Annotated in this window: 53 protein-coding genes and 1 pseudogene (2 of these 54 running past the window's edge); 9 read left to right on the top strand and 45 right to left on the bottom strand. The window is 38.8% G+C overall.

The genetic code is table 11. The annotated features are described in order from the left end of the window. The 27 genes from lepB to ACOMCU_RS04565 form a co-directional block, all read right to left on the bottom strand. Positions 1–299: the 5' portion of a signal peptidase I gene (lepB, locus tag ACOMCU_RS04695; protein WP_010858423.1), read on the bottom strand. 265 nt of this gene lie to the left of the window's left edge; 299 of the gene's 564 nt are visible here — the first part of the coding sequence; its start codon is at positions 297–299; its stop codon lies beyond the left edge, outside the window. Between the two features lie 106 nt (positions 300–405). After that, the gene (gene rplS / locus ACOMCU_RS04690; protein WP_010858422.1) at positions 406–750 is read right to left on the bottom strand and encodes a 50S ribosomal protein L19; all 345 of its coding nucleotides are present in this window, start codon (positions 748–750) and stop codon (positions 406–408) included. A 126-nt stretch (positions 751–876) separates the two neighbouring features. After that, positions 877–1,605 (bottom strand): tRNA (guanosine(37)-N1)-methyltransferase TrmD, encoded by a 729-nt coding sequence (gene trmD / locus ACOMCU_RS04685; RefSeq protein WP_421049594.1) that lies wholly within the window; start codon positions 1,603–1,605, stop codon positions 877–879. Then, positions 1,605–2,120: a ribosome maturation factor RimM gene (gene rimM, locus ACOMCU_RS04680; RefSeq protein WP_010858420.1), complete on the bottom strand. Its 516-nt coding sequence runs from the start codon at positions 2,118–2,120 to the stop codon at positions 1,605–1,607. Before rimM ends, trmD begins: the two co-directional genes overlap by 1 nt. 254 nt (positions 2,121–2,374) lie before the next feature. Beyond that, the gene (locus ACOMCU_RS04675; RefSeq protein WP_421049547.1) at positions 2,375–2,608 is read right to left on the bottom strand and encodes a KH domain-containing protein; all 234 of its coding nucleotides are present in this window, start codon (positions 2,606–2,608) and stop codon (positions 2,375–2,377) included. A gap of 15 nt (positions 2,609–2,623) precedes the next feature. Continuing rightward, positions 2,624–2,896, bottom strand: coding sequence for a 30S ribosomal protein S16 (gene rpsP / locus ACOMCU_RS04670; protein WP_010858419.1), 273 nt, complete (start codon positions 2,894–2,896; stop codon positions 2,624–2,626). Between the two features lie 94 nt (positions 2,897–2,990). Further along, a complete protein-coding gene (gene ffh / locus ACOMCU_RS04665; RefSeq protein ID WP_421049546.1) occupies positions 2,991–4,349 on the bottom strand; it encodes a signal recognition particle protein in 1,359 nt (452 codons plus the stop codon). Between the two features lie 12 nt (positions 4,350–4,361). Continuing rightward, positions 4,362–4,697 (bottom strand): putative DNA-binding protein, encoded by a 336-nt coding sequence (locus tag ACOMCU_RS04660; RefSeq protein ID WP_010858417.1) that lies wholly within the window; start codon positions 4,695–4,697, stop codon positions 4,362–4,364. A gap of 290 nt (positions 4,698–4,987) precedes the next feature. After that, the gene (gene ftsY, locus ACOMCU_RS04655; RefSeq protein ID WP_421049545.1) at positions 4,988–6,259 is read right to left on the bottom strand and encodes a signal recognition particle-docking protein FtsY; all 1,272 of its coding nucleotides are present in this window, start codon (positions 6,257–6,259) and stop codon (positions 4,988–4,990) included. Beyond that, positions 6,256–9,837 carry a chromosome segregation protein SMC gene (smc, locus tag ACOMCU_RS04650; protein ID WP_421049544.1) on the bottom strand — a complete coding sequence of 1,194 codons (3,582 nt, stop codon included), beginning with the start codon at positions 9,835–9,837 and terminating at the stop codon, positions 6,256–6,258. Before smc ends, ftsY begins: the two co-directional genes overlap by 4 nt. A 1-nt stretch (position 9,838) precedes the next feature. After that, on the bottom strand, positions 9,839–10,603 hold the full coding sequence (rnc, locus tag ACOMCU_RS04645) for a ribonuclease III (protein WP_010858414.1): 765 nt from the start codon (positions 10,601–10,603) through the stop codon (positions 9,839–9,841). Between the two features lie 358 nt (positions 10,604–10,961). Next, positions 10,962–11,198, bottom strand: coding sequence for an acyl carrier protein (acpP, locus tag ACOMCU_RS04640; RefSeq protein ID WP_010858413.1), 237 nt, complete (start codon positions 11,196–11,198; stop codon positions 10,962–10,964). Positions 11,199–11,259: 61 nt separating this feature from the next. Then, positions 11,260–12,006: a 3-oxoacyl-[acyl-carrier-protein] reductase gene (fabG, locus tag ACOMCU_RS04635; RefSeq protein ID WP_010858412.1), complete on the bottom strand. Its 747-nt coding sequence runs from the start codon at positions 12,004–12,006 to the stop codon at positions 11,260–11,262. Beyond that, the gene (gene fabD, locus ACOMCU_RS04630) at positions 11,999–12,952 is read right to left on the bottom strand and encodes an ACP S-malonyltransferase (protein WP_010858411.1); all 954 of its coding nucleotides are present in this window, start codon (positions 12,950–12,952) and stop codon (positions 11,999–12,001) included. Before fabD ends, fabG begins: the two co-directional genes overlap by 8 nt. Before the next feature lie 19 nt (positions 12,953–12,971). After that, positions 12,972–13,964 carry a phosphate acyltransferase PlsX gene (plsX, locus tag ACOMCU_RS04625; protein ID WP_010858410.1) on the bottom strand — a complete coding sequence of 331 codons (993 nt, stop codon included), beginning with the start codon at positions 13,962–13,964 and terminating at the stop codon, positions 12,972–12,974. Continuing rightward, positions 13,961–14,539 carry a transcription factor FapR gene (fapR, locus tag ACOMCU_RS04620; protein ID WP_010858409.1) on the bottom strand — a complete coding sequence of 193 codons (579 nt, stop codon included), beginning with the start codon at positions 14,537–14,539 and terminating at the stop codon, positions 13,961–13,963. The genes plsX and fapR overlap by 4 nt, the downstream gene beginning before the upstream one ends. A gap of 110 nt (positions 14,540–14,649) precedes the next feature. Continuing rightward, positions 14,650–16,695, bottom strand: a complete 2,046-nt coding sequence (recG, locus tag ACOMCU_RS04615; RefSeq protein WP_421049543.1) for an ATP-dependent DNA helicase RecG — start codon at positions 16,693–16,695, stop codon at positions 14,650–14,652. After that, the gene (gene sdaAA / locus ACOMCU_RS04610) at positions 16,688–17,584 is read right to left on the bottom strand and encodes an L-serine ammonia-lyase, iron-sulfur-dependent, subunit alpha (RefSeq protein ID WP_010858407.1); all 897 of its coding nucleotides are present in this window, start codon (positions 17,582–17,584) and stop codon (positions 16,688–16,690) included. Before sdaAA ends, recG begins: the two co-directional genes overlap by 8 nt. A 14-nt stretch (positions 17,585–17,598) precedes the next feature. Then, on the bottom strand, positions 17,599–18,261 hold the full coding sequence (sdaAB, locus tag ACOMCU_RS04605) for an L-serine ammonia-lyase, iron-sulfur-dependent subunit beta (RefSeq protein ID WP_421049542.1): 663 nt from the start codon (positions 18,259–18,261) through the stop codon (positions 17,599–17,601). Between the two features lie 350 nt (positions 18,262–18,611). Beyond that, a complete protein-coding gene (locus ACOMCU_RS04600; RefSeq protein WP_010858405.1) occupies positions 18,612–20,261 on the bottom strand; it encodes a DAK2 domain-containing protein in 1,650 nt (549 codons plus the stop codon). A gap of 18 nt (positions 20,262–20,279) precedes the next feature. Further along, positions 20,280–20,642: an Asp23/Gls24 family envelope stress response protein gene (locus ACOMCU_RS04595; protein ID WP_010858404.1), complete on the bottom strand. Its 363-nt coding sequence runs from the start codon at positions 20,640–20,642 to the stop codon at positions 20,280–20,282. Positions 20,643–20,890: 248 nt separating this feature from the next. Next, positions 20,891–21,187: a GGDEF domain-containing protein gene (locus ACOMCU_RS04590; RefSeq protein WP_010858403.1), complete on the bottom strand. Its 297-nt coding sequence runs from the start codon at positions 21,185–21,187 to the stop codon at positions 20,891–20,893. Positions 21,188–21,201: 14 nt separating this feature from the next. After that, complete coding sequence (locus ACOMCU_RS04585) at positions 21,202–21,459, bottom strand: hypothetical protein (RefSeq protein ID WP_010858402.1); 258 nt, start codon at positions 21,457–21,459, stop codon at positions 21,202–21,204. A gap of 1,194 nt (positions 21,460–22,653) precedes the next feature. Further along, positions 22,654–24,258: a M20/M25/M40 family metallo-hydrolase gene (locus ACOMCU_RS04580; RefSeq protein ID WP_421049541.1), complete on the bottom strand. Its 1,605-nt coding sequence runs from the start codon at positions 24,256–24,258 to the stop codon at positions 22,654–22,656. A gap of 50 nt (positions 24,259–24,308) precedes the next feature. Beyond that, entirely contained in the window at positions 24,309–25,691 is a 1,383-nt protein-coding gene (locus ACOMCU_RS04575) for an amino acid permease (RefSeq protein WP_421049593.1), read from the bottom strand. Positions 25,692–25,861: 170 nt separating this feature from the next. Further along, positions 25,862–26,623: a dimethylarginine dimethylaminohydrolase family protein gene (locus ACOMCU_RS04570; RefSeq protein ID WP_421049540.1), complete on the bottom strand. Its 762-nt coding sequence runs from the start codon at positions 26,621–26,623 to the stop codon at positions 25,862–25,864. 18 nt (positions 26,624–26,641) lie between these two features. Then, complete coding sequence (locus tag ACOMCU_RS04565) at positions 26,642–27,514, bottom strand: dimethylarginine dimethylaminohydrolase family protein (RefSeq protein ID WP_421049539.1); 873 nt, start codon at positions 27,512–27,514, stop codon at positions 26,642–26,644. A 218-nt stretch (positions 27,515–27,732) separates the two neighbouring features. On the opposite strand from ACOMCU_RS04565, the gene ACOMCU_RS04560 reads away from it, so the two are divergent. Next, positions 27,733–28,473: an IclR family transcriptional regulator gene (locus tag ACOMCU_RS04560; RefSeq protein ID WP_010858395.1), complete on the top strand. Its 741-nt coding sequence runs from the start codon at positions 27,733–27,735 to the stop codon at positions 28,471–28,473. Between the two features lie 443 nt (positions 28,474–28,916). Here the strand turns inward: ACOMCU_RS04560 and ACOMCU_RS04555 are convergent. Next, a pseudogene (locus ACOMCU_RS04555) lies at positions 28,917–29,484 on the bottom strand (GNAT family N-acetyltransferase). Positions 29,485–29,669: 185 nt separating this feature from the next. Beyond that, positions 29,670–29,999, bottom strand: coding sequence for a helix-turn-helix domain-containing protein (locus tag ACOMCU_RS04550; RefSeq protein WP_421049538.1), 330 nt, complete (start codon positions 29,997–29,999; stop codon positions 29,670–29,672). 399 nt (positions 30,000–30,398) lie between these two features. Between ACOMCU_RS04550 and rpmB the strand changes: the two genes are divergently transcribed. Beyond that, the gene (gene rpmB / locus ACOMCU_RS04545; RefSeq protein ID WP_004227417.1) at positions 30,399–30,587 is read left to right on the top strand and encodes a 50S ribosomal protein L28; all 189 of its coding nucleotides are present in this window, start codon (positions 30,399–30,401) and stop codon (positions 30,585–30,587) included. A 118-nt stretch (positions 30,588–30,705) separates the two neighbouring features. On the opposite strand, the gene spoVM is transcribed toward rpmB, so the two are convergent. From spoVM to ACOMCU_RS04470, 15 genes are all read right to left on the bottom strand, one after another. After that, positions 30,706–30,813 carry a stage V sporulation protein SpoVM gene (gene spoVM, locus ACOMCU_RS04540; protein ID WP_230491827.1) on the bottom strand — a complete coding sequence of 36 codons (108 nt, stop codon included), beginning with the start codon at positions 30,811–30,813 and terminating at the stop codon, positions 30,706–30,708. A gap of 12 nt (positions 30,814–30,825) precedes the next feature. Continuing rightward, positions 30,826–31,479: a thiamine diphosphokinase gene (locus ACOMCU_RS04535; RefSeq protein WP_421049537.1), complete on the bottom strand. Its 654-nt coding sequence runs from the start codon at positions 31,477–31,479 to the stop codon at positions 30,826–30,828. After that, positions 31,476–32,144 carry a ribulose-phosphate 3-epimerase gene (rpe, locus tag ACOMCU_RS04530; protein ID WP_010858392.1) on the bottom strand — a complete coding sequence of 223 codons (669 nt, stop codon included), beginning with the start codon at positions 32,142–32,144 and terminating at the stop codon, positions 31,476–31,478. The genes ACOMCU_RS04535 and rpe overlap by 4 nt, the downstream gene beginning before the upstream one ends. A 2-nt stretch (positions 32,145–32,146) precedes the next feature. Continuing rightward, complete coding sequence (rsgA, locus tag ACOMCU_RS04525) at positions 32,147–33,031, bottom strand: ribosome small subunit-dependent GTPase A (RefSeq protein WP_010858391.1); 885 nt, start codon at positions 33,029–33,031, stop codon at positions 32,147–32,149. A gap of 11 nt (positions 33,032–33,042) precedes the next feature. After that, positions 33,043–35,022 (bottom strand): Stk1 family PASTA domain-containing Ser/Thr kinase, encoded by a 1,980-nt coding sequence (gene pknB / locus ACOMCU_RS04520; RefSeq protein ID WP_421049536.1) that lies wholly within the window; start codon positions 35,020–35,022, stop codon positions 33,043–33,045. Between the two features lie 2 nt (positions 35,023–35,024). Further along, the gene (locus ACOMCU_RS04515) at positions 35,025–35,774 is read right to left on the bottom strand and encodes a Stp1/IreP family PP2C-type Ser/Thr phosphatase (RefSeq protein WP_421049592.1); all 750 of its coding nucleotides are present in this window, start codon (positions 35,772–35,774) and stop codon (positions 35,025–35,027) included. 6 nt (positions 35,775–35,780) lie between these two features. After that, entirely contained in the window at positions 35,781–36,923 is a 1,143-nt protein-coding gene (gene rlmN, locus ACOMCU_RS04510; RefSeq protein WP_010858388.1) for a 23S rRNA (adenine(2503)-C(2))-methyltransferase RlmN, read from the bottom strand. Beyond that, the gene (gene rsmB / locus ACOMCU_RS04505) at positions 36,923–38,284 is read right to left on the bottom strand and encodes a 16S rRNA (cytosine(967)-C(5))-methyltransferase RsmB (protein ID WP_010858387.1); all 1,362 of its coding nucleotides are present in this window, start codon (positions 38,282–38,284) and stop codon (positions 36,923–36,925) included. Before rsmB ends, rlmN begins: the two co-directional genes overlap by 1 nt. After that, on the bottom strand, positions 38,281–39,222 hold the full coding sequence (gene fmt, locus ACOMCU_RS04500; protein WP_010858386.1) for a methionyl-tRNA formyltransferase: 942 nt from the start codon (positions 39,220–39,222) through the stop codon (positions 38,281–38,283). The genes rsmB and fmt overlap by 4 nt, the downstream gene beginning before the upstream one ends. A 1-nt stretch (position 39,223) precedes the next feature. After that, on the bottom strand, positions 39,224–39,715 hold the full coding sequence (gene def, locus ACOMCU_RS04495; protein WP_421049535.1) for a peptide deformylase: 492 nt from the start codon (positions 39,713–39,715) through the stop codon (positions 39,224–39,226). A 44-nt stretch (positions 39,716–39,759) separates the two neighbouring features. Further along, the gene (gene priA / locus ACOMCU_RS04490) at positions 39,760–42,174 is read right to left on the bottom strand and encodes a primosomal protein N' (protein ID WP_010858384.1); all 2,415 of its coding nucleotides are present in this window, start codon (positions 42,172–42,174) and stop codon (positions 39,760–39,762) included. After that, positions 42,171–43,181, bottom strand: coding sequence for a bifunctional phosphopantothenoylcysteine decarboxylase/phosphopantothenate--cysteine ligase CoaBC (gene coaBC / locus ACOMCU_RS04485; RefSeq protein WP_010858383.1), 1,011 nt, complete (start codon positions 43,179–43,181; stop codon positions 42,171–42,173). The genes priA and coaBC overlap by 4 nt, the downstream gene beginning before the upstream one ends. Positions 43,182–43,348: 167 nt before the next feature. Continuing rightward, positions 43,349–43,576, bottom strand: coding sequence for a DNA-directed RNA polymerase subunit omega (rpoZ, locus tag ACOMCU_RS04480; RefSeq protein WP_010858382.1), 228 nt, complete (start codon positions 43,574–43,576; stop codon positions 43,349–43,351). Between the two features lie 4 nt (positions 43,577–43,580). Further along, entirely contained in the window at positions 43,581–44,198 is a 618-nt protein-coding gene (gene gmk / locus ACOMCU_RS04475; protein ID WP_010858381.1) for a guanylate kinase, read from the bottom strand. A 43-nt stretch (positions 44,199–44,241) separates the two neighbouring features. Next, on the bottom strand, positions 44,242–45,117 hold the full coding sequence (locus ACOMCU_RS04470) for a YicC/YloC family endoribonuclease (protein ID WP_010858380.1): 876 nt from the start codon (positions 45,115–45,117) through the stop codon (positions 44,242–44,244). Positions 45,118–45,490: 373 nt separating this feature from the next. Between ACOMCU_RS04470 and ACOMCU_RS04465 the strand changes: the two genes are divergently transcribed. From ACOMCU_RS04465 to ACOMCU_RS04435, 7 genes are all read left to right on the top strand, one after another. Further along, a complete protein-coding gene (locus ACOMCU_RS04465; protein WP_010858379.1) occupies positions 45,491–47,185 on the top strand; it encodes an Rqc2 family fibronectin-binding protein in 1,695 nt (564 codons plus the stop codon). A gap of 257 nt (positions 47,186–47,442) precedes the next feature. Beyond that, complete coding sequence (locus ACOMCU_RS04460; RefSeq protein WP_010858378.1) at positions 47,443–49,128, top strand: methyl-accepting chemotaxis protein; 1,686 nt, start codon at positions 47,443–47,445, stop codon at positions 49,126–49,128. A gap of 1,332 nt (positions 49,129–50,460) precedes the next feature. Continuing rightward, on the top strand, positions 50,461–52,113 hold the full coding sequence (locus tag ACOMCU_RS04455) for a peptide ABC transporter substrate-binding protein (RefSeq protein WP_010858377.1): 1,653 nt from the start codon (positions 50,461–50,463) through the stop codon (positions 52,111–52,113). Between the two features lie 146 nt (positions 52,114–52,259). Further along, positions 52,260–53,189, top strand: a complete 930-nt coding sequence (locus ACOMCU_RS04450) for an ABC transporter permease (RefSeq protein ID WP_010858376.1) — start codon at positions 52,260–52,262, stop codon at positions 53,187–53,189. Then, complete coding sequence (locus tag ACOMCU_RS04445; RefSeq protein WP_010858375.1) at positions 53,189–54,109, top strand: ABC transporter permease; 921 nt, start codon at positions 53,189–53,191, stop codon at positions 54,107–54,109. Before ACOMCU_RS04450 ends, ACOMCU_RS04445 begins: the two co-directional genes overlap by 1 nt. A gap of 13 nt (positions 54,110–54,122) precedes the next feature. Beyond that, on the top strand, positions 54,123–55,178 hold the full coding sequence (locus ACOMCU_RS04440) for an ABC transporter ATP-binding protein (protein ID WP_010858374.1): 1,056 nt from the start codon (positions 54,123–54,125) through the stop codon (positions 55,176–55,178). Beyond that, positions 55,171–56,097, top strand: a complete 927-nt coding sequence (locus ACOMCU_RS04435; RefSeq protein WP_421049534.1) for an ABC transporter ATP-binding protein — start codon at positions 55,171–55,173, stop codon at positions 56,095–56,097. Before ACOMCU_RS04440 ends, ACOMCU_RS04435 begins: the two co-directional genes overlap by 8 nt. 258 nt (positions 56,098–56,355) lie before the next feature. On the opposite strand, the gene ACOMCU_RS04430 is transcribed toward ACOMCU_RS04435, so the two are convergent. After that, a protein-coding gene (locus ACOMCU_RS04430; RefSeq protein ID WP_421049533.1) for an oligopeptide ABC transporter substrate-binding protein crosses the window boundary here: on the bottom strand, positions 56,356–57,671 show its 3' portion. Its footprint extends 493 nt past the window's final position; only the last 1,316 of its 1,809 coding nucleotides appear in the window; its start codon lies off the right edge, out of view — the gene reads right to left on this strand; its stop codon occupies positions 56,356–56,358.

Raw genomic sequence — 57,671 nt, 5'->3', positions numbered from 1 at the left:
AATTGATCATCTTTATATTCCAATGTGTCGCCTGGTAACCCAATTACACGTTTAATGTAATTTTTTTGCTCCGGTGCATGGAACACAACGATATCAAAGCGTTTAGGTTCGCCAATTTTGTAACCGATTTTGTTGACAATCATACGGTCGCCATCTTCAAGGGTTGGCATCATGGACTCACCATCTACTGCAATTGGTGTAAATAAAAAATAACGAATAACTGCTGCAATCGCAAATGCAATTAAAAGCGCCTTTGTCCATTCCCATAATTCATTCTTTTCTTTCACTTGTTTTTCCATCGAGAATTGCCCCCTTGTCTATCTTCATTTTAGATGATAGCTATTTAAGATGACAAGCAAAAAGAAAAGGGGCTTGCTACACAAGCCCCTCACTTTTAAGTCATAATTATCGAATTTCTTTAATACGAGCAGCTTTACCACGTAAGTTACGTAGGTAGTAAAGTTTAGCACGACGTACTTTACCACGACGTACAACTTCTAAGTTAGCGATTTTTGGTGTGTGTACAGGGAATGTACGTTCAACACCTACACCGTAAGAAATTTTACGAACTGTGAAAGTTTCGCTAATACCGCCACCACGACGTTTGATAACTACACCTTCGTATACTTGGATACGTTCACGAGTACCCTCTACTACTTTCACGTGTACCTTAACAGTATCACCAGGACGGAAAGTTGGTAGATCAGTGCGAAGCTGAGCTTTAGTAATTTCTGTAATAATGTTTGACATTGTTTTCTCTCCTTAGACAGATGCTCTTGCACGCAATCTATGCCACAGCGGAACACCGTAATTCAGTACTTCACATAGAAGTACAAAATAGATGTTATCACAAATACTCCATGCAAGCAAGCATCATTATTGTTCATTTTTTAGTTTTTCGAGATACGCTTTCTGCTTGTCCGATAATGGATACTGTTCGAATAAATCCGGGCGACGCTCAAATGTTCTTTTTAATGACTGTTCCTCACGCCATTGTTCAATTTTTGCATGATTACCTGACAGTAAAATATCAGGCACTTTCATGCCACGAAATTCTGCTGGGCGTGTATAATGCGGATGCTCAAGTAGACCCGTCGAGAATGAATCTTGTATATGTGAATCCTCTTGTCCTAAGACGCCAGGTAAAAGGCGGACAACACTATCAATAACTGTCATGGCACCTAACTCTCCACCAGTTAATACAAAATCTCCAATTGAGATTTCATCTGTCACAAGATGCTGACGTATACGTTCATCATAGCCTTCATAATGTCCGCATAAAAAAACTAATTCTTCTTCTTGAGCTAGCTCTTCTGCCTTTTTTTGTGTAAAGCGTTCACCCTGTGGGCACATCAAAATGATACGTGGCTTTTTTCCCGCTGTTATTGCCTCTACAGCGCTAAACATCGGTTCTGGCTTTAACACCATCCCCGCGCCACCACCATATGGATAATCGTCCACCTGATTGTGCTTATTGCCTGAATATACACGGATATCTGTTACTTCTAACTGTACAGCACCTTTTTCCTGTGCCTTTTTTAAAATCGAGGCACCAAACACACCTGTAAACATATCTGGAAATAGGCTTAATACATGAACATTCATCATAGCAAGCCTTCCATCACGTGTATAACGATTTTCTTTTCTTTCACATCAATATCTTTTACGATGTCTTCGATGTATGGAATGTAATGCTCTTTTTTAGCATCTTTTACAACCCATACATCGTTTGCGCCTGTTTGGAGAATATCCTTCACTTCTCCAATCATTTCACCTTCTTCAGATACAACCGCACAGCCAATAATTTCATGGAAGAAATATTCATTTTCTTTTAATAAATCATCTGCCATTTGATCTTTGGTAACTTTTAGCATACCTTCTTTAAAAGGCTCTACCAAGTTGATGTTGTTCATGCCTTCAAATGTTAGCAAGATAAAATTTTTATGGCGGCGTACTGATTGAATTGTTACCCACGTTGGCTTTTTATCGTCTTTTTTGAACGCCGCAAGTTTATTACCCACTACAAAGCGTTCCTCTTCAAAATCTGATGTCGATAATATACGTACCTCACCGCGAATACCGTGCGTATTGACGATACGGCCTACATTAAACCATTCCATCCAATTTCACCTCTATGCAATCTTTTTGCTATCCGTACTATATAAAAAAGGAAGGAACCAGCAAGCTCCCTCCTCCTTTGTTCAGATTTTCACACAACACGCTCAAAGTCACTTTGAGTCCTTTCAACACATAGAAGCACGGTTGTCAGGATTCTCCAAGCTTGAGGCCGACACGATGCCGGACATTGGGATAATACCACATTGGATGCGGAGCTACTATCCCTCGTGTAAACGAGCGTGAAAATCTTTTCTATTCAATCCAATATATCGACGTAAGTCTTTTTTTGATGGTGACTACCTGCCGCTGAATAAACAATTGTACGAATCGCTTTAGCAACCCGCCCCTGTTTGCCTATGACTTTCCCTCGATCCTCTGGATGAACAAAAAGTTTATAAACAACTCGATTTGCATTTTCGTCCGTCTCAATACGGACTTCTTCTGGATAATCGACTAACGGTAAAACGATTGCTTCAATCAGCTGCTTCAAAGACGTCTCCCCCGATTATTTACTGAATTTTTGGTTATGGAATTTCTCCATGATACCTTGTTCTGAGAACAGGTTACGCACTGTATCTGATGGTTTTGCACCGTCAGTTAACCATTTAAGAGCTTTCTCTTCATCAATGTTTACAGTAGCTGGTTGAGTTAGTGGGTTGTAAGTACCAACTGTTTCGATTTGACGACCGTCACGTGGTGAACGAGCATCTGCAACTACGATACGATAGAAAGGAGATTTTTTAGCTCCCATACGTTTTAAGCGAATTTTAACTGCCATTTTAATAGCACCTCCGAATAAGTTTCACACAAGATAGTATATTATCAATGTTTGTGATGTTTGTAAAGTGTTTTTTCTTAACACCTAAAAAATATTACTTAAATAATGAATCAAAGCCTGGTAATTTCATTTTTTTCTTACCTTTACCTGTTGCCATACCAGTCATTTGCTTCATCATTTTTTTCATTTCATCGAACTGTTTCAACAGACGATTGACCTCTTGAATCGACGTACCAGACCCTTGAGCAATTCGTTTTTTACGACTACCATTAATGATTTCTGGATTCGTTTTTTCAGCAGGCGTCATCGAGTAAATAATTGCTTCAACGTGACCCATTTGCTTATCATCAACTTTAACATTATCTAAGCCTTTGATTTTGTTTGCGCCTGGTAACATTTTTAAAATTTCATCCAGTGGGCCCATTTTCTTCACTTGTTGCAACTGCTCAACAAAATCATCTAAAGTGAAGCTTTGTGTTTTGAACTTTTCCTCTAGTTCTTTTGCTTTTGCTTCATCAACATTTGCTTGCGCTTTTTCAATAAGTGATAAAACATCACCCATACCTAAAATACGAGACGCCATACGCTCTGGGTGGAACGGCTCAAGTGCATCCATCTTTTCACCCATACCGACGAACTTAATCGGTTTCTGTGTCACTGAACGAATTGATAATGCCGCACCACCACGTGTATCCCCATCAAGCTTCGTTAAAACAACGCCTGTTATGCCAACAGCCTCATTAAAGCTTTCCGCAACATTTACTGCATCTTGACCTGTCATAGCATCCACAACAAGGAACACTTCGTCTGGTTCTTTTAACGCACGAATATCTTTTAATTCTTGCATTAAATCTTCATCGATATGCAAACGACCTGCTGTATCAATAATAACAACATCATGATGCTCTTCTTTTGCCAGTTCTATTGCTTGACGAGCGATTTCTACAGGAGATACATCAGTGCCTAATGCAAATACAGGAAGCGATAATTGCTTACCTAATGTTTGTAATTGTTGCACCGCCGCAGGACGATAAACGTCAGCCGCAACTAATAATGGTTTACGATTGTATTTCTTACGTAACACATTCGCTAATTTTCCAGAAGTCGTCGTTTTACCTGCACCTTGTAGGCCGACCATCATAATAACAGTTGGTGGCTTGGTATTAAATTTAATCGGGCTTTGTTCGCCACCCATTAGTTGCGTTAATTCGTCTTGAACAATCTTAATAACCTGTTGACCCGGAGTTAAGCTTTGCATAACGTCCACGCCGACAGCACGTTCACTTACTTTTTTAACAAATTCTTTTACTACTTTTAAGTTAACGTCCGCCTCGATTAAAGCAAATCGGACTTCACGCATCATTTCTTTGACGTCTTGCTCCGATACTTTCCCTTTACCTTTAATCTTTTGGATCGTCACTTGGAGTCGTTCCGCTAATCCTTCAAAAGCCACTGCTTTCGCCTCCTAATCCCATTCTTTCAATTGTTCAATAAGCGTTAACTGTTGCTCAGCTGTCATACTTTTTTCCGTAATCCCTGCTGTTAGCTGCGCTAGCATTTGTGTGCGTTGCTTAAATTTTTCAAGTAAACATAGTTTTTCTTCATATTCTTCAAGCATCGCTTCTGTTCGACGAATATTATCATAAACAGCTTGGCGTGAAACTCCATATGATTCAGCGATTTCTCCAAGCGAGTGATCGTCTAAATAATAAAGTTCCATATAACTTCTTTGCTTATCTGTTAATAATGCTTGATAAAAGTCGAAGAGAAAGTTCATGCGTGTTGTTTTTTCAAGTAGCATCGAATATTTCTCCCCCTGTTGTTAGTCATTTGTATCATAACGAAAAGCGCCCATCTGTGTCAAGGTAATCTCCTTGTCTAAAAGCCCTATATAGCCGATACCAGGCGTTTTCCACCTTTAGCTAGTATTTCCCTTTTAAACAATGTGATTCGCCTTTTCACAGACGAGCGTATCATCAATCCATTACGTCGCCGCATAATTCGTTTGGATGGCAAGTACAGCACAACAAACTGACCATTGTGCTACTTTCTCTGAGCAAGCATTTTACCACTGTCGCTTCGCTATAAACATTAATCCTCGTTATTTTGTAATTCCTTATCTAAACCATCAGCAAATAATCCATATACATAGCGTTCTGCATCAAATGGCTGTAAATCATCCATCTTTTCACCCAGACCAACAAATTTCACCGGAATGTGTAATTTATTACGAATGGCTAGTACAATACCACCTTTAGCCGTACCATCAAGTTTGGTTAAAACAATACCTGTCACATTTGTTGCTTCTTTAAACGTTTGCGCCTGAACAAGAGCATTTTGACCAGTTGTCGCATCTAGCGCTAGTAATACTTCATGCGGTGCATTTGGTACTTCACGTGAAATTACGCGATGTACTTTTTCAAGTTCATTCATTAAATTCACTTTATTTTGCAAACGACCTGCTGTATCACAAATTAACACGTCAGCATTACGATTTTTCGCCGCACGAATTGCATCATACATCACTGCCGCAGGATCCGATCCCTCAGATTGTTTAATAACTTCACAACCAACGCGGTCTCCCCAGACTTGTAATTGATCAATTGCGCCAGCACGGAAAGTGTCTCCCGCAGCTAATACGACGTTCTTACCTTGTGTTTTTAAGCGATGGGCAAGTTTACCAATCGTTGTCGTTTTCCCTACGCCGTTCACGCCGACAAATAAAATAACGGTTAGTTCACCCTTAGGCTGTATGTTGAGGTCAATTAAATCTTCTTCGCCTTGCTCATAGATTTCCACAAGCTTTTCGGAAATAATTGCTTGAATGCCATTTGTATCTTTAATATTTTTTCGTTGCACTTCATAGCGTAATTTATCCATCAGTTCCATCACAGTTTCGAAGCCGACATCCGCTTGCAATAATAGATCTTCTAATTCCTCAAAGAAATCTTCATCCACTTTTCTGTAACGGGCAACTAAATCATTCACTTTTGAAGTAAATGAATTACGCGTTTTTTCAAGACCAGCCTTAAATTTTTGAGTAATGGACCAGGCTGATGGTTTTTTCTCTATATCGGTATCTTCGACAGGTTGCTCCTCTACAAGAGCAATTTCCTGCACTTCTTCTTCATTTAGCTCTTCAACTACAGCCGGTGTCTCCACTATGAGAGGTTGCTCACTTACTGGTACGTCCTCTACCTTCGCTTCAACGACTTCTTCTACAGTCGTTTCTAATTGAGCAGGTTCTGTTAGGTCAACTTGCTGCTGTGCGGTAGACTCTTCTTCGTTGACATCCACTACTTTTTCTTCTTCTTCAGATGGATTGCCCATCAACTTATCTTTTAATCGTTTAAAAAAACTCATGCTTGTTCGCTCCTTTGCTCCGCAAGTACGGGTTCATCTTCTAATTTTACTGAAACAAGTTTTGATACGCCCGATTCCTGCATTGTAATACCATACAGTACATCAGCCCCTTCCATTGTACCTTTACGATGAGTAATAACAATGAATTGTGTATCAAGGCTAAATTTCTTCAAGTATTCGCTATATCGAACAACATTGGCCTCATCTAATGCTGCCTCTACTTCATCTAGAATACAGAATGGCACTGGGCGGATATTTAAAATCGAGAACAATAAAGCAATTGCCGTCAGTGCTCGCTCACCACCAGAAAGAAGGCTTAAATTTTGTAATTTCTTTCCAGGTGGTTGTGCAACAATTTCAATACCGGTTTCAAGCATATTGTCTGGCTCAAGTAACGCTAAATCCGCCTGACCTCCACCAAATAGTTCACGGAATACTAGTTTGAATTGCTCCCGAATCGCATAAAATGTATCACTAAAGCGTAGGGTCATTTCCTCATCCATTTCCTTTATAGCTTCATGTAAAGTTTCCTGTGCCGCCAGTAAATCCTCACGTTGCTCAGTTAAAAATGAATGACGTTCTAGTACACGATCATATTCCTCAATAGAACTTAAGTTAACAGGACCTAGTTCTTCAATTGATTTTTTCAACAGCTTAACGCGACGACGCATATGCTCTTCATCTTCAATCGTAAGAGCTTCATGCATCGCTTCTTCAAACGTTAGCTGATAATTTTCTTCGAGCTGTTCATTGAAATTATTCATTTCAAATTCTACGCGATTACGCTTTAATTCATTCGCACGTATTGCTTCAAGGTAGCCTTTATGTATACGTTGCATTTCCTTCAGCTGTGCTTCCAATGATGTAAGTTCTTGTTGTTGCGCAGTTTTTTCTTCTTTTTTCTGTGAAATCGTAATCTGTAACGATTCACGTCTCGATTTCCAAGAAGCAACCTGCTCATCCACTTCTTCATCACTTAGTAGTTTTGTCGATTCATCCGATTGAAGCCAGATTATTTCCTGAGAAATATTGTCGACTTTTTGACGAGCTTTGTTTAATTGTATAGCAAGCTCTGCGGTCGCTATTTGTACTTGTGACATTTGCTCCTGTATCACCGCTAATTGCGAGCGTTTCTCTGCCGATTGTTCGCGAAGAACATCTTTTTCTGTTTCGCTTTGTAACTTCACCTTACCTAGCTGTTCAACAGTTTCATTAATCGCTAATAGTTCAGTTGCAAGAGTTGCTAACCGTGCTGTTGCGACTTCTTTTTGTGCAAGTAGTCCTTCTTCTCGTGTTTTAACATCCTGTGTTTCATTCGATGCAAAAGAAACTCGTGCAGATAAGCTTTTTTCAACAACCTCTAATTCTCGAATACGACTCGCCTGTTGCATTTCCTCTTTACGCAATTGCTCGCCATCTAGTTTCAGTTTCTCAACAGTTTCACGCAATGTCGCAAGGCTCTCTTTTTCAACTGCCACAGCCTGTTCAGCACTATAAATTGACGTTTCTAATGCTTCTAACTTTGCAATTAAGCCATCTAATTCCGCTTTTCTAGTAAAGAGCGAAGATTGTTGCTTCGCTGCACCACCTGTTAACGAACCGCCCGCATTGACAATATCGCCTTCTAGAGTTACTACACGATATCGAAAACCACATAAACGGCCAATTTGGCTAGCTCCTTCTAAATTCGCTGCGACTATTACATTACCTAGCAGGTTTTCGACAATTGAACGATTCTCTTCATCAAATGTAACGAGTGCATCCGCCATTTGTACAAAAGCCGGGTGCTCAGTAGCGAGCTGTATAGCGGACAGATTGATTTTACGTGACTTCATCACGGTTTTCGGTAAGAATGTCGCACGACCAGCTCTTTTTTGTTTTAACCAATGAATGGCCTGCTGTGCATGATGCTCATTCGTTGTCACAATATGCTGGGAGGCAGCACCTAATGCCGTTTCAATAGCCTGTGAATACTTACTATTGACCTGTACTAATTCAGCAACTGCACCTTCAATTCCTTGCAACTCACCCTTATCACGCGCTAACAATACTTCTTTTACCCCGTGAAAGAATCCTGAGAAATCAGATTCTAGCTCGGCTAGCGTATCTTTTCTAGCTTTCAATTGTTGCTGATGTTGGTACGCTTTATAAAGCATTTCTTGTTTGTCGTTAAAGGATGTATTTACTTGCTTTAGCTGTATCTGCAGTGTTTCGAACTTCTCTAACTTATGCTGTAACTCGTTCGTGGTAGCAGTATACGCTACAGTAAGCGTTTCTTTTTCGCCTACAATCTGTTCAAGCTCCAGACCAAATTCATCGGTTTGGTCTGTCATACGTGCAGCCATTGCTTTTTGTTGAGCTAATTGTTGGTCAATATTTTTCAATTCATTTTTTACAGTTGCTTCTTCGTTTAACGAATCGATATAACGATTTTTTTGCTCTTCAATTTCTTGCTCTATTTCTGTGACAGAACGATTTAACGATTGCTCTAATTGCTTAATGATGTGCTTCAGCGCTGATACTTCTTGCTGTTTTTCAGTAAATAGCTCTTTCTTATCAAGTTCTTGAACAGTCAGCGTCTCCACTTCATCCTTCGCTTCCTGTAAAGATGTATTTAACTGTAATAGCTGGTTAGAAGTGTTTTGACGCTTTTCTGCCATCAAGGCTTTACGACCATCCCAACGCTCCACTTCCATTGTCGCATCAACAAGATCGGATTGACAGGCGTCTAATAAGTCATCTAGTTCTTTCAAATGCTTACGAATCTCAGTTGACTTTGTCTCTAGAGCCAAAATATTCTTCGCTTGCGATTGTTCTGTTTCAGATAGTTGTGTAAATTCTTCCTTCAGAGCATGCAAAGATTGTGCACAACTTTTTAAATCGTGCACAAGAATCGCAATATCAAAATCCTTTAACTCTGTTGACATTTGCACATAGTCTTTTGCGCTAGAAGCCTGAATAGCTAAAGGTTCTAGTCGACCATCTAACTCATGCAAAATATCTAATACGCGGTATAAGTTTTCATCTGTTTCTACAAGCTTATGCTCCGCTTTTTTCTTGCGTAATTTATACTTTAATACGCCTGCCGCCTCTTCAAAAATTGATCGGCGGTCATCAGGTCTGCTATTTAATATTTCATCGACACGGCCTTGTGAAATAATCGAAAAAGCTTCTTTACCAAGACCCGAGTCCATAAACAAGTCCGTAATATCCTTCAGGCGACACTGCTGGTTATTTAGTAAATATTCACTATCACCTGAACGGTATACGCGTCTTGTTACACTTACTTCTGTATATGGAAAAGCGATTTGCTCATCAGTATTATCTAAAATCAACGTTACCTCTGCAAAGTTCAGTGGCTTTCGAGAGTCACTCCCAGCAAAAATAACATCTTCCATTTTTGCTCCACGTAACGACTTTGCCGATTGCTCTCCGAGTACCCAACGAATAGCATCGGTCACATTACTTTTTCCGCTGCCATTTGGTCCGACAACAGCAGTAACACCTGGTACAAAATCAATACCAATGCGCTCCGCAAAAGATTTAAAGCCAATCACTTCCAGTCGTTTTAGGAACATATTAAGCCTCCTCTTTAGCAGACTGCGCACGCATAGCATGCATAGCACATTGTGCAGCTTGCTGCTCGGCTTCTTTTTTTGATTTTCCTCGACCAATACCAAGCTCTTGTCCATTTAGTAACACGCTCGATACAAATGTACGATTATGGGCAGGACCCTTCTCATCGATAATTTCGTAATGTAGAAGGCCATTATTCGTTTGTTGCACCATTTCTTGTAACTGACTCTTGAAATCCATCACATGCGAAAAAGCACCGATTTCTACCTTTGGGAACACGACTCGTTCTAAAAATGTCACGACCGTTTGTAAGTCCTGATCTAGATATAGGGCACCTACAAATGATTCAAATACATCTGCAAGTAGCGCTGGACGTTCCCGACCACCTGTTAATTCCTCACCTTTTCCAAGTAACACAAAGCGACCAAAGCCTAATTCATTTGCAAAAATAACAAGTGACGGCTCACAAACAATTGACGCACGCAGTTTCGTTAATTCGCCTTCGCTCATATGTGGGTATTTCTCAAAGAGGTATTTAGAAACAGATAGTTCAAGTACAGCGTCACCTAAAAATTCTAGACGCTCATTATCCGTAAACAATTTACGGCGATGCTCATTCACATAAGATGAATGTGTGAATGCTTGATACAATAAATTTTTATTTAAAAATGTGATATTCAATTCATGCTGTAACAGCTCGAATTGATTGCGTACTTTCTCAGGAAGTACGCCTGATTTCTGCATAATTCCTTTTCTTTTCATAGCCATTGAACAATCTGCCTTCCTAATAGTTTCTACCGTATTAGTGTACCTTTTTCAAGGCGTTTATGCAAAAGTATTTCCACCAAAATGCAATGTTTTGGAAATTTTTTCACAAATTGATTTAGAAAATGAAAAAAGGCACGTTCTGCGTTCGATAAACGAACCATTACGTACCCTTTCAAATACACCTTGCCGTATTGGCAAACAGATTTTGAACTGTGCTTGCAATTCAAAATCTGCGACATCTGCCAAAGGCTTTAACTTTATTCAGCTAACGTTGACTGCTTATTGATTAAACTGAATATGCATTCATTTCTGCACCCATCAAGGTGAACGACTGCTGCTGAATAAAGTTAAAACAAAATTAGCTTATTTTACTTTCGATGTATGAAATTGCAGTACCAACCGTTGAGATTTTTTCAGCATCTTCATCAGAAATTTCCATATCGAATTCATCTTCAAGCTCCATAACAAGCTCAACTACGTCTAATGAGTCAGCACCTAAATCATCACGGAAAGAAGCTTCAAGTGTTACTTCGCTTTCTTCTACACCTAAACGGTCCACGATTACTTTTGTTACTCGTTCTAATACAGTAGTCAAATCTTTCACCTCCCCTCACATGATTATACAAAAAATCAATTTCTATGCCCATTACATATTATTACATCACCATGCCGCCGTCTATATGTAACGTCTGACCAGTCATATAGTTAGCATCGTCTGAAGCTAGAAAAACAACTGCTTTAGCAATATCTTCTGGCTGACCAAGCTTCGCTAACGGAATTTGTGTAAGCATGCCTTGTTTTAATTCTTCTGGTAGCTGATCTGTCATTTCTGTTTCAATAAAGCCTGGTGCAATAGCATTAACTAAAATATTACGAGACGCCAATTCCTTAGCAGTTGTTTTTGTCAAACCAATAACACCTGCTTTGGCAGCAACATAATTGGCCTGCCCAGCATTGCCTGCCACACCAACTATCGACGAAATATTAATAATACGTCCTGTCCGTTGCTTCATCATTTGACGCGTTACCGCTTTTGTACAAAGGAAAACACCCTTTAGATTCGTGTCTAAAACATCATCCCATTCGTCTTCTTTCATACGCATCAATAAATTATCACGTGTAATACCCGCATTATTGACTAAAATATCAAGTGAGCCAAATGTTTTGACTGCCGCATCCATTAACGCCGTAACTTCTTCAGATTTTGAGACGCTTGCTTGTACTGCAATCGCCTCACCACCATTCGCTTGAATTAAAGTAACAACTTCCTCAGCTTTTACCTGCGAGCCACTATAATTGACTACAATTTTAGCTCCCTCTTCAGCAAGCTTCAACGCAATCGCACGTCCTATCCCTCGTGAAGCACCCGTTACAACCGCTACCTTACCATTTAATTTATGCATTGATAGTCCACTCCTTTGACGCTTCTAATAGTGCTTCTAATGATGCTTCATCATACACACAATACGTTGCCACAGATCGATCTATTTTCTTCACTAAGCCACTTAAAACTTTGCCCGGTCCACATTCGATAAATACCTCAACGCCCTTAGCAATCATTTCACGAACAGAAGCTTCCCACTGTACAGCACTGTATACTTGTTCCACTAATTCATGTTGAATCGCAGAAACATCCTGTAATTCATTCGCCATAACGTTGCCTATTACCGGGATTTGTGGCGCGGATAAAGCAATATCATCTAATGTTACACGTAATTTTTCAGAAGATGGTCGCATTAATTCTGAATGGAATGGACCACTTACTACTAATGGAATCGCACGTTTTGCACCCGCTTCTTTTGCTGCTACAGATGCTTTTTCAACGCCTTCCTTTGTACCAGAAATGACAATTTGACCTGGACAGTTAACATTGGCTACCTGGACAGCATCTCCCGTAGCTGTTACCTGTTCAGTTACATCATGTAATGCATTCAATTCCATTCCAAGAATAGCCGCCATTGCACCTTGCCCTGCCGGTACTGCTTCGTTCATATATAAACCGCGTTTGTGTACAACAGATATGGCATCATCGAAAGACAGCACACCTGCAATAACTAATGCACTATATTCGCCAAGGGAATGACCAGCTGCGAAATCAGGCGTAACGCCAGCTGCACGCAATTTCTCTGCTACCATTACACCTGTCGTTAATAGCGCCGGCTGTGCATTGTATGTCAACGTCAATTCCTCTGCTGGTCCCTCTAACATTAACTTTGATAGTGCAAATCCTAAAGCCTTGTCTGCATTTTCATAAAATGCTTTGCTCTCTGCCGCGTTTTCTACAAATTCTTGCCCCATCCCAACTGCTTGTGAGCCTTGGCCAGGAAAAATAAATGCAATTTTCGTCATTTGTCATGAATCCCCTTTGTTAGTCAATTTCTATGCGACGCACTGTGTCAGTAATCGTTGGTATGACTGTATGCTCTACCATCGTATTAGCTTGGCGAATCGCACTAAAGATTGCTTTGCCATTTGATGAGCCATGAGCCTTAATAACAGGTGCTTGCAGGCCAAATAACCCTGCTCCACCATACTCTGTGTAATCCATTTTATTTTTTAAGTCACGTAAATTATTTTTCATAAGTGCCGCTGAAATTTTTGTTTTTGTAGAAGACATAAACGCCTCTTTCAACATCGTAAATAACGCGCCAGCTGTTCCTTCAATCGATTTCAACACCATATTACCCGTAAAACCGTCTGTCACAACAACATCCGCAACCCCTTCAAGTAAATCACGCGCTTCTACGTTACCGATAAAGTTCAATTCGGCTTCTTTTAGTAATTCGAAAGCCGCCTTCGTTAAATCATTGCCTTTTTTATCTTCTGTACCGATATTTAAAAGTCCAATACGTGGCTTTTGAAGTCCCCCAACCTTTTTAGCGTAAATATCGCCCATTATTGCATATTGCAATAAATGTTCAGGTCGTGCATCCGCATTCGCCCCTAAATCAAGCATTAAAAATCCTTTGCCATCAAGTGTTGGTAATGTCGTTGCTAAAGCTGGACGTGCGATTCCTTCAATACGACCGACTTTAAATAAACCACCTGCCATTAATGCACCCGTATTGCCAGCCGATAGACATGCATCAGCCTTACCTTCCTCCACTGCATCCATCATTCGCGCCATTGATGAGTCCTTTTTACGTCGAACAGCACGTGCCGGATCGTCAGTACCTTCTACCACTTCTTCACAATGAACAATCGTTAGTCGATCATGCATTTTTAAAAATGGCTCAAGCTTCTCTTGCTGTCCATATAATTGAATTTCCAAATTTGGAATTTGATTTAATGCCAATAAAGCACCTTCCACAACTGATTTTGGTGCGTTGTCGCCACCCATTCCATCAAGCGCTAATTTCATGATTGTTCACCTTTACCTTTCGTGCGGTACATATCAAATTCGCCAACAAAGACTGTTTCACCGTTAACAGTAGATAGTACCTCCACTTTCGTACGATGATGTCCATCATCTCTTCCGATAACGACAGCCTTCGTAATAACACGATCTCCGGCTTTCACAGGTTTCACAAATGTAATATTGGAGTGCACTGTTAAGGCCAGTTCATCATCAATAACCGCTACCGCTAATGAGTTTGCCTGTGCAAATAAATGATGTCCGCGCGCGATGCCATTGCGCTGAAAAACATGTTCTTCTTTTACGTCAAAAATAGATAATGCACGACTATCTAATTCAATATCAATAATTTCACCGATTACTTCATCAATCGGCAAAGATTTCACTTCATTTTCATAGGTTTTCGAAGCCACATCTTTAATTCGTTCACGCAATTCAGGAATTGCTAATTCCATACGATCTAAACGAATCGTTTGGACACTTACCTGAAACTCTGATGCTAGCTGTTCATCTGTGACGAATGGATTTTCCGCAATCGTTTCAGATAGTAATCGCTGTCGCTCTTTTTTCGTTCGTCTCAACGTCATTCGCCACCTTTTTAGTTGTTATTAGCACTTGGTACTAATATCAGTATATAGAGTATAAAAAAAGAATGCAAGACCTGTTTTCAAAAACAGTGCTTGCATCCCTCTTAATCAAAGCGTTCACCTAGTAAGACACCTGACGTTTCTAACATTTGGCGCAAATATTTATAAGCCTCATCATGCCAAAACGCATCACTTTCAATCATGTCAGTTGCATCTTTCCGTGCAGTTTCAAGCGTTCTATAGTCATGCACTAAATCTGCCACTTTAAAATCAGGCAAGCCACTTTGTTTGCGCCCAAAGAAGTCACCCGGTCCCCGTAGCTCCAAATCTTTTTCAGCTAGTCGAAAGCCATCATTTGTTTCTGTCATCGACTGCATTCGCTCTTTACCTTCATCTGATTTTGGATCGGCAATAAGTACACAATACGACTGATGTTCGCCACGACCAACACGGCCACGTAGCTGATGCAATTGCGCTAAGCCGAAACGCTCAGCGTCGTAAACAACCATAAACGTTGCATTCGGTACGTTGACACCAACTTCTACGACCGTAGTAGAGACAAGCACTTGAATGTCACCTTCACTAAATGCACGCATTACCTCATCTTTTTCATCCGCCGGCAAACGACCGTGCATCAACCCCACTTTATGGCGTCCATTAAAATGCACTGCAAGCTGCTCATATATATCAACCGCATTTTGCACGTCAAGCTTGTCTGACTCTTCAATAAGCGGACAAATGGCATACGCTTGTCTCCCTGCTGCCAGCTCCAACTCTAATTTAGATAAGACAGAACTAAGTTGTTCCTTTTTCATCCAATGTGTTTCAATTTGCTTACGCCCCGCTGGCATTTCATCAATCATCGACACATCCATTTCACCAAATGCCGTAATGGCAAGTGTTCGCGGTATTGGCGTTGCTGTCATAAAGAGCACATCAGGATTTTCACCTTTATCACGTAATATCCTACGTTGCTCAACCCCAAAACGATGCTGTTCATCGGTTATCACAAAGCCTAGATTTCGAAAAATCACATCTGGCTGAATAAGTGCGTGCGTACCGATGACAATATCTATTTCGCCTTTTTCCAGCGCTTCCAAAAGCAAGCGGCGCGCTTTCGTTTTTGTCGAGCCTGATAACAAAGCTATACGTATACCAAATGGCTCGAACCACGCGATTAAATTTTCCGCATGTTGTTCAGCTAAAATTTCAGTTGGTGCCATTAACGCCCCTTGAAAGCCTGCAGTGACAGCTGCATATAAACATATAGCCGCAACAACTGTCTTTCCTGAGCCAACATCTCCTTGAAGCAAGCGGTTCATACGATGTGGTTCTTTTAAATCTTTGCAAATCTCATTAACGACCCGTTTTTGCGCCCCTGTTAATTCATACGGTAATGAATCAATAAATTCACGCACCTTTTGCAAATCAAATTGCACCACCGTACCATGCTCACTATCTTTTCGTATTTTGCGTAATGCTTGGATACGTAGCTGAAAGTTTAATAATTCCTCGTAAGCAAAGCGTCTTCTTGCCTGCTTTGCATGTTGTGCATCCACCGGAAAATGAATACCCTCAAGCCCGTCCCGCATTGATACAAGCTTATACGATGCTTGTAAATGTTCTGGTATCGCATCTGGTAATTCTACGGCAAAGTCATCAAGTACCTGTCGCATATATTTACGAAAACGTTTTTGCGGTATCAAACCTTTAAGGCTATACACGGGTTCAAAATCTACTTGACCGGTTTTTGGACCAAAAGTTACAGTCGTTCCATTAATAACTTGTCTTCCTCGATCCCATTTCCCAGTTACGGTAATCATAGAACCTGGTACAAGCTTTTGTTTTAAATAGTTTTGGTTAAAAAATACAACTTTCACTAAATGACGTCCTGCTAGCACAGTCACTTGCAAACGGGATTTATTTCGTCCTAAGAACAGCACAGTCGGCTCACGTTCCACTTTACATTCAACAGTGACCCGCTCATTATGTGGCGTCTGTGCTAGATCTTTTAAACGAAAATCCTCGTGTCGATGTGGAAATGTCCACAATAAATCGGATAGTGTCTCGATGCCTAATGCTTCTAGATGCGCTGCTGTTTCTTTCCCGACTCCCTTTAAATCAGAGACGGGACTGATTAATTCAGTCACCTTGCACGACAGCTCCTCCGAATATCTTCGCCGCGAGTGCCTTCCCTGTTGGTGTTGCTGCTAGACCACCACGCGCCGTTTCTTTTAAATTCGGACTCATCGACAAGCCGATACGATACATTGCTCCTATTACTTCATCACAAGGGATGCGACTCGTTACACCTGCAAGTGCCATATCTGCAGCCACCAGTGAGTTTGCAGCTCCCATCGCATTACGCTTCACACAGGGTACTTCTACCAATCCTGCTACTGGATCACATACGAGCCCTAGCATATTTTTGAGTGTAATAGCGAAACCTTCTGCACATTGCTGCGGTGTACCACCTGCCATCTCCACAATAGCTGCAGAAGCCATACCTGCGGCTGAACCAACCTCTGCCTGACAGCCACCTTCAGCACCTGAAATAGAAGCATTATTGGCTACAACGAAACCAAAAGCACCCGATGTAAACAAATAACGAATCATTTGTTCACGTGTTGGATTTAGCTTATTTTTCACTGCAAATAATGTACCTGGTACAACACCCGCTGAGCCAGCTGTCGGTGTTGCACAAATTGTACCCATCGCCGCGTTGACTTCATTTGTTGCAACCGCTTTACTAACGGCATCTAACAATAAATCCCCCGATAGTGAATTCCCTTGTGCAATATAATTTTGTAGCAGTACGGCATCTCCACCTGTTAAACCTGTCACAGACTGTACGCCATTTAAACCACGCTCAACTGCTTCTTCCATAACTGTTAAATTACGGTCCATTTGCTGCATGATCTCTTCGCGTGTCCGTCCACTTATTAACATTTCTTGCTCTATCATCAGTTCTGAAATTAATTTACCTTCTTGTTCTGCACGCGCAACAAGCTCGCGTACATTGTGAAACAATACGTCCATATTGTCACGCCTCCTTAGTTATTAATTTTCGACACTTTCGTAATATATGGAATTAACGAAATCTGCTGTAATATTTTTTCTTCAATGTTTTGATCAACCTCAATCACCATAAGAGCCGTTAAACCACGTTCAATACGTGAAACCTCCATATGACCGATATTCACATCATGCATAGCCAAGCAGTTTGCAACATTGGCAATACAGCCAGCACGATCATCATGCACAACAAGGATAGCTGGCATTCCACCAGTTAAACGTAGTTTGAAGCCATTAACCTCACTTACCTCTATTTTACCACCGCCGATAGAAATTCCAACTATCGACATCTCCCCCTCATCATCTCCAAGGACAAGACGGGCCGTATTGGGATGTTCTGTATTGGCCGTTTCTGGAATGAACTCAAACTCTAATCCTGCTTTTTCAGCGTCCGCAAACGCTGTTTTAATACGCTCATCAAATGTATCATAATTTAATAAGCCTCCAATTAATGCTACATCTGTCCCATGCCCTTTATACGTTTCAGCAAAAGAACCGTATAAATGAATCTTCACCCATTTCGGCTGTCTTCCAAACAAATCTCGTGCAACTCTTCCGATACGCGCTGCACCTGCCGTATGAGAGGAAGAAGGCCCAATCATCACTGGTCCAATAATATCAAATACCGATGTAAACTTCATACAAGCACCCCTCTATTCTATTCATATAATAATATTTATTTTTACTTATATCATGCTTGATAGTTACTATAAAAGTAAAGCACTACTTTATCAACTTTCAGAAAATTAACACTACTATAACTTCTTCTTTGTACATGGTCGACTATTTATGTCTTTCTCTCTAATACAGTCATTTCTAAATACCACTGAACCAATATTTGTAAACACTTTGTCCTCTAGATAAATACATTCAGTTACCTCTTTCTTGCTATTCCAGTGATATTCTTATATTCAATATCCCTTAGCCATAAACAAAAGCAGTACACGACTTGTGCACTGCTTCGCTTGATTCATCTCAAGGTTACTGTTAATTATTCTACAGAAATAATATACGGATATAATCCTTGTTTACCATTAAATAGCTCAACTTCTATATCTGGATAATTTTCTTCGATAAATTTCACTAATGTCGCTGCGTTCTCTTCTGTCGTATCCTCACCATAAATAATCGTTACGATTTCAGCATCTTCATCAACTAAATCAGTGATAACTTTCTCCGCAGCATCTTTTAAAGCGGGTGTTGATAACACAATTTTCCCTTCCGCAAGTGCCATGAAATCATCTTTATGAATTTCAACGCCATCAATTGACGTATCACGAACAGCATAAGTTACTTGACCTGTTTTCACGTTTGCTAAAGCATCTGTCATTGTTGTTTGGTTCACTTCTACAGTCGCTTCCGGATTAAATGATAAAATCGCAGCCATTCCTTGAGGAATAGTTTTTGTCGGTACAACCGCCGCTTCAATATCAAGAAGCTCAACAGCTTGTTCCGCTGCCATCACGATATTTTTGTTGTTTGGTAATATCAACACTTTTTCTGCACCAATTTCTTGGACAGCTTTTACAATATCCTCAGTTGAAGGGTTCATTGTTTGTCCGCCTTCAATGACATAAGAAGCCCCGATTGAACGAAGTAATTCAGCAATGCCCTCTCCCATAGCAATCGTCACGATGGCATATGGATGTTTTTCAACTTTTTTTGTTGAAACAGGTGCTTTATGGTCTTCACCAACAATTGCTGAATGTTGTTCACGCATATTATCGACTTTAATTTTAATGAGACTACCATATTTTTGACCCATAGCTAAAACAGCCCCTGGTTGTTCAGAGTGAATATGGACTTTGGCAATTTCCTCATCTGATATGACAAGTAATGAATCACCTAGTGGATTCAATTCATTACGGAATTGTTCCTCACTAAACGGTTCTTTATCTTCTTCAAAACGCACCATAATTTCCGTACAATAGCCGAACTCAATATCTACTGTGTTCATGAAGTCTTGCGCTCTGTGATGTTCTGCATTGATTAAATCATCCAACGTAGCATCGTTCTTCTTAGGTAGTGGCTCGCCTTTCAAGGAAGCTAAGAAACCTTCGTAAACAAATAGTAATCCTTGCCCGCCACTATCTACAACGCCAACTTCTTTAAGTACTGGAAGTAGGTCAGGAGTACGTTCCAGTGAAGCCTTAGCTTCCGCAGTGAAAGCCTCCATCACAGCGATGATATCGTTTTCAGTATCCGCTACTTCGACACCCTTTTTCGCAGCTTCGCGCGCAACAGTCAAAATCGTACCTTCAACTGGCTTCATAACCGCTTTATATGCTGTATCCACGCCTGCTTGGAAGGCACCTGCAAAGCCCTTAGCATCGATTGTAGCTTGTTTTTCAATAAATTTACCAAAGCCACGGAAAAGCTGCGATAAAATAACCCCAGAATTCCCACGAGCACCCATAAGTAAGCCTTTTGATAAAGCTTGTGCCGTTTTCCCAATATGTTCTGATGCTTGAAGTTCTGTTTCTTTTGCCCCAGATGTCATCGATAAGTTCATGTTTGTTCCTGTATCACCATCTGGTACTGGGAATACATTTAATGAATCTACATAATTTGCATTTTGGAATAGATGATGCGCTCCCATTTGCACCATCTCTGCAAATTTTAATCCGTCTAATGACTGCATTCGATTTAGTTCCTCCTCTTACACATTCGCTACACGAACGCCCTGCACAAAGATATTGACAGATTTTACGCTCATACCTAATGTTTTATCCACTGTATATTTCACTTTCGATTGTACTTGATAAGCAACTTCCGAAATCTTCGTTCCGTAACTAACAATAATGTACATATCAATATGTAAATCTTCGTCTTGTTGTCGAACAACAACACCTTTAGTAAAGTTCTCTTTACGTAAAATATCAGTTAGACCATCACGAATTTGATGTTTAGATGCCATGCCAACGATACCGTAGCATTCTATAGCAGCGCCACCAGCAATTTGTGCAAGTACATCCGTTGAAATATCAATTTGGCCGAATTCGTTATTTAATTCAATTGACATAGAAATGCCCCCTTGGCTCTTTTTGACTAAATTATATTGTACCACTTTGGATATACATTAAGCAACCTAGGAAGCCCTGAAAGCGCATCGCATCAACGTTCTAAGCTTTTATTAGGCAAAATTATACAGGCCAACATACTTCTTCTTCGAAAACTACTGTTTTTACATGAAAATGATTTCGGTTGTATTGCTTCACAGTATACAGCGCTTAATCAGCTAGAGCACAACAGGTTTGAATATGTTGTAAATTAAAAACTTTGGCATGACACATCCATATGCTGACGGTCATCAGCAATCGGTGAATGTTCATGACGAATTTTCAGGTTACGTACTTCTTGTAAAATTTCCTCACAAACATGTACTGTAAAATGTTGTGCATGCTGACTGACGATGACAAATTCTTCTCCTCCCCATCGTGCCGCAAATGCATTATACTTTAAGGAAATTTCACCCAAAAGACCAGTGACTCTAATCAACGCTTCATCCCCATGTAAATGACCGTAATAATCATTAAAATTTTTAAAAAAATCAATATCAATAATCATAAATATTAGCGTCTTCAATTTATTAAGTGTTGCACCATATGTTCCAATTTGTCATTAAAAGCCCGACGATATGGTAAGTTTGTTAAGGAATCACGAAGTGCTTGTTCTGTTAGTTCACTATTTTTTTCCGCTAACAATTTTGATAGTTGCTTTGATTTTGTTATTTCTTCCTCCAACAAAATATGCTCCTTTGTAAACTGCTTTTGCATTTTATAAATACGATGTTGAATAACTAAACCTATCGGTACAATTAGAGACATTGGTAGTATCACTTTAATACTCTCTCCTGTCATCCCTACATTCAAAAAAGCGCTATTAAAATAGTTGGAACCGTTATTAAAACCGCCAAAATCATTTTACGCAATGATAACGCAAATACGCTACACAGAATTTTAAAAAAGACTTCATAAAGTGCTGCATGATTAAAGTAATAAACATCCATTACCGTAATACCAGTTATCAATAAAATTGTTATATATATATAGCTTAACAATACATATTCATATTTATGTATATTCAGTGAATTAACATGTATTCTTTTTTCTTTGACAAATAGTAAGACCGCTAAATTTATATAAAACATTACTGTGTGAATGGCGATATAGGACGGTTCCATCACTCTTTCCTTTATTGAGAAAAAGACCTCTCCAAAATGAATAAATGTTACGATAGCCGATATATACATCAATGTCCAAGCTACTGTTCGCATTCGTTTTAAATTCAGTTGGATCATTTCTTTTCGTAAAGATAGAGCTAGATTTTCCGTAATATCCGCTCCTAAGATATAGATTTGAAGAAGAAGTTACAATAGGCACAAGGGCTTCATTGAAACCAATTTACAAGAGCAGCTTCATATTGCTCGGGAAGTGAATGCACTTATGCATGCCAGGTTGTCTCGTGTTGGAACTTGATACCTGAGCGATTTTGTCTTTGACCCGAGCTTTTCAGACCTTGACCCGAGCGGAAAAAGGGTGCTTTATTTATCGTTCGAAAAATGAATACCACAAGCTTTCGTAACATTTTTTAAAAATCCCTAGATATTTTCTTTTTCTACTTCCAATTACTTAATACCTTACAATAAATTACCCATTAATTGTAATGAAATGCGTTATTCAAATTATGAATATAAGTATATTAAAAAAGCTGGTACATTTAGCATCAGCTCCAGTGTCGACAAAAGGTCTCGGGAATGCTGGACAGTCCCGAGACCTTTTGATTTTTTTGTGGTTTTTCGAAGCTGAAAAAGCTTCGGAAGAAACGAGCCAGCTAGACCCCGCACGAAGCGGAGCGAAAGAGGAGAGTAGCTGGTTCGTCCGCGGAAAACGAGTGGTTTTTTCCTGACCTGATTATTCCTATATTCTATTGTAAGAGAAAAAAGACTGTAGGCATACTCGATTTTTTGCCGAGTTTGTCTACAGCCAGAAGGTGTTACCTTTAGTACCAGTCGTCTTTCAATATAAGAACTATTAAAATAGGCTCTTTATAAGTGTGTCAATCATGACAGGCATTTCCTTAAATGCACTGTCAACATGTAATCGCTCTGTTTTCTGATGTGCATCTTTTCCAAAAGGACCAACATTCAAAACAGGACCCTTTAATGCTGCCATTGCTTCAAATGGGATGCTATACGTATCTCCCCAAACAGGTGTGTTACGCTCAAATGCTAGCCAACCATTAGCATCATCTGCATAGTTAACATAACTCAAATCACAAATACCATTAAAATAATGAATCTGATCTATTTCAATATGAAACGTTTTTGCTGTTTCTTTCATCAATTCGATTGATTTAATAACAAGAGCATTATCAGATGAGTTGATAGCAGGATAGTAGGGTGGTGCATATAACAGCACTGTTGCAGGTGTTAGTTCTTGGCATCGAATCATGAGCTGATCTACAATGCGGATGGATTTCTCACGATCATCCCAAGAATTATTTTCTAGAACTTTTTGTTTTATGCATTGCACTTCTTCCGCACCTATTTTATTTATCGCATGTGCTAAGAGTGTCTCGTAACGAAGAACTTTCACTTCACCAACACCCTTAACCCGTTCGCGCTCACAAATTTCTTTGTAATGCATATTACAAGCGGCCATCGCTTCCTTTGCTACATGTTCAAATATCTCCATCACCTCGGACGCTGTACGTTTCATTAAAAAAACATTGTAAAGAGCAGCCGCTCGATATGGTGTTTGTGTGGAATATTCCATTTTCAGATCCTTTAATTGTAAAGATACTGGCAACGGCGTACTTTCACCAAGGTCCGTTTCACGGAAAATAGGGTTCCACTCCATATACTGTGTCATATATGAAGCAATGTAATTCGCCGTCATTCCTTTTAAAGGTTCGCCTACATGCGTCTCTTTTCCATAGAATAAAGCGGCTGGCATAATTTTACCAATTGTCCCTGAATAGATATACTCATTTATATCTGATGGACCTTGTGAAAAAGAAGGTTCACTATTTAAAAATAATTTGTAGGTTAAGCCATGCTGCTCACGTAACCTTACAAGTTCAACAACTGCTGCGCGCATACCGGCAGAGTTCACTTCCTCATCAGGTACAGCTGTTAATACCAGATTAATTGGCCACTGCTCAATGCTTGCTTTTTCAAGTAGTTGCATATGCAGAGCAAGCCCCATTTTCATATCCATCGTCCCACGACCAAATAAATAATTCCCTGACTCCAGATCGATTCTTGCCGCTTCGGGTAAGTCTTTCTTGTATTTGGGTTCCATTAGTTTTTTTGTCAACTCTTCAGGATAAAAAGCGAATGGCTCCAGTTCACCATACTCTTCCGTATGAACAGTATCAAAGTGACTGATGAGTACAACTGTTTCTGTTGCAGTCGGATGTTTGTACAAGGCTGTTACAGCATTTCTTCCCAAACCTGCATCATGTAACTCAATATGGTGTGGATTTTCACAAAAATAAGTAAGCGTTCGCAACATCGTTTTTAATTTGTGGGCAAACTCATTTTCCCCTTGTGTTAATGTTCTACTTTCCCAACTCACAATTTCACATAATAACGCTCGAAGTTTTTCAGGTGTATTCCATACGTAGTTGTTCATAATATTTCTCCTTTATCCAATGCAAATACTCTTCTTAGTGCGGAGCCATTTTAATGTAAATCAAGTGGTTCCTCATTGATGTCAATGTCAGAAGAAGCTGTATTCGTTTTACTCAATTTTATTTTATAGAAAAGCATACAAGCTATAAAAAATCCAATGCCGTAGAACAAACCAATTCGTTGTGTTGGATCAAATGCTAAAAACACAAGAATTAGTACACAAAAGCTAATACAAAACAAAGGAATCAATGGATAAAAAGGTGTTTTAAATTTCAAATCATCCACCTTTCCTCCAGCTTTCACATAGCGATGGCGGAACATCAATTGCGATGTCGCAATACCCATCCATGAAATCGTAACCGCAATTCCTGCAATCGACATGAGTAAAACAAATACTGCATCTGCTTCCATGACACTCGTTAATAGCGATAACAGGGAGAAAAGCATTGTGAAAATAAGTGCATTTAATGGCACTTTATTTTTAGTGAGACGCCCAAATAATTTTGGAGCCATTCCCTCTTTTGACATTGACCACAGTAGACGTGTAGAAGCATAAAGACACGAGTTACCAACTGATAAAATCGCTGTCAAAATGACAAAATTCATAATGCCTGCTGCATAAGGAACACCTGCTATTTTCATCAATGTTACGAAAGGACTTTCAAGCAGTCCAAGTTCAGATGCTGGAAAAATTGCAGATAGTACAATAATGGAGGCGATATAGAATACGATAATTCTAAAAATGATTGTACGTATTGCCCTTGGTATATTCTTTTCTGGATTTTCAGTTTCCCCAGCCGCAATTCCTACCAGCTCTGAGCCTTGATATGAGAAAATAACATTCATCATGGTCACAAATATAATTACGATACCCGCTGGAAATAACCCTGTTGGTGCTAAGTTAGTTAAATGAGGTGTCGGACGATCTGCCAATGGTATCAAGCCAAATATAGCTGCTGCACCAATAACGATAAAAGCGATAACTGCAACCACTTTGATACTCGCAAACCAAAACTCTGCTTCTGCAAAACCTTTAGTAGTTAGGGCATTTAATAAAAATAACAGCACCATGAAAACAGCGCACCATATCCAAATAGGGATATCAGGAAACCAATGTTGCATCAATATCCCCGCTGCGGTAAATTCCACTCCCGCTGTGGCAGCAGATCCAACAAAATACATCCAGCCTAAAGAAAAACCAGCCGCTGGATTTATAAAACGTGTTGCATATGTTTGGAAGGAACCGGTTACTGGCATATAAACAGCCAGTTCTCCAAGACAATTCATTACCATGTATAATATGAAACCACCAAACAAATACCCAATTAAAGCCCCACCAGGACCTGCTTGATTGATTGTATAACCAACATTTAAAAATAATCCTGTTCCAATAACTCCGCCTAGTGATAGCATCAATAAATGGCGACTTTTCATAGAACGATTCAATAAATTATTTTGTTGTTCCCCTTTACTCAACGTCCATCCCCGCTTTCATATTCCTCACTATCAAAATATCAAATATTCTGATATCTAAAATTATAAGCACCCAATCAATTTTCCCCTACAAATTGATTGGGTTTTAGTTTTTCTAGTACTGTAGTAAATTAAAAACGTAATGATAAGCAGCTTAATCCGCCATCGTGTTTTCTGAACTCAGACATGTCAAGTTCAATTGTTTTATAGCCTAATTCATTCAGCTTACGATTCGTATTTGGATAGCCAGCTGGAAGAATAACATAATCGTTCACTTGAATACAGTTTGCTGAATACTCATCTTCTTTAGGAATCACAATTTTTTCATACGATTCGAATGCTGGATGATCGACAAACTCGCCAGCAAGCACCATACGATTTTCACCAACGTAGGCGATACCTGTTTTTAAATGGAAGAATTCTTTTAAAGGAAGAATCGTTGCTTCATAGCCTTCTTTTTCAACGATTTCCTTGAATTGACGTGCTCCTTCTTCATTGGTACGTTCTGAAATACCTACATAAAATTTCTTTTCTGCTTGCAATACGTCTCCACCATCGAGTGTACCCGGCGCTTCGATATAGTACAATTTGTTATAAAACTTTTTCACTGCGGGTTCTATCTCCTCAATTTCTCGATTGCGAGCATCCGCACCTGGATTAGAAATAATAGCGAATTCAGACGTTAATACCGCTGTATCCTCTACAAAAGTAGAATCAGGGAATGCTTCATTGGCTGGAAGTTGCGTTACAGCTACCCCACATTTTTGTAAAGCTTCTATATATTTTTCATGCTGTTCAAATAATTTCTCTAAGAATGGCTTTCCAAGATCACTAGTTGTTAAACCGTTGATATAACTATTTCCTGGTGTTTTTACAATGACATTTTTAAACATAATATATAGTCTCCTTTTTCATCCTCTAATTACTGGACAAGTTAGACAAGTTGGTCCACCTGTTCCTTTAACCGAAATTTCTTCAGCCTTATATTCATAAACTGTAGCGCCTGCATCTAATAATTGTTGTTTTGTGTAAGGGTTTCCATTTGGAATGACGCAAACTCTTGGAGCAAGTGCTAACACATTACAGCCTAAATTGTCATATTCCTCTTTGGGTACTTCAATGAGTTGAATTCCTTTATTAAAGATAAGCTGACGGAAAAATACTGGCATTAACCTTGAATGTACGACAGCCAAATCCTTGTCCACCATACTGATAAAGGACATCAAATGTAAACATTCGGCTTCACCTAAATCATGTGGAAGCTGCACTACAATAAATTCATCAACAAAATCAGCCGTAATTTCTTTTAATTGACGGATAGCTTCTTCATTCGTGCGATAGCCACGTCCTACAACAAGTGTCCGGTCATCAAGCCAGACAATATCCCCACCATCCGAAACTGCTTCTCCTGTTAATTCTCCGACAACAGGGATACCCTGTTCTTCTAAGAAGGCTTTATAAACAGTCGCTTCTGATTGTCTTAATTGTTTACCAGATTTCAAAATGATGGCACCATGTGGTGTGAATTTCACAGGATCATGTGCGTATAGCGAGTCCAACCCTACATCATTTGAAACTGGTAAATAATCAATTTTTTCAACATATTTTTCGAGAATTGCAATGAACTCTGCATATTCACTTAAAGCCTCGTTAAAATTAGGCTCTGATATGTAGTTGAATGTTTTCCATTCACCACTAAGATACTCTTGGCTTTTAAAAGCCTCTTTTGGATGTTTTACAATAACGCGTTTTAAAGGTGCATACATTGAAGAACAATAATGCATTCCCTTCACCCCTTTTCCGTATAGTGGAAAACGTTTCCGTTTAGAGGAAAGTTTATATGAAAAATATATGCGTTTTATGTTATACTGTCAATATATTTAGAAAAATTTTTATATTCTATTATTTTAGGAGAATATTATATAAAGAAGCTCCACTATTATGTAACTAGACGTGGCTAGAGAATAAAAATAAAATAGAAGTAGAGGAGGTGGTACAACATATGCAATTATTAGAACGGGCAATGACCATTGCTAAGGTTTTAGCTTCTGAAACAACTGAAAACAGTCTGTCCATATCTGAGCTTGCAACTAAAGTCGATTTACCTCTTAGTACATTACATAGAATTTTAAAAGCAATGATTCAACAGGGCATGATTGAACAAGACGAACAAACTAAACACTATCGTCTCGGTACAATATGGATGGAATTTGGTTTACAAGTATATGATACGATGGACTATATCAGCAAAATAAGACCAGAATTAGAACGTTTAGCACGAGAGGTAGAACAGAGCGTTTATTTAAGTAAGCCCGCGGGGACAGATACAATTATTATCGAAAGAATTGACAGCGCAGCCAATCCAATTCGAATTTATGACCAACTTGGTATTCGAATACCTATGCATATTGGTGCAGCAAACAAAGCCATTTTGGCCTCTATGCCTACTTCACAAGCAAGTGAAATTATTAGCCAGCTAGTTCCTAATGACGATATTGCTGACTTTAATACACAGCTAGAACAAATAAGGAAACAAGGATTTTCAATAAGTCATGGAGAGCGAACAGCAGGAACGTCCTCTGTCGCAGTGGCAGTTTTGAATGGATTCGGAGAAGTAGTAGGCGCTGTAAGCATTGGCTTTGTTAGCTTCAACGTGACCGATGAACATATACAATTCCTTACTGAACATCTACTGGAAACTGGAAAGAGAGTGTCGATGAAACTAGGTTACCGTGCGAGGTAAACAATGTTAAAGATCAGCTTAGCGGGCTACGTGGATTCCTATATATACGTCTATACAAAACCTGTAAGAATCTTTACTCATGCAATTTAGCTAATTTTTCACTGCCTCTAAAAGTTCAATCTCGCTTAAATCGGAATCGATGCAGTTTGATGACAAAAGGTCTCGGGAATGCGAGCAATTCCCGAAACCTTTAATTTTTTCTGTAGTTTTACATTCAAAACGACTCCACGGATAGAGCGACTCTTTTTCATTTCGAACATAATCCCCATGGTTGGGCATGTCATTTTTGAATAGCTTGAGTTGATTTATATAGCCAGTGTCGCTTTAAGCATTACTTTGTGTGACTAGCTATTACTATGCTTTTCCTTCACATTGGCTAAAACCCGTTCAATCGTTTTATTGCGACAGGCATAAAATATTCGCAGCAGCACCATTGTCATTAATTAGGATGTGTAATCTTCTTTCAATATGCTGTATATTTCTAAATCTACTATCCCCTTACCGGACCATACAGAAGCTTGTCTTAATAATCCTTCTTTCAAAAAACCATTTTTCAACAGCACCTTTTTGGAAACTTCATTTGCAGGTATGACTTCAGCTTGAATTCTGTTTATCCCCACCTCTTCGAATAAAAAATTGACTACTATCCGAACAGCTTCAGTGGCCATTCCCTTTCCCCAATGATCCTCAGCTAAAAAGTAATCAATTGTCACCATATTCACCTTATGATTGAAATCCATACACTCTATTATTCCTACCAGTGTATTATTCTGACCCCTTTGAAAATTCCCCACTTCACTCTACTTTTTTCTAATAATCTCTCTCGAAATGGCCAATCATTTTGCTGACCGTTTGGATGTTATGTTTAGCAGTAATTCCGCAATATTGAAATACATAATCATTATCGTAAATTGCATAAAGGTCCTGTAAATGTATTTCTTCGATTTTTTTTAATACTAGCTGATCTGATTGTAAAACTGGAAAATTTGCAAAGACTTTTTGTGAATCCATTTTTTCGTCTCCTTTACTATTCCGTAACGCCTCACCTACTATAAAAGAAAATTCACCGTTATTTTGAAAGTAACTTGAAATACCGTATGACATATTGGGCGCGATTTTCTTGGGGTGCTAATAAAATTTATTTCTTCCAAAACTTATATAAAATTTTGGAATTTCTTCGAAGCACTTATCATTATTTAAATTTGTCGTATATTGCCCAATAATAAGCGTGTTTTTAGGTACACTATTTCGGGTCTGTTCATACTGCTATCTCCCTTAATGTTCATTTTGTAATCTAGAATTTCCAAAATGTTTTTTGTTGTTTCTCTCAGTAATCTTGCCGCAACAGCAAGTCTCCTGTTTCTAATGTATTGTTGCACAGTAAATGCTGTAATTGCTTGAAAAAGACGCTGAAAGTGAAAGGCTGAAAAATAAGCTTTTGCTGAAATTTCAGTTATGTCTAATTGTTCTTGTAGGTTCTTATCGATGAAGTCAATTAATTTTTGTATTCGCTCAAAGTAATCCATTTCTCAACACCACTCCTAATTTCTATTCTATAGACTACTCGAAAAACGCTAAGTCTTAGTTATTACCCTACACCGAAGCGTACTTTAACGGAAAGTACTCTTACTGCAAAACGAGTAACATCTTTATATCCCTTGTACATATGTAAATAGCTATTTAGACGAGATGGTTTTCCTACTCTCATTTTTTATCTGCTCGCATCGGGGTTAGATTGTCTTACCACACTTTTAGAATAATATATTTACATTCTAGCTAGAAAATTGCCTGTAAAGGTTTTTTTCTTGAAAGGTTATGTGAAAACTGTTGCACTGTGCGCCTTCGTATGGTAAATTATTATGGTATGTGAAATACCGAACTGAAATAATAATCTTTCAGCATCAACTGTAAGGAGGGAATACAACATGCCAAAACAATGTGTAATCACTGGACGTAAAGCTCGTACTGGTAACAACCGTTCCCACGCTATGAACGCTAACAAACGTACTTGGGGCGCTAACCTTCAAAAAGTTCGTATCCTAGTAGACGGTAAACCAAAACGTGTATGGGTTTCTGCTCGTGCATTAAAATCAGGTAAAATTGAGCGCGTATAATCGTTGCTTATAAAAAATCGATTTCGCATTAGATGCAAATCGATTTTTTTCTTTCTTCTTTTTCTTGGCAAACTACCAATCGTTTATATAGCTTAAAACAGTAAAAATCCGACTAGTATTAGTCGGATTTTTTGACTTTCTTGTCTTTTTTAAAAAGGTTGATGCACGTACGCGTGATGCTACTCACAAATTTCGGTAGTTGGAACGTATATACTTTCAGAGCCATCTCCCCCTCGCACTAATCTATGCTTCTTATCATTAAACATATGCCTCGTGAGAAAGATATAGACCCTGAAGCGCCTATTATTTCATTACTTGTAAAACGAGATGTACCGAGTGAAATTTGTTCATTCGTTGTTTCGTATTTAACATGTCTTAATGTCACATTCTCAATTGGCTTCTCATGTGCGAAAAAAGACAAATAACGATACTGCTGATCTGCCAGAATTGTGTGCGTGCCTGGCACCAAGAACTGCAACAGATTGGCATGATTGATAATTTTCAGTATGACCTGAGGATGTTGTATTTGCATACGATAAATTGAACGTACGGCTGCCTCATAATGATCGAGACGTCCACCCGTAACGCCTGTTAACACAATATCTGTCGGACTAAAGGTAAGGGCCTTTAACAGAGCTAAATCAGTATCTGTTTCATTTTTTTCCTCATGGAAGCGCTGTGTATCATTTGTATGCTCCATGACCTGTTTAAATTCCACTTGTGATAATGAATCAAAATCCCCAACAATGGCATGTGGGGTAATTCCTTGCTCAATTAAATACAGCGCACCTCGGTCTGCCCCAATAAATAATACATCTTTACGTTCTTTATACGGTTCGAAGGAACAAAGCTCCCCCATTGGACCGCCAGCACAAACGACAACAGTAGTCATCTTTTCATCGCAGCTTCACCTGCAGCTAATATTTCCTGCAATGCGGCTGTACGATCTTCTTTACTATAAATGGCCGAACCTGCTACAAAAATTGTTGCACCTGCTTTTGCACAAGGGACAATGGTTTCCGCATTAATGCCCCCATCTATTTCAATAGCAATGTTTAGGTTTCGCTCTTTAATAATATGAGCTAATGCTTCTACTTTAGGCACAACAGAGTGGATAAATTTTTGACCACCAAAACCAGGATTTACTGTCATAAATAACACCATATCAATATCCTCTAAGATGTGTTGAATAGATTCAATTGGTGTATGAGGATTTAACACCACACCAGGCTTTACACCACATGAACGGATTAATTGAATTGTACGGTGTAGATGGCGACAAGCTTCTACGTGCACCGTAATATAATCTGCCCCAGCTTTTGCAAACTGTTCAATATATTGATCTGGATTTTCAATCATTAAATGCACATCGAGTGGTAAATCTGTTAAAGGACGAATTGCATCTAACACGATGGAACCAAATGAAATATTCGGCACAAAATGACCGTCCATAACGTCAATATGAATGAGCTTTGCACCTGCTTGTTCTACTTCCTTTACTTCTTCTCCTAATTTAGCAAAATTCGCTGCTAAAATTGATGGTGCTATTTGTATCATCCTTAATACCTCGGCTTTCGATCCATAATTTCTTGCATAAATTGTTCATAATGTTTGTAGCGATAGTCACGGATTTCTCCCGCTTCTACTGCCGTCTTAACCGCACATTTCGGTTCTTTCAAATGGAGACAGCCTCTAAATTTACAGTCGTCTGCCATTCGAGCCATTTCCGGGAAACATGCACCTAACTCTTCTTTATCAATGTCATCAAAATCAAAGGAACTAAAACCAGGTGTATCCGCTAATAAACCGTCACACACCTCTATTAGCTCAACATGACGCGTTGTATGCTTCCCACGTCCTAAGCTTTGCGAAATAATGCCTGTTTTTAAATTCAACTCTGGAATCAATGTATTGAGTAGAGTAGATTTCCCCACACCCGATTGCCCTGCTAATACAGATGTTTTTCCCTTTAAAATAGGCTGTAAACGTGCCACTAATTCCTCCTCATCTTTGTAAGTTTGTAGCACTGTATAACCCATACGTTCGTAATCTTCTATATATCCCTGTAATTCCGCACGATCTTTTTCTGCTAGCAAATCCATCTTTGTTAGACAAATAATCGGATGCACATGGAAAGACTCTAGAACTACTAGAAAACGATCCAACAATATTGTATTAAAATTCGGTTCTTTTACAGAAAACACTAAAATTCCTTGGTCAATATTTGCAATAGGTGGGCGAACAAGCTCATTTTGTCGATCCATAATTTTTTGAATTGTACCATCCGAGCCTGCTGTCTCTAACGAGTACTCTACCATATCACCAACGAGTGGGGATTCCCCACGGTTTCGAAACACCCCTCGCCCGCGACATTGAATAAGTTGTTTTCCATCGAATACATAATAATAACCACTTAATGCTTTACGAATTTGGCCTTGCGCCATCCAATTCCCCCTTAGTTGACATCATCATAGCTAAATTTTTCTTCAGCAATGATTGCGGAATCACGAAGAATTTTATACGCTGCTTCTTCGCCTTCCTCAATCACAAGCTGTATCTTGTATTCCCTGTCACTGTTAATAAAAAATTCCTCCAAAGGCTTTGCCATTGAATGATTTTTATCTTGTATTTCGATTCTTATTAACTGCTCCATACCTTCTTCTGTTGGCTCATATGGAATTAACACTGTTTTCACAAAAGTCTTCACAGGCTTCTCTTCAGGCCCTTTACTTAACACAACGGCAATTGTATCACCTTCTACAAGGTTGGTACCTGCTGCTGGTTTTTGTGAAATAACAAGTCCTTTTGCTATTGTCGGTGAATAATCCTCACGCTCTACTCGCCACTTCAAGCCTTCAGAATTTACATAGTTATCTAAATCTGTTTTCGAATATCCTACTACATTTCGAACAGAAATTGGTTTTTTACCCTGACTCACGGTAAAAACAACATTTGTTTCTTTTGGTACAATTTCTGTATTTGGCGCAGGATCCTGGTCTATAATACTGCCTGCTTCTTCAGATGAATGCACATAATTTACTCGCACATCACCCATAAATTTGTCTTTTAACACAGATTGAACTTGATCAATTTTTTGACCTATATAATTATCCATTGGTGACTTTTCCACACCTAAACTAACGATTAAATCAACTTCAGTATCTTTCACGCGCAGTGTGCCCTCTGCAGGATCTGTTTCAATTACTTTGTCTTTTTCGATATCTTCTGAGTGACGTTCCTGTTGCTCACCAACAATGAAGCCTTGCTTTTCTAATTCCTTTTTCGCTTCTTCAACGGTCATATTCGCCACATCAGGTACAGCTATTTTTTTCGGACTAAATAAATCTGTAGCGAATAAAGCGAATAGGAATATCACAACTACTGTCAATAAAAGTCCGCCCACAATAATCGGCCACTTTTTCTTTGACTTTGGCTTTACAGGCTTTGTTTTTTCAACTGGCTTTTTTGCTACTGGTATCGTTTGAGTGATGGGCTCCATCGCCCTTGTTTTTGTTAAATCCTCGTCTTTCCGAATAAATTGTTCTTTTATAATCGGAATAGCCTTTGTAATATCATTATCGATAGGTGCCATAAACTTTGGCTCATTGACTCTTGTTGGGGTCAAAACTGTCTCTAAGTCTTCCTGCATTTCTTCTACAGTTGCATACCGATGTGATGCATCTTTGGCAGTAGCCTTCAATACAACATTTTCTAAACTTTGTGGAATTGTAGCATCAAAAGCGCGGACTGATGGTGTTTCTGTTTGCAAATGCTTAAGGGCAATGGAAACAGCTGATTCTCCTGAAAATGGCAATTCCCCAGTTAATAATTCATATAAAACAATTCCAAGTGCATAAATGTCTGATTTGTTCGTTGCTGTGCCACCACGTGCCTGTTCTGGGGATAGATAATGTACGGTTCCAAGCACAGAATTTGTTTGTGTAAATGACGTTGCACTTAGTGTCATCGCTATTCCAAAATCCGTTATTTTTACATTACCTTCAGCATCCATTAAGATGTTTTGTGGCTTAATATCACGATGAATAATGTGATTTTCATGGGCATTGGCAATGGCAGACGTCAGTTCCTTCATAATATGCACACATCTAGCTGGAGAAATCGGTGCAAATTCTTGTATGTACTGCTTTAAAGTCTTCCCTTGAACATACTCCATAACTATATAATGCAGATCTCCATCATCACCCACATCATAAATACTAACAATATTCGGATGTGTAAGACTTGTAACTGAAAGCGCCTCACGCTGAAAACGTCGATGTAATTCATCCTCATTGGTAAAATCATAGCGTAACACCTTAATCGCTACATCACGATTTAAAATCATATCATGAGCCAAATACACATTGGACATGCCTCCGCCACCAATGAGTTCTAAAATTTTATAGCGATCACTAATTCGTTTTCCTACAAGCATACTTACACCTCCTCATCTTGCCTTGTGAGTAATACGAGGGAGATATTGTCTTCCCCTCCGCTAGCATTTGCTAGTTCCACAAGCTTTCGTCCTTTTTCTACCATTGAATGTGGATAAGTAATAATAGATGCCATTTCATACACTGACAGTTTATTACTTAAACCATCAGAGCAAACGAGTAAATACGATTCTGGTGCTAAATCTACTTCATAAAAGTCTGGCTCAATAGTTTCCTCTGTTCCAACAGCTTTCAAAATGAAATTTTTCTTCGGATGCGTCTTCGCTTCCTCTTCACTTATTTCACCATTTTCTACCAAAACATTAACATATGAGTGATCTCTTGTTATTTGTTGTGCACCATCATCAAAGAAATAATACACGCGACTATCACCAACATGTGCAATGAAGCAGTGATAACCTTCAATTAACACGGCAATAAACGTTGTACCCATTCCTTTACAGTCTTCGTGTGATAAAGAATAGTCATAGACATTTGTATTTAACAGTTTAACTGTCTGTAATAACCATTCTCTTTTTGTTGTTGTTGATGCAAAATGATGTGACTCTGCCTGTAAAAAAACGGTTTCCATCTGTTTCATTGCCATATCACTCGCTACATCGCCAGCATTATGACCACCCATGCCATCCGCTACAAGTGCTAGTGCTAGCCCATCTGGACGTTTAAAAAATGCAGCACGGTCTTCATTAATTGATCGTTTTAAACCAATATCACTTTCGACTGTGTATTTCATCACTGGTCACCTCGTCTCTTCAGATCTCTCTTGCGCACGTAATTGGCCACACGCAGCTGCTATATCAGAACCTTGCTCTCGGCGGATCGTTACGTTAATACCATTCTTCTTCAATGTTTTTTCAAAAGCAAAAATTTGACTACGGGACGTACGAACATAATCACGTTCTGGTACATAGTTTACAGGAATTAGGTTCACATGGCATTTAATTCCTTTTATTAGTGTAGATAATTCTTCGGCAATTTCAACTGAGTCATTTTCACCAGACATTAAACCATACTCAAAACTAACACGGCGACCTGTTTTCTTTGTATAGTAGCGAACAGCTTCCATTAATTCTTCTAATTTATAAGCACGTGCTATCGGCATCAACTTTTGACGTGCTTCTTGGTTTGGTGCGTGAAGCGATACAGCAAAGTTAATTTGTAATTGCTCATCCGCAAATTGATAAATTTTCGGCACGATACCTGATGTCGATACTGTAATGTGGCGAGCACCGATATTTAAGCTTTTTTCATGGTTAATGACTTTTAAGAAGTTCATCATCGCATCATAATTATCGAATGGTTCACCGATACCCATAATGACGATATGACTTACACGTTCACCGACTTCATCTAACGTTTGTTGTACTTTAACGACCTGCTCAACAATTTCACCTGCTAATAAATGACGCTTTAGTCCACCTAACGTAGACGCACAGAACGTACAACCAATACGACAACCTACCTGCGTTGTCACACAAACTGAATTGCCATATTCATGACGCATTAATACCGTTTCAATTGAATAGCCATCTTGTAATTGAAATAAAAACTTAATGGTACCATCTTTTGATTCTTGCTGAATAATTGTTGACAATGTAGTTAAGGAAAAACTTGCCTCTAGCTTTTCACGTAATCCTTTTGATAGGTTAGACATTTCTTCAAAAGTTTTAACACGTTTATTGTATAACCAATCGAAAATTTGTGCTCCACGGAATGGTTTTTCTCCATTGTCCTTAAGCCATTCTTCTAGCTGCATCAATTGTAAGGAATAGACCGATTCTTTTAAATTTGGCTTTTCTTTTTTCGGGCGTCGAACAGGCTTATCTTCTGCTTCTTCAACTAAGTCGCTAATACGCTCATTAAATTTCTCTTGATCCAGCATTACTGGGATTCTCCTTTTTTACGAAAGGCGGCGACGAAGAAACCGTCACTGCCAAAGTCTTGCGGGAAGACTTGAAGCATGCCATTAGCCTGCTTTTCCGCTAATTTTGTTGGTAAAGATTCTAGTTGTATAGCTTCCATTTCTGGGTGCTCTCTCAAAAAGGCATGTACTGTGCCTTCGTTTTCTTGTTTGTCGACGGTGCATGTACTGTATACAAGTTTCCCGTCTTGCTTTAATACTTTTGTCGCTGCATCCAAAAGCGCTAATTGGATTTTTTGCAGATTTTCTAAATCTTCTTCACGCTTCGTATATTTAATATCTGGCTTGCGGCGCATAACACCTAAACCACTGCAAGGTGCATCGACTAAAACCGCGTCAAATGATGCCAGTTGTAAAAAATCTGGTGCTTTACGCCCGTCAATCGGTGCAGTCTCTACAATATCGAGGCCTAGACGTTCTGTATTATGGTCAATTAAATCTAATTTATGTGGATGAAGGTCAGTTGCTAAAATGGACCCTTCATTATTCATCTTTTCGGCTAAATGTGACGTTTTTCCACCAGGTGCTGCACACATATCTAAAATGCGCATGCCTGCCGTTGGGTTTAACACATTCGCTGGTATCATTGAGCTTTCATCTTGGATTGTGATAAGTCCGTCTTTAAATGTTTGCGTACGGGCAGGCTGACCATTTGTCACATGTAAGCATTCTGGCATCATGTCGCTTTGCTTTGCAGTTAAACCTTCCGCTTCTAAGCTTACAATTGCTTGGTCGATCGTCGCTTTTGTCCTATTCACACGAACCGTTTGAACAGGAGGCACATTATTTTCATGTAGCATTTCTGTAGCTACTTCCATACCGTAATTCTCGACAAAACGCTCTACTAGCCAATGTGGATGACTTGTTTCGATTGCAAGACGCTCAATCGGGTCTTTAATTTCAGCTGTAGAGCGGACACCTTGACGTAATATAGAACGTAAAATACCGTTGACCGTAGAAGCGATTCCTTGGTGTCCACGGCGTTTTGCAATTTCTACCGCTTCATTGACTGCTGCGTGTGGTGGAATACGTGTTAAATAATGCATTTGGTATAAAGATAAGCGTAATAGCCATCGTACCCAATGATCTACTTTACCTCGAATAAATGGCTCTAAATAGAAGTCGAGCGTCATTTTATATTGAAGCGTCCCATACGTTAGTTCTGTTAAGAGTGCACGGTCCTTTGTTTCAATTTTATGTCGTTTAATCGTTTCATGTAAAAGTAAATTACTATATGCTTGGTTTTTATCAACTGCTAATAGAATAGAAAGTGCTGCATCCCGCACATTGCCATCCCAAATAACTACACTTTTTTTACTCATTCAAACTGGTCCCCGATCTGTAATTTTGAACCGGTACCACGCAAATATTCCTCAGCAGTCATGCGTTTTTTACCAGCTGGTTGTACATCATAAAGTGCAAGAGTTGTTCCGTCTCCAGCCGCAACTTCAAAATGGTCCTTTGCAATAGCTACGACCGTACCAGGTGTAGTATCATGCTTTGTTTTACCTACCTGTGCCCACCAAATTTTATAGTTACCTTCTTCAAATGTTGTATAAGCAACTGGCCACGGGTGAAGACCTCGTACTTGATTGTATAAAGTCGTTGCATCCTTTGTCCAATCAATACGCTCTTGTTCGCGCGAGATATTTCTTGCAAATGTTACCTGCGCCTCGTCTTGTACAGTACGAGTATTTGAACCATTTATAATAGAAGGAAGCGTATCTTTTAATAAATCACTTCCCACAATGCTGAGCTTGTCAAAAAATCCACCTGTATGGTCATCCTCTTCAATTGGAATGGCCTTTTGTGAAATTATATCACCTGCATCAAGTTTTTCTACCATATACATAATTGTGACACCTGTTTCTTTTTCACCATCGATAATAGCTTGGTGGATTGGTGCACCCCCACGGTATTTCGGCAAAAGAGAAGCATGGACGTTGATACAACCTAATGATGGCGCCTCTAGCAAACTCTTCGGCAAAATTTGTCCAAACGCTGCCGTTACAACTAAATCTGGTTGTAAATCGAGTATTTGCTGTAATTCTTCTGAGTCGCGTAGTTTTTCAGGTTGAATAACAGGTAAGCCTAACTCTACTGCTGTAACTTTCACTGGGGTTGGCGTTAGAACACGTTTACGCCCAACTGGACGGTCTGGTTGTGTGACGACTGCCTTAATATCGTAGCCCTCATCGTGTAGCATACGTAATATTGGTGCGGAGAAATCGGGCGTCCCCATAAATACTATTGACGTCATTTTATTCCTCCTCTTCAGCATACATAGCTTCTAGTTCTTCTGTCACAACGCGTTTGATTTTCGATTCAAAAAGCACGCCATCTAGATGGTCGATTTCATGTAAAATTGCACGTGCATCGAAACCACCAGCTTCTAACTCATAAACACGACCCTCTCGGTCACATGCTTCAATTTTTACATAGTCTGGACGTTCTACTTCACCATAAAGTCCAGGGAAGCTTAAGCAACCCTCAATATCTACTTCGGCACCGTCTGTCTTAATAACCGATGGGTTAATCATTTCTAATATATCACGTTCCTCACCAAGCTCTACAATTGCCACGCGTAACGCTACATCAATTTGTGGTGCGGCAATCCCAACACCATCATATTCCACCATTGTGTCATATAAATCATCTAATAATGTAATAATATCTTCGTTAATTTCATTTACTTCCGCACATGGTGTTGATAATACTTTTGCTGGATGCTCTACAACTTTTTTAATCGCCATTTTCGTTCCTCATTTCTGCTATTTAAAGCTCTCTTTAGCCATTTCTATATGGTAGACGGGTCTAAATCTACCGTCATTAATATACCTTGTTTAATCCATTCAGCACGATACATTGCAAGCAAGCGTTGCAGTACCGGAATCAGATTTGGTTCAATTTTATATTTTATCAAACATTGATAGCGATATCTATTTTGGAGACGACTAATGCTTGCAGTCGTTGGACCAATAATCGCTATTTGATTTGACAAATTCCCACGAAGCCAATCACTTGCTCGTCCTGCATACTCTGCAGCCATCAAAACATCTTCGTGTGATACTTGTACTAGTGCTACAAAATAATACGGTGGATAGCCTGAACGGCGACGTAAGAACATTTCTCGTTCATAAAACGGTTCATAATCTTGTGTTTTTGCAAGTTCAATCGCATAGTGCTCTGGCGTATACGTCTGAATAATAACTTCGCCAGGCTTTTTATGACGTCCAGCTCTTCCACTTACTTGTGTTAATAGCTGGAATGTACGTTCAGCTGCACGATAATCTGGTAAATGTAGTGATGTATCGGCACTTAGTACACCAACAAGCGTAATATTAGGAAAATCAAGTCCTTTGGCAATCATTTGCGTGCCAAGCAATATATCCGCTTGTCCTTCCCCAAATGCTTGCAAAATCTCTTCATGTGCACCTTTATGCTTTGTTGTATCGACATCCATCCGTAATACTCTCGCCTCTGGAAAAAGCTTATATATTTCTTCCTCTACTTTTTGTGTCCCTGTACCAAAATAACGAATGTGTTCACTTTGACATTGTGGACATATTTGTGGCACGTGCTCTTCATAGCCACAATAGTGACATTTTAGTTTTTCCGTTGTGCGATGATAGGTCAGTGAAATATCACAGTTTGGACACTGCACAACCGTCCCGCAATCACGACAAAGTACAAACGACGAGTAACCACGTCGATTTAGAAACAGCACCATCTGCTCTTTTCGCTCTAGTCTCACACGTATTCCTTCTACAAGCTGTTCAGAAAACATTGAACGATTCCCTTTTTGAAGTTCCTCTCGCATATCTGCTACATAGACAGTGGGTAACGCCTGGCTCATCGCACGTTGTTTCAACGTTAAAAGTGTATACACACCTTTTTTGGCACGTGCAAAAGATTCAAGTGCGGGCGTTGCACTACCTAAAATAACAGGACACTTGTAATAGTTACTTCGCCAAATTGCTACGTCCCTTGCATGATAACGAGGCGAATCTTCTTGCTTGTAAGTCGATTCATGCTCCTCATCTAAAATAATGAGTCCTATATTAGTAAAGGGTGCAAAAATAGCTGAACGAGCGCCAACGACTACTCTCACTTTACCTTGCTGAATTTTACGCCACTCATCGTATTTCTCGCCAACAGATAATCCGCTATGCATCACCGCAACCATTTCACCGAAGCGACTACGAAAACGCTCTGTCATTTGTGGAGTTAAAGAAATTTCAGGCACTAGCATAATTGCTTCTTTACCTTCGTCTAATACTTTTTGTATTCCTTGCAAATATACCTCTGTTTTTCCACTTCCGGTTATTCCGTGTAGTAGAAAGGTAGTTGCAGTAGGTTCCTCAACCGACTTTTTGATTGCCTTTAATGCGCTATCTTGTTCCTCAGTAAGCCTTAAGGAATGAGTACGTGCGACATTTTTTGTGAAAGGGTCTCGGTATACTTCTTCTTGGATAAAACAAGCTACGCCCTTTTCAATCACTGCCTGCAATACAGCTGAAGATACACCAGTTTCTTCATAAATTTGCTGTGGCTTAAGTACCTCACCTAGATGTTCGCGCATCCAATCTATCAGCAAACGTTGCTTTGCCGCTCTTGCAGCTTCCTGCATTGCTACATCCAGTTTATGCACGTCATCCGTAATTTTCACCATACGGACTTCTTTGACATTTCCTTGCTGCTTAACGACGTTTTCGACTGTCACAAGACGCTCTTCAATAAGTTGCTTTAATAGCGGTAATAATCCAACCTTTTCAAACTCCTTGAAATTGGCCTGTCGACGTTTACCGAAAATCGCTCGTGCTTCTTCAGGTATTATCGCTTGATCGTCTTGCCAGTTAACAATTTTTTCGTATTTCGCACGAAGCGCTGATGGTAGCATTACTTGCAAAGCATCAATCTCATAACATATAGTTTCGTTTTTCAGCCATTTTGCTAAAGAAAGCATTTCTTTTGTTAATACAGGCTCTATATCTAAAATATGAGCAATCGGCTTCAACTTATTTACAGGAACATCTGTGTCGTTTTTCAACCCCACTACAAAACCTAAAACATTTCTAGGTCCAAACGGTACCTTCACACGACTACCCTCTTCAATAACATTCGCCCATTCCATAGGGATCGCATAATCAAATGGTCTATCAACATGATAAGTTGGAACATCGACTATGACCTCAGCAACAGAAACGTTCATTTGGCTACACCTTGTAATACATATGTCCACAAAGACTTTGCAAATTGCGCTGCATTGGTCACTTTCACTATCTGTCCGTTCACTTCAGCTGTGTCACTAAAATCAATCCACTCCGGTGATATGACATTCAGCATCGGTTCACCAACAACCTTTTGTCCAAAGGTTACCGCGCTTGTCCCTTCAATAGATAATTTAGGCGTACCATCCATAGTAGGGATGTTAGCCGCATGAATGAATAAAGCATGTGGATATTGCTTTTTGTATTGCTCTAACTTTTCGATTAGATCATACACAGTTACCCCGTTCTCACCTACAAGGACAATATTTGCCCCAAGTGTTCTTGCCTCTTCAACTAATGCCTGTCCAATTTTACCGTTCGCTTTTGTACTAATCATATGTTGGTCGTCCATTGGAACGGAGACTGCACCCGCAGTGACAATCACCGTTTTACCCGCAAGAGGCTTGGAATTAAAAGAAAAAAAATCTTTGACAATCGCAGTTATTTTTTCTGGTTCCTCTAAACGTCCTTTACCGACATAACCGCATGCTAAAAAGCCTTCCGATGGTTCAATAAATTGATAGCCATCTGCGACAAGTTGTGCCAAATTCCGTTTAACAGCAGGGTGATCGTACATATGCACATTCATCGCCGGTGCAATCCATACAGGAGCAGTTGTTGCCAGTAAGGTCGTTGTGACCATATCGTCCGCAATGCCATTTGCTAATTTACCAATGACATTTGCTGTTGCAGGTGCTACTAAAATTAAATCTGCCCAATCAGCTAAATCGATGTGGGCAATCACATGGGAGTCCTTTTCATCAAATGTATCGAAAAAGACATCATTTTTGGACATGACCTGAAAACTCAATGGATTCACAAACTGTCGTGCCGACGCTGTCATCATCACCTTCACATTTGCACCCGCCTGAGATAGCTTGCTAACCAGTGCCACAGCTTTATAGACAGCAATCCCACCTGAAACACAAAGTAAAATGTTTTTATTCATATACGATGTCGTCCTTTCAAACGATAAGCTCCCAAAGGAGGATTCCTCGGGAGCTCTCGGCGTTCTGTATAAGTAAAAATTTAATCAGAGGACGATACAGAAGTTGCAATTTAGCTTCGTAACTATACAGTGCTACATCTCCTCTTGGTTAAACCATTGAACCGCAGTTAGATTTCGTCTTCGTACACAGCTGACTCGTCTTGTGATACTTTCGTAAGTACACCTGCAGCTACTTCTTCAAGTGCTTTTCCTACATATTTATATGACACATATCTGTGTAAACGCTCTGTGCCATCTTCCTCTTGCATTTGGCGAGCGCGTTTTGAAGCTAGGCTCACTAAAGAATACTTTGAATCAATTTCTTTTTTTAAGGCATCTACTGATGGGTATAACATAGGTTTATTCTCCTCTCAACATTGACAAATATCTTTTTTCGACACGTTCTCTACGACAATGTTCTGCTTTAATAATAGCATTAATGCGGTCACAGGCATTTGTTACTTCATCATTTTCAACAACATAATCATATAAACTCATCATTTCAAGTTCTTCGCTTGCGGTTGCAATTCGTTTCGCAATAACCTCTGCTGTTTCAGTCCCACGACCTACTAAACGATCTTTTAATTCCGTTAAACTTGGTGGTGCTAAAAAAATAAATAAGGCATCCGGTGCTTTTTCACGAATTTGTGCAGCACCTTGCACTTCAATTTCTAAAAACACATCGCGCCCTGCATCAAGTGTTTCATTTACATAGGTTAACGGTGTGCCATAGTAGTTACCTACAAATTCAGCATGCTCTAATAAGCCGCCTTGATCAATTAACGCTTCAAATTCAACACGTGTCTTGAAAAAATAGTCTACACCATCTACTTCACCTTCGCGAGGATTTCGGGTTGTCATCGAGATGGAATACTCATAATTCGTATTCGGCTGAGAAAATAATTCTTTTCGCACTGTCCCTTTACCTACACCAGATGGGCCAGACAGAACAATTAATAATCCACGTTCTTTTATCATTTATTCTCTATATCTCCCTTAATTTATAACAGATGCAAGCATTCTATTCGATATTTTGAACTTGCTCACGCATCTTTTCTAAGATTGTTTTTGCCTGAACAACCGCTACAGATGCTTCTGTAGATTGGTTTTTTGAACCAATCGTATTAATCTCGCGGTGTATTTCCTGCATTAAAAAGTCTAACTTTCGTCCAACGGAAATCGTTTCTAGTAACGTTTCTTCCAGCTGTCCAAAGTGGCTATCTAATCGGTCTAATTCTTCGCTAATGTCCACTCGTTCTGCAAATATCGCTACTTCTGCAAGCAAACGATCTTCTAATAATGCGCCATTCGCTACTTCCACAATTCGTTCCAGTAAACGCGTACGATATTTTTCAACAGCTAGAGGGGCGTATAAACGTATCTGGTTTACCTGTTCCATTAACTGTTCTTTATATTGTAATACGACTTCTTGCAACTCTTGACCTTCGCGCTCGCGCATTTGTATCAGCTGATTAATGGCTTTAGTAATGACCTCTTCAACAGCACTAAGTAAATCCTCTGGTGTTAGCTGCGGTTTTTCCTGTACTAATGCTTGCTCAAGCGATAAAAGCTCTTGCATCGTCCATTTCTCTTCAAGTGGTACTTTACTTGCTAATTGTTCTTTTGCCTTACGATACGCTTCAATTAATGACCAATTAATTTCAATAGATTGCTCGACGTCTTCCAAGTCCTTCACATACACCATCACGTCAATTTTGCCGCGTGACAATGCTTGTGCAATCAATTTCTTTGCAAAAATTTCTGCTTCAAGCCATTCTTTTGGAAATTTTGCATGGATTTCTAAAAAACGATGGTTAACCGAGCGCATTTCTACGGTTAATTGGAAGTCTCTTGTTGTTGTGACACCTCTGCCAAAACCAGTCATACTACGCACCAAGGTTCGTCACACCTTTCTTTGCATACTGGGATTATTATAACATAAGCTCTGCCATTTATGACGTCTCACCGTAAAAAATTAGGTAGAGCAAAAGGTAATTCTACCACAATTGAAGCTATAATTTAATATTCACCTAAAAAATGCTATGATAAACATACGAAAAGAGCATTAGTGTCCGATTATTCTGGACCCTTAGCCTTTTACGCTGGAAAGATATGAACACGATAGTTACTTGCGAACACGTTAGGCAAGCTAATCAGGTCACAAATCAGCTTATTCTAGGGGGCAAACAACTTTTGCAGTACCATGCGCCAATAACAAAATAACAAAAGAAATACAATGATGCCTTGCATCGTTGGAAAGAGGAATTCATATGGCATTTGATGGCTTATTTACTTATTCAATGACAGCCGACCTTCAGCAATTAGTGACGGGTCGCATAACTAAAATACATCAACCGAACGCTCAAGAGGTTGTTCTACAAATCCGTGCGAATGGAGGAAATCATAAATTACTGTTTTCTATTCATCCATCCTATGCACGTATCCATCTTACAGAGCAGACGATAGGCAACCCTGCGGAACCTCCTATGTTTTGCATGCTTCTACGTAAGCATCTTGAAGGCGGTTTTATTTCTTCTATTAAACAGCATGATTTTGATCGCATTATTATAGTAGAAATTCAAAGTAAAAATGAAATTGGGGATCCTATAGTACGTGAACTACATGCAGAAATTATGGGTCGTCATAGTAATCTGCTATTAATTGATAAGGAACAGAAGAAAATTATCGATAGCTTAAAACATTTATCTCCTTCAGTGAATAGTTTCCGAACGATATTACCTGGACAGCCTTATATTGCACCACCTGCACAAGACAAATGGCATCCTTTAACAGTAACGGACGAACAATTAACCATTTTTTTTGCTGAACAGATAACTGCAAAGGATGTAGTTTCACAATTTGTAGGTTTCTCTCCGCTACATGCTGAGGAATTATTATTCCGTATAACAAAATCACCAAATGTAGTCGCATGCTTCAAGGAGTTTATGGCAGCATTTAATGATGGTGGGACTGAACCAATGTATGTACTAGCGAATACTAAAACATATTTCTCCCCTATCGCTTTAACTCATTTGCAAGGCGAAGCAACAGTTTATCCGAATGTACACGAGCTATTGGACCGTGTATTCTTTGCACGTGCAGAGCGTGATCGCGTAAAGCAACAAGCTGGCGATTTAGAACGTTGGTTGCAAAATGAAATTGATAAATTAACTTTAAAAACGAAGAAATTAAATAAGGACTTTGACCGTGCCTCAAAACTAGATCAATTCCAATTGTACGGTGAACTACTAATGGCCAATATATATGCCTTTGAAAAAGGCGTAAAGGAAGTAACTGTCACAAACTATTACAGTGAAACTGCCGACCAAATTACCATACCCGTAAGTGAGCGTAAAACGCCTATAGAAAATGCACAAGGCTATTACACCAAATATACGAAGGCAAAAAATGCACTGATTATGGTCAAAGAACAGTTGGAGAAAACAAAGGAAGAAATTACGTATTTTGAAATGCTCGCACAGCAAGTCCAACAAGCTTCACCAGGGGATATTGAGGAAATACGTGAGGAATTAGCTGAACAAGGTTATTTAAAATTGCGTCACGCAAAGAAAAAGAAGAAACAATCGAAGCCTGAGCCCGAACGATTTATATCGTCTACAGGTGTGCAAATATCTGTTGGAAAAAACAATAAGCAAAATGATATGCTGACATTTAAAATTGCAAAACGTACAGATATTTGGCTGCATACAAAAGATATACCTGGCTCTCATGTCGTCATACATGCCAGCGACCCAGATGACACCACTTTACGAGAAGCTGCAACACTAGCAGCCTACTTTTCAAAAGCTCGAGACTCCTCATCTGTGCCTGTAGATTTCACAGAAATACGACAAGTAAAAAAACCAAATGGTTCAAAACCTGGTTTTGTTATTTATTTTGAACAGAAAACACTATTCATAGATCCAGACGAAGCTGTCATTTTACAGTTAAAAAAACAGTCTTAAAGTGGTTGAATACGGTGCATTTTGCATCGTATTTTTCTTTTTGACTAACTCCTGTGTAATCAGCACTATACAACGATAAGAAAAAGAGATTTTCTTATCGATTTTTCAGTCGTTGTTCCCTATTGCCATTACGCGTAAAAAAACTTGTGAACAATCTGCACTGTTTATGACAACCGTTATTGACTTCACCTCATCGCAAAGCTAAATTTTAAGTATAATATAAATTCTAAACAGCAATTTAGAAAGGGCGTTACACTATGTCTGTAGGCAAAAAATTAAGCTTTGGTTTTTTCTCCATTATACTCACTTTATTTATTTCTTTACTTATTATGTTTTTTCTATTTTCCAATATAGAAAAAAAAGTAGAAAACGCATTAGATAACCGCGTTGCCTTGGTGGAGCTAGGCGATAATATTCAATTTGAGCTAGCCATGCAGGGCCTTTTCATTCGTGCAATGTTTATTGAGGATACAGTCAACAATAAAGAGAACTTTGAAAATTACTCAAGTATGCTGGATAAACATGTTGCTGAGATGATGGAAAAATCTGATTCTGCTCAAATGGATGCATTTGCAAAAGATCTAAATACATACAATGATGCCTTTAACGAAGCGGCTGATCAAGCCATTAATCTACATGATGATGGTAAATTAGATGAAGCTTTACAGATTGTGAATGGCGGTGCTCAACTAGCAAACAAAGGACTATTAGAAGTTTCAGATAAAATTGTGGAATACCAAAAAAATCAATTAACTAAGGTATCCGAAGAATCTAAGAAGGCAGTAAAAAATTCTCAAATAATTTCTGTTGTCGCACTTGTAATCGGTGTGGTGCTTGGAGTTTTTCTTGTCTTTTATGTGCAACGTACGATTTCTCGTCCTTTAAAAACCGTTGTGGCCGCTGCCAACAATATTGCAAATGGTGAATTATATCAACAAGATATTTCTTTTCAATCAAAAGATGAAATTGGTCAACTTTCTGTAGCTTTTAATACTATGAAAGGTAATTTACGTAGCCTATTAACAAATATACAGGGTAATTCAGAGCATTTAACAGCTTCTGCAGAAGAATTAACTGCTTCTACAGAAGAAATTGCTGCTACAACAGATGAGGTGACTGTACGTATTAATGAAACAGCCGAAACTGCGAACTCTGCTACATCAGCAGCCAATGAATGTGCACATGCAATGGATGAAACAGCAACTGGTGTACAACGTATCGCTGAGGCAACCCAGCAACTTCACTCTAGTGCAGTTGAAACATCAGAAGTAGCGAATATTGGTAACTCAGCAATCGAAGAAGCACAGCAACAAATGAATGTAATTTATGATTCTACGCAAATTATTAATAATCTCGTTCAAAAACTGAGCAAGCAATCCGTAGAAATAAGTAATATAACAGAAGTGATTACTGCAATTACTGACCAGACAAATTTACTGGCACTAAATGCTGCAATTGAAGCTGCTCGTGCGGGAGAGCATGGTAAAGGCTTTGCTGTCGTAGCTGACGAAGTGCGTAAATTAGCTGAAGAATCGAAGCAATCGGCTAATCAAATTGTTGCTTTAACTCAAGATATTCAACATGATACGCAAAATGTAGAAAACGCAGTAATAGAAGGTCTCCAATCTGTAACAGATGGGGTGAAGATTATCGGCAATGCTGGCCAAGCCTTTGATTCAATCGTCACGGCGATTGGTACAATGACAGATCAGATAGAAGATATTTCGGCTACGTCCGAAGAAATTTCCGCAAGTGCCGAACAAGTTGCTGCGTCTGTAGCTGAAATTGCACATGGAGCTTCTACAAGTGCAACCCATACACAAATTGTTGCTGACGCCATAAAGGAACAAGCCGATACCCTGCAACAAGTGAACTTAGTTGCTACAGATTTAAGTGAAAAGTCTTTAGATTTACAAAGTCAAATAAATCAATTTAAACTGTAACGAAACAAACTCACTAACAAGTTAGAAAAAAGCCACTCGCTTTCCTTGGAGGAACCGGCTAATCTCCTCCTCTATACGTTTTGTACGTGTCCAGGTACATTGTGCTTCTCCTGGTGTCTCACAGCTTTTTCCTCTCTCTACGGAATCATGAAGTGTTGTGTGATTTCAAGCTACTCAAAAACGAGATGAGGGCATACAAGCAGTAGACGGCATTTTAAATAAAAATCATAGTAAATTCACAAGGTTTCAGGAATACTAACATTCTTGAAACCTTCTGACTGTAGACAAACTCAAAAAATTGAGTTTGTTTTTTTCTTTTCAAAAATAGAAGTATTGATATGAGCCCGTTGATTTCCGCTACGGCGGATGCTTTTCCTAGGCATGGCTTCAGTCTCCTAGTCGCTACGCTCCTGCGGGGCCTTCAGTTCATGCTATTCCCGCAAAAGCCGCCGCCTGCGCTCCAAACAACTAGTGTACGGTTATTAAGATGATTGAGAGGATGAGGAAATATAAATAATGAACTACATCAATTAGAAATGCTGACAATTGATCAAATAATGCCTGTAGACCATTTAGTACGCAAATTGGAATCGAAAAATCATTGAACGCCATAGTTAGCGCATCATGTGGAAGAAGCCGATCATTTATGTCATCAATGACATGAAACAAATCTATGCACGTCAAAAAGGAACGATTAAAATGCGCAGCGTTTATAAAATGAAAGACTAAGCTCTAGCCCTCAAATTATTTCAAAAAAACATTGTCCATTATTTCTCATCACTAAAGATAGTATTTTTCCTTAAAAATAGCATGTTTTTGCTAATATTTTCTATTAATCTCTTTTTTTATTTTTCTTAGAAGTATAATCCCAGATAAATACAATACAAGTTTCTTATATATCATTAATAGATAATTTTATTCATGTTTTTCGATAGGATATTACAAGAAATTCCGTTATAAAAAAACTAAAAAACTTAGTTTTACATAGATTTTCTACAAAACTATATAAATTTCTCAAGGTAATACAACCGTGACTTTTGATTCATTTTTTATAGAGTGATAATATTATCGAAAAAATAGGAATTTTCCGTATAGTAAGTCAATTTTTCGTTTTTATTTTATTTTTGATATTTGAAGTTAGAATTTATCAAATTTTCATCATTTAATCACTTTCGTTCATTAAAGTGATAAATCGAAAAAAATTATTATTCTCCCCGATGTCAGATAATACTATATAAATTTGAATCTTTTTTATTTTGTACACAATGACTTTTTTGGTATATTAAATAGGAGCTTCACAAAAGGCTTAAAAATTGTATAAGGGGGATTCACATGAATAAGAACAAAAAGTTTTTATTACTAACAGTCATTGCAGTATTTTCTCTAGTACTTGCTGCATGCGGCTTCGGTGGAGATTCGTCAGATAGTTCAAAAGACGATAACAAAGGTTCTGGTTCAACAGAAACTGCTTCTAAAGAGCTGAAATTAGTTGTAGCTTCTGAGCCACCATCTTTACATCCGCAACTTGCAACAGATTCTACTTCTAGTGCTGTATTAATTAACGTATTTGAAGGTCTAACTCGTTTAGACGCTGATGGCAAACCAACTCCAGCAATTGCTGAAAAATGGGACGTTAGTCCAGATGGTTTAACTTACACATTTAAATTACGTGATGCAAAATGGACAAACGGAGATCCAGTAGTAGCTGGCGACTTCGCTTATGCATGGAAATGGGCTTTAAATCCAGAAAACTTATCTGAATATGCTTCTGTATTTTACCCAATCAAAGGCGCTGAAGCTTACAATTTAGGTGAAGGTTCTGCTGATGATGTAGCGATTAAAGCTGAGGACGACAAAACTTTAGTTGTAACTCTAGCAAACCCTACTGCTTATTTCGTAGAATTAACTGCGTTCAAAACTTACCTACCTCTTAACCAAAAAGTTGTTGAAGGTAATGACGAGTGGTACACAGATGCTGGTGAAAACTATGTAACTAATGGTCCATTCACATTAGACACTTGGAAACACAATGATTCATTAGTTCTGAAGAAAAACGCTGATTACTGGGATGCTGCAAATGTAGCATTAGAAACAGTCAACATCGGTATGGTTGAAAACGAATCAACTGCTGTTACTATGTTTAAAAAAGGTGAAATCGATTATTTAGGTTCTCCTTACCAAACTGTAGCTCTTGATGCTATTGATGGTTTCAAAGCTGATAAATCTTTACAAATTTCTGACTATGCTGCGATTTACTGGTATAAGTTCAATACAACAGACAAAATCACTGGAAACGCTAACATTCGTAAAGCGTTAACTTTAGCAATCGATCGTCAAGGTTTAATTGACAACATTACTAAAGGTGAACAAAAACCTGCATTAGGTATGGTTCCTTCTGCTATCTCAGGCTTTGAAGAAGATCGTGGTTACTACAAAGATAACGATATGGAAGGTGCAAAAGCTGCACTTGAAGCTGGTATGAAAGAACTTGGTATTACAGATCCAAGTCAAATTAAAATCAATGTTTCATTCAATACATCTGAAGCACATGCTGCTATCGCTCAATACATCCAAGAAGGATGGAGCAAAAACCTTGGTATTACTGTAGGTCTTGATAACTCAGAATGGCAAGTTTATTTAGAAAAACTTAATGTTTTAGACTACCAAGTTGGTCGTATGGGCTGGATTGCAGACTACAACGATGCATACACATTCTTAGAAATGTATGACACTGCTGCAAACGGTAACAATGACACAGGTTGGGAAAATGCTGAATACAAAGATTTATTGAAAAAATCTGTCGCTGAAATTGACCCTGCTAAACGTCTTGAGTATTTAAAACAAGCAGAAGCAATCGCTATGACTGAATTACCAATTGCACCAATTTATTACTACACAAACCTTTATGTGAAGAATGATAAGGTACAAAACATGGCTCCTGACCGTATTGGGAATATCCAACTTAAATCAGTTGACATTAAATAATTCAGATTTTTAAATTAAGTTTTATTTTGTAAAGCTCTACAGCGAAGAGCTGCCCCGTAGTCAACTTCGACTAGCGGGTCAGCTCTTTTTAAAATACGAAGGCATATATTTGTCTGAAAATTGACAAATAGAAGGAGGAGTTTCATGTGATTAAATATATTTTGAAAAGGCTGATGTATATACTTCTCGCGCTTTTCGTCATCGTAACGGTAACGTTTTTCTTAATGCGCCTTGCTCCTGGTAGTCCATTTGCAAGTGAACGTAATTTCCCTCCTCAAATTGAGGAAAAGTTAAACGAAACGTATGGATTAAATAACCCTTGGTATATTCAATATAAAGATTATTTAATCGATACGGCCACTTTCAATTTCGGTGAGTCTATGAAGTATAAAGCGCGTTCTACAAATGATATGATTTCTGAGAGCTTCCCGGTTTCTTTAACCTTAGGGATTGAAGCTATGCTACTGGCAGTTGGATTCGGTGTATTAATAGGCGTAGTTTCCGCGCTTTATCATAATAAGTTCCCGGATTATTTGGCAACGTCCTTTGCGGTGCTCGGCATTTCTGTACCATCATTTATTTTGGCTGGGTTAATGCAGTATTTCCTAGCATACAAACTAAATTTATTCCCCACAAGTGGATGGGATGGCTTTATATATAGTATATTACCTGCTTTAGCCATTGCATTCACTCATATGGGCTTTATTGCTAAATTAACTCGCTCAAGTATGCTTGAACAAAACAATAGTGATTATGTAAAAATGGCACGTGCCAAAGGTCTTGGTAAATGGACGGTTGTCTTCCGTCATACTTTACGTAACGCACTTTTACCTGTCGTTACTTATTTAGGTCCATTAACTGCTGGTGTTGTAACGGGTAGTTTCATTGTGGAACAAATTTTTGCAATCCCTGGACTTGGTAAGCACTTCGTTCAAAGTATTACAAACCGTGATTACACAGTTATCATGGGAACGACTGTTTTCTATTCAATCATCCTTTTATTTGCGGTTCTCATCGTAGATATTTTATACAGTGTAATCGATCCGCGAATTAAGTTGAAGGGAGCGAAAAAATAATGACGCAACAACCAATTGACAAAGATATGTTTAAAATTGTCGGTGGAAATCATGAGGCAACAGAAAGATTAGCCGATAAATCCGTTTCCTTCTGGAAAGAAGTTTTTATCCGTTTTTCACATAATAAAATGGCGATTTTTGGCTTAATCGCGTTAATTATTATTATTTTGATGGCGATTTTTGCACCAATGTTATCTCAATACAAATACAGTGATCAACTTGGTGTTTATAATGCCCCACCATCTGCTCAATTCTGGTTCGGAACAGATGATTTAGGCCGTGATATTTTCGTTCGTATTTGGGCAGGTGCTCGTATTTCCCTATTCATCGGGATTACTGCTGCAGTTATTGACTTAATCATTGGTGTTCTTTGGGGAAGTATTTCAGGTTTGGCTGGCGGTCGTGTTGATAATATTATGATGCGTATTGCTGACGTATTAACTGCTGTTCCTTACCTACTAGTTGTAATCGTTTTACTAGTTGTATTACAACCAGGGTTAGTTCCAATGATTATTGCCCTTTCGATTACAGGTTGGATTAACATGGCCCGTATCGTCCGTGGTGAGGTATTATCGATTAAAAACCAAGAATACGTACTTGCTGCCCGTACATTAGGAGCAAGCACAGGTCACTTGATCTTAAAACATTTAATTCCAAACGCACTAGGTGCTATTTTAGTAACAATGACATTAACAATTCCATCTGCTATTTTCACAGAATCATTCCTAAGTTACCTTGGTCTTGGGGTTCCTGCTCCGAATGCATCTTGGGGAACAATGGCATCAGAAGGAAATAAAGCGATTGCTAATGCTCCATGGCGTTTAATTTTCCCAGCAGTGTTTATCTCACTGACAATTTTTGCATTTAACGCAGTCGGTGATGGCTTACGTGATGCACTAGATCCTAAACTACGTAAATAAGGAGGTGGCTAAAATGAGTAAAAAAATATTAGAAGTAAAAGATTTAAAAGTAAACTTTAAAACCTACGCAGGTATTGTACATGCCGTACGTGGTGTGAGCTTTGATTTAAGTGAAGGCGAAACATTAGCAATCGTTGGAGAGTCTGGTTCTGGTAAAAGTGTTACGAGTAACGCTTTAATGAAACTAATCCCACAGCCACCTGGTATTTATGATTCAGGACAAATTTTGTTCAATGGCCGTGATTTAATTCCGTTAAGCGATAAAGAAATGTCCAAAGTACGCGGAAATGAAATTGCTATGATTTTCCAAGATCCAATGACGAGTTTGAATCCGACAATGAAGGTCGGACGTCAAATAACTGAAGTAATCTTACAACACAAAAAAGTTTCTAAAGACGAAGCTAAAAAACGCGCAATCGAACTTTTAACTCAGGTGGGTATCCCCTTCCCTGAAAAACGTTTTAACCAGTACCCACATGAATTCTCAGGTGGTATGCGACAACGTGTTGTTATCGCCATTGCACTGGCGGCAGATCCAAAGCTACTCATTGCCGATGAACCAACAACAGCACTGGATGTAACAATTCAAGCACAAATTTTAGAATTAATGAAAGAAATTCAAAAGAATTCTAAAACATCTATCATCTTCATTACACATGATTTAGGTGTAGTTGCCAATGTTGCTGACCGTGTTGCAGTTATGTATGCTGGTCAAATCGTAGAATATGGTACTGTAAACGATATTTTCTATAACCCGAAGCATCCTTATACTTGGGGACTTCTTGGCTCAATGCCAGACTTGGATAATAATGCAGATGAGCTATTACGTACGATTCCTGGTTCACCACCAGACTTAATTCACCCGCCAAAAGGAGATGCTTTTGCGGCTCGTAATGAATTTGCTATGGCCATTGATTATGAACAAGAGCCTCCTATGTTCCAAGTGAGTGAAACACATTTTGCAAAGACTTGGTTATTGCATCCTGATGCACCAAAAATTCCACTTCCAGATGCTGTTGCTAAACGTATCGAGGGCTTTTTAGCAAAGGAGGAACAATTCAATGACTAAATCAGGTGCAAAGAAAATACTTGAAATTAAAAACTTAAAGCAACACTTTGGATCTCCAAGCAGCCCTATTAAAGCAGTTGATGGCATCAGTTTCGATGTATACGAAGGCGAAACACTTGGACTTGTTGGTGAATCTGGTTGCGGTAAATCGACGACAGGGCGCTCTATTATTCGTCTATATGATATTACAGATGGCGAAATTATTTTCGACGGTGAAAACGTTCATGGTAAAAAATCTAAAAATGATTTAAAGAATTTCAATCGTCAAATGCAAATGATTTTCCAAGATCCGTATGCGTCATTAAATCCTCGTATGACAGCCGGTGAAATCATTAGTGAAGCTTTTGATATCCATGGACTTTACAAAAATAAAGTGGAACGTCGTGAAAAAATTACTCAGCTACTTGAAGCTGTTGGTTTAAACAAAGAGCACGCTAACCGTTATGCTCACGAATTCTCAGGTGGTCAGCGTCAACGAATCGGCATCGCGCGTGCTCTAAGCTTAGATCCTAAGTTTATCATTGCCGATGAACCAATCTCAGCGCTTGACGTATCCATTCAAGCACAAGTTGTTAACTTATTAAAACAACTACAAAAAGAACGCGGCTTAACCTATCTTTTCATTGCCCATGACTTATCCATGGTAAAATACATCAGTGATCGTATCGCTGTTATGTACCGCGGTCAAATCATGGAAATCGGTAAAGCAGATGATATTTATAATCGTCCTGTGCATCCGTATACAAAATCGTTACTATCAGCGATTCCACTTCCAGACCCACTGTCTGAAAAACGTCGCCAACGTATTCCATATCAACATACAGAAGTTGATGACAGTGCAACGTATCAAGAAGTTGGCGAACAACATTACGTTTATGGCACAGCCGATCTTGTGAAAACTTGGGTTAATGAAAGATAATATCATGTGTACAGTCCATCCATTGGAGTTCCAGTGGGTGGATTTTTTAGTATTTCACATCAAATCCTCTATAACGAAATCTATTTCTATATCATTCATATCGATTATGAAGATATGTTTATTTAACATTGTGGCTGTCGTTCGCTATCTGCTCTTACTAGCTATATAATTTCTAATACATAAACGTTTTTAGCTGCAATTGATGATTTAAGAAAACAGTCTTTCTCCTATCAAGAAAGACTGTTTCTTCGATATCAATTATTTTAATGGAGCATCTGCTGTTAACTCGATATTTTGCAGCTCTGTTTCATTCGCATAATCAACATTGTAGTTTTTCACACGTTTGTTTACAGGAATGATTTCTGTACGGAAGAATGTTGGAAATACCATTGCTTGTTCAGCCATATATTTTTGCCATGTACTGAATGCTTCTGCACGAAACTCTGGCTTCATTGCTTTGTCAGAATCAATATCTTTTAACATTTCTGTTAATTCAGGCGCAACAAAGCGGCTAAAGTTAAATTCTGCCCCTTCACTATATAATCCTGCTGGAGATGGGTTTGTACCAGTTCCCCATGCCGCCATAAACATATCGATTTCAGGATCATCAGCCTGTACTTTATCGTAGAAACTATTAAATTCAATTAATCTACCTGTCGTTAATTGAACATCTAAACCAACATCTTTCCAGTTTTGACGATAGTACTCTACAATTGCTTCATCCGTATCTGAACCCGCCATACTCGCAAGACGGATTGTAAACTTTTTGCCATCTTTATCTTCACGGATACCATCACCATCTGCATCTTTGTATCCTGCTTTATCTAGTAATTGTTTCGCTTTTTCAGCATCATAGTTATAGCCTTTTAAAGTTTCATCATAGTATGATGCAAATACTGGTGGAATCAATGAATTTGCTCGTACTCGTAGACCTTGATAGAATTTCTCTGTAACCGATTCAATATCCATCGCATAAGCCATTGCTTGACGTAAATTAATATCATTCATTTTTGATTTCTCATCAAAAATATTTATACGATTTGCCTTATCATATTTTCCCAATTTAAATCCAACATAAGAGTATGCTAATTCAGGTCGACCTAAAATCGCTACATTAGAAAGATTTTTCAAACCATCATATTGATTTGTTGGGAACGATGTCGCGATATCATATTTTCCAGTTTTTAAAGCTTCACCGATTGATGTTGAAGGTACAACTTCAATAACTACTTTATCAATCTTTGGCTTACCTTTGAAATAATGTTCATTTGCGACAAGTTGTACGGATTCACCATTAACAATTTTATCAATTTTGAACGCACCTAGTGTTACAGGGTTTTTACGTACTGCATCTGAAGAAATTAACTCTTTCACAGGAATAGACTCTAGCTGATGCTTTGGTTCTGCATAGCCCCACAAACCATCACCAAGCGAATAGATTGCTGGAGATACTTTCTTGAACGTAATTTCAATCGATTTTTCATCTAATTTTTTAATACCTGAAATAGTGTCTGCTTTGCCATCGTGATATTCTTCTACACCAACAATATTTTTAAAATCATCATCATATCGTA

It is taken from the genome of Lysinibacillus sp. UGB7 (genome assembly GCF_049058285.1).
Lineage (GTDB): Bacteria > Bacillota > Bacilli > Bacillales_A > Planococcaceae > Lysinibacillus > Lysinibacillus sphaericus_B.
The sequence above is the reverse complement of the archived record's forward strand: the minus strand, read 5'-3'. Positions and strand labels throughout refer to the sequence as shown.

Excerpts from the sequence above, each read along its gene's own strand:
- rplS (WP_010858422.1), bottom strand. The coding sequence starts at position 750 with ATGTCAAACATTATTACAGAAATTACTAAAGCTCAGCTTCGCACTGAT.
- trmD (WP_421049594.1), bottom strand. The coding sequence starts at position 1,605 with ATGAATGTTCATGTATTAAGCCTATTTCCAGATATGTTTACAGGTGTG.
- rimM (WP_010858420.1), bottom strand. The coding sequence starts at position 2,120 with ATGGAATGGTTTAATGTAGGCCGTATCGTCAATACGCACGGTATTCGC.
- rpsP (WP_010858419.1), bottom strand. The coding sequence starts at position 2,896 with ATGGCAGTTAAAATTCGCTTAAAACGTATGGGAGCTAAAAAATCTCCT.
- ACOMCU_RS04660 (WP_010858417.1), bottom strand. The coding sequence starts at position 4,697 with ATGCTACTTGAAAAAACAACACGCATGAACTTTCTCTTCGACTTTTAT.
- ftsY (WP_421049545.1), bottom strand. The coding sequence starts at position 6,259 with ATGAGTTTTTTTAAACGATTAAAAGATAAGTTGATGGGCAATCCATCT.
- smc (WP_421049544.1), bottom strand. The coding sequence starts at position 9,837 with ATGTTCCTAAAACGACTGGAAGTGATTGGCTTTAAATCTTTTGCGGAG.
- rnc (WP_010858414.1), bottom strand. The coding sequence starts at position 10,603 with ATGGCTATGAAAAGAAAAGGAATTATGCAGAAATCAGGCGTACTTCCT.
- fabG (WP_010858412.1), bottom strand. The coding sequence starts at position 12,006 with ATGCATAAATTAAATGGTAAGGTAGCGGTTGTAACGGGTGCTTCACGA.
- fabD (WP_010858411.1), bottom strand. The coding sequence starts at position 12,952 with ATGACGAAAATTGCATTTATTTTTCCTGGCCAAGGCTCACAAGCAGTT.
- plsX (WP_010858410.1), bottom strand. The coding sequence starts at position 13,964 with ATGAAATTAGCGCTTGATGGAATGGGTGGCGACAACGCACCAAAATCA.
- sdaAA (WP_010858407.1), bottom strand. The coding sequence starts at position 17,584 with ATGGACGTATTGTTTCACAATGTACGCGAGCTTGTTGCGCGTGCAGAA.
- sdaAB (WP_421049542.1), bottom strand. The coding sequence starts at position 18,261 with ATGAAGTTTACATCGGTATTTGATATTATTGGACCAGTGATGATTGGG.
- ACOMCU_RS04600 (WP_010858405.1), bottom strand. The coding sequence starts at position 20,261 with ATGCAGTCATTAGACGGATTAAAATTTGCAGAGATGGTGCAAATGGGA.
- ACOMCU_RS04595 (WP_010858404.1), bottom strand. The coding sequence starts at position 20,642 with ATGTCAATTGAATTAAATAACGAATTCGGCCAAATTGATATTTCAACG.
- ACOMCU_RS04590 (WP_010858403.1), bottom strand. The coding sequence starts at position 21,187 with ATGATTATTGATATTGATTTTTTTAAAAATTTTAATGATTATTACGGT.
- ACOMCU_RS04580 (WP_421049541.1), bottom strand. The coding sequence starts at position 24,258 with ATGAACAACTACGTATGGAATACACCTGAAAAACTTCGAGCGTTATTA.
- ACOMCU_RS04575 (WP_421049593.1), bottom strand. The coding sequence starts at position 25,691 with ATGAAAAGTCGCCATTTATTGATGCTATCACTAGGCGGAGTTATTGGA.
- ACOMCU_RS04570 (WP_421049540.1), bottom strand. The coding sequence starts at position 26,623 with ATGTTTAAAAATGTCATTGTAAAAACACCAGGAAATAGTTATATCAAC.
- ACOMCU_RS04565 (WP_421049539.1), bottom strand. The coding sequence starts at position 27,514 with ATGCATTATTGTTCTTCAATGTATGCACCTTTAAAACGCGTTATTGTA.
- ACOMCU_RS04560 (WP_010858395.1), top strand. The coding sequence starts at position 27,733 with ATGCAATTATTAGAACGGGCAATGACCATTGCTAAGGTTTTAGCTTCT.
- ACOMCU_RS04550 (WP_421049538.1), bottom strand. The coding sequence starts at position 29,999 with ATGGATTACTTTGAGCGAATACAAAAATTAATTGACTTCATCGATAAG.
- rpmB (WP_004227417.1), top strand. The coding sequence starts at position 30,399 with ATGCCAAAACAATGTGTAATCACTGGACGTAAAGCTCGTACTGGTAAC.
- spoVM (WP_230491827.1), bottom strand. The coding sequence starts at position 30,813 with ATGGCTCTGAAAGTATATACGTTCCAACTACCGAAATTTGTGAGTAGC.
- ACOMCU_RS04535 (WP_421049537.1), bottom strand. The coding sequence starts at position 31,479 with ATGACTACTGTTGTCGTTTGTGCTGGCGGTCCAATGGGGGAGCTTTGT.
- rpe (WP_010858392.1), bottom strand. The coding sequence starts at position 32,144 with ATGATACAAATAGCACCATCAATTTTAGCAGCGAATTTTGCTAAATTA.
- rsgA (WP_010858391.1), bottom strand. The coding sequence starts at position 33,031 with ATGGCGCAAGGCCAAATTCGTAAAGCATTAAGTGGTTATTATTATGTA.
- pknB (WP_421049536.1), bottom strand. The coding sequence starts at position 35,022 with ATGCTTGTAGGAAAACGAATTAGTGATCGCTATAAAATTTTAGAACTC.
- ACOMCU_RS04515 (WP_421049592.1), bottom strand. The coding sequence starts at position 35,774 with ATGAAATACACAGTCGAAAGTGATATTGGTTTAAAACGATCAATTAAT.
- rlmN (WP_010858388.1), bottom strand. The coding sequence starts at position 36,923 with ATGCTGGATCAAGAGAAATTTAATGAGCGTATTAGCGACTTAGTTGAA.
- rsmB (WP_010858387.1), bottom strand. The coding sequence starts at position 38,284 with ATGAGTAAAAAAAGTGTAGTTATTTGGGATGGCAATGTGCGGGATGCA.
- fmt (WP_010858386.1), bottom strand. The coding sequence starts at position 39,222 with ATGACGTCAATAGTATTTATGGGGACGCCCGATTTCTCCGCACCAATA.
- def (WP_421049535.1), bottom strand. The coding sequence starts at position 39,715 with ATGGCGATTAAAAAAGTTGTAGAGCATCCAGCAAAAGTATTATCAACA.
- priA (WP_010858384.1), bottom strand. The coding sequence starts at position 42,174 with ATGAACGTTTCTGTTGCTGAGGTCATAGTCGATGTTCCAACTTATCAT.
- coaBC (WP_010858383.1), bottom strand. The coding sequence starts at position 43,181 with ATGAATAAAAACATTTTACTTTGTGTTTCAGGTGGGATTGCTGTCTAT.
- rpoZ (WP_010858382.1), bottom strand. The coding sequence starts at position 43,576 with ATGTTATACCCATCAGTAGATGCCTTAAAAAAAGAAATTGATTCAAAG.
- gmk (WP_010858381.1), bottom strand. The coding sequence starts at position 44,198 with ATGATAAAAGAACGTGGATTATTAATTGTTCTGTCTGGCCCATCTGGT.
- ACOMCU_RS04465 (WP_010858379.1), top strand. The coding sequence starts at position 45,491 with ATGGCATTTGATGGCTTATTTACTTATTCAATGACAGCCGACCTTCAG.
- ACOMCU_RS04460 (WP_010858378.1), top strand. The coding sequence starts at position 47,443 with ATGTCTGTAGGCAAAAAATTAAGCTTTGGTTTTTTCTCCATTATACTC.
- ACOMCU_RS04455 (WP_010858377.1), top strand. The coding sequence starts at position 50,461 with ATGAATAAGAACAAAAAGTTTTTATTACTAACAGTCATTGCAGTATTT.
- ACOMCU_RS04445 (WP_010858375.1), top strand. The coding sequence starts at position 53,189 with ATGACGCAACAACCAATTGACAAAGATATGTTTAAAATTGTCGGTGGA.
- ACOMCU_RS04440 (WP_010858374.1), top strand. The coding sequence starts at position 54,123 with ATGAGTAAAAAAATATTAGAAGTAAAAGATTTAAAAGTAAACTTTAAA.
- ACOMCU_RS04435 (WP_421049534.1), top strand. The coding sequence starts at position 55,171 with ATGACTAAATCAGGTGCAAAGAAAATACTTGAAATTAAAAACTTAAAG.